Source organism: Thermogemmatispora onikobensis (assembly GCF_001748285.1).
Classification (GTDB): domain Bacteria; phylum Chloroflexota; class Ktedonobacteria; order Ktedonobacterales; family Ktedonobacteraceae; genus Thermogemmatispora; species Thermogemmatispora onikobensis.
Genome location: NZ_BDGT01000013.1, coordinates 57,672 through 107,637, shown reverse-complemented (window position 1 = coordinate 107,637; position 49,966 = coordinate 57,672). Strand labels below are relative to the sequence as shown.

General features: G+C 61.1%; 37 protein-coding genes, 1 tRNA gene and 1 pseudogene (1 of these 39 running past the window's edge). 17 read left to right on the top strand and 22 right to left on the bottom strand.

Features of this window, described 5'->3' with window-relative positions; translation table 11 throughout:
* The first annotated feature begins 142 nt into the window (after window positions 1-142).
* Window positions 143-2,158, top strand: a complete 2,016-nt coding sequence (gene gyrB, locus BGC09_RS08175) for a DNA topoisomerase (ATP-hydrolyzing) subunit B (RefSeq protein ID WP_084658151.1) — start codon at window positions 143-145, stop codon at window positions 2,156-2,158.
* A 132-nt stretch (window positions 2,159-2,290) separates the two neighbouring features.
* Window positions 2,291-2,587 (top strand): hypothetical protein, encoded by a 297-nt coding sequence (locus BGC09_RS08170; RefSeq protein WP_141727692.1) that lies wholly within the window; start codon window positions 2,291-2,293, stop codon window positions 2,585-2,587.
* Here the strand turns inward: BGC09_RS08170 and BGC09_RS08165 are convergent.
* Window positions 2,584-5,784 carry an efflux RND transporter permease subunit gene (locus tag BGC09_RS08165; RefSeq protein ID WP_218103994.1) on the bottom strand — a complete coding sequence of 1,067 codons (3,201 nt, stop codon included), beginning with the start codon at window positions 5,782-5,784 and terminating at the stop codon, window positions 2,584-2,586. The genes BGC09_RS08170 and BGC09_RS08165 overlap by 4 nt on opposite strands.
* An 830-nt stretch (window positions 5,785-6,614) precedes the next feature.
* Between BGC09_RS08165 and BGC09_RS08160 the strand changes: the two genes are divergently transcribed.
* The 3 genes and pseudogenes from BGC09_RS08160 to BGC09_RS22820 all read left to right on the top strand — a co-directional run bounded on the left by BGC09_RS08160 (window position 6,615) and on the right by BGC09_RS22820 (window position 9,278).
* A complete protein-coding gene (locus tag BGC09_RS08160; RefSeq protein ID WP_069803392.1) occupies window positions 6,615-7,502 on the top strand; it encodes a WD40 repeat domain-containing protein in 888 nt (295 codons plus the stop codon).
* Between the two features lie 369 nt (window positions 7,503-7,871).
* Window positions 7,872-7,934, top strand: a pseudogene (locus tag BGC09_RS23495) (zinc-ribbon domain-containing protein); the annotation flags it as partial.
* Window positions 7,935-8,393: 459 nt separating this feature from the next.
* Window positions 8,394-9,278 (top strand): WD40 repeat domain-containing protein, encoded by an 885-nt coding sequence (locus tag BGC09_RS22820; protein ID WP_069803391.1) that lies wholly within the window; start codon window positions 8,394-8,396, stop codon window positions 9,276-9,278.
* Between the two features lie 131 nt (window positions 9,279-9,409).
* Here BGC09_RS22820 and BGC09_RS08150 read toward each other — a convergent pair whose 3' ends face one another.
* The 4 genes from BGC09_RS08150 to dnaB form a co-directional block, all read right to left on the bottom strand.
* Window positions 9,410-10,675: an FIST signal transduction protein gene (locus BGC09_RS08150; protein ID WP_069803390.1), complete on the bottom strand. Its 1,266-nt coding sequence runs from the start codon at window positions 10,673-10,675 to the stop codon at window positions 9,410-9,412.
* Window positions 10,676-11,056: 381 nt separating this feature from the next.
* Window positions 11,057-12,610 (bottom strand): ATP-binding protein, encoded by a 1,554-nt coding sequence (locus BGC09_RS22140; RefSeq protein ID WP_141727691.1) that lies wholly within the window; start codon window positions 12,608-12,610, stop codon window positions 11,057-11,059.
* A gap of 3 nt (window positions 12,611-12,613) precedes the next feature.
* Window positions 12,614-13,393, bottom strand: coding sequence for a DnaD domain-containing protein (locus tag BGC09_RS08140; RefSeq protein WP_069803389.1), 780 nt, complete (start codon window positions 13,391-13,393; stop codon window positions 12,614-12,616).
* 17 nt (window positions 13,394-13,410) lie between these two features.
* Window positions 13,411-15,243, bottom strand: coding sequence for a replicative DNA helicase (gene dnaB, locus BGC09_RS08135; RefSeq protein WP_218103993.1), 1,833 nt, complete (start codon window positions 15,241-15,243; stop codon window positions 13,411-13,413).
* Window positions 15,244-16,026: 783 nt separating this feature from the next.
* Here dnaB and BGC09_RS23115 point away from each other — a divergent pair.
* From BGC09_RS23115 to BGC09_RS08100, 6 genes are all read left to right on the top strand, one after another.
* Window positions 16,027-16,887, top strand: coding sequence for a peptidylprolyl isomerase (locus BGC09_RS23115; RefSeq protein ID WP_218103992.1), 861 nt, complete (start codon window positions 16,027-16,029; stop codon window positions 16,885-16,887).
* Window positions 16,888-17,137: 250 nt separating this feature from the next.
* Window positions 17,138-17,623, top strand: coding sequence for a peptidylprolyl isomerase (locus BGC09_RS08120; RefSeq protein ID WP_069803386.1), 486 nt, complete (start codon window positions 17,138-17,140; stop codon window positions 17,621-17,623).
* A 442-nt stretch (window positions 17,624-18,065) separates the two neighbouring features.
* Complete coding sequence (locus BGC09_RS08115; RefSeq protein WP_069803385.1) at window positions 18,066-18,677, top strand: ECF transporter S component; 612 nt, start codon at window positions 18,066-18,068, stop codon at window positions 18,675-18,677.
* 182 nt (window positions 18,678-18,859) lie between these two features.
* Window positions 18,860-20,713: an ABC transporter ATP-binding protein gene (locus tag BGC09_RS08110; protein ID WP_176728876.1), complete on the top strand. Its 1,854-nt coding sequence runs from the start codon at window positions 18,860-18,862 to the stop codon at window positions 20,711-20,713.
* Window positions 20,704-21,522 (top strand): energy-coupling factor transporter transmembrane component T family protein, encoded by an 819-nt coding sequence (locus BGC09_RS08105; protein ID WP_069803383.1) that lies wholly within the window; start codon window positions 20,704-20,706, stop codon window positions 21,520-21,522. Before BGC09_RS08110 ends, BGC09_RS08105 begins: the two co-directional genes overlap by 10 nt.
* 37 nt (window positions 21,523-21,559) lie before the next feature.
* Complete coding sequence (locus tag BGC09_RS08100; RefSeq protein ID WP_069803382.1) at window positions 21,560-22,504, top strand: ferredoxin family protein; 945 nt, start codon at window positions 21,560-21,562, stop codon at window positions 22,502-22,504.
* A 268-nt stretch (window positions 22,505-22,772) separates the two neighbouring features.
* On the opposite strand, the gene BGC09_RS08095 is transcribed toward BGC09_RS08100, so the two are convergent.
* The 5 genes from BGC09_RS08095 to BGC09_RS08075 form a co-directional block, all read right to left on the bottom strand.
* Window positions 22,773-23,462, bottom strand: a complete 690-nt coding sequence (locus tag BGC09_RS08095) for a YrzE family protein (protein WP_069803381.1) — start codon at window positions 23,460-23,462, stop codon at window positions 22,773-22,775.
* 33 nt (window positions 23,463-23,495) lie between these two features.
* The gene (lepB, locus tag BGC09_RS08090; protein WP_069803399.1) at window positions 23,496-24,098 is read right to left on the bottom strand and encodes a signal peptidase I; all 603 of its coding nucleotides are present in this window, start codon (window positions 24,096-24,098) and stop codon (window positions 23,496-23,498) included.
* A 498-nt stretch (window positions 24,099-24,596) separates the two neighbouring features.
* Window positions 24,597-24,980, bottom strand: a complete 384-nt coding sequence (locus BGC09_RS08085) for a CBS domain-containing protein (RefSeq protein WP_069803380.1) — start codon at window positions 24,978-24,980, stop codon at window positions 24,597-24,599.
* A 615-nt stretch (window positions 24,981-25,595) separates the two neighbouring features.
* On the bottom strand, window positions 25,596-27,713 hold the full coding sequence (locus BGC09_RS08080; protein WP_069803379.1) for a glycosyltransferase: 2,118 nt from the start codon (window positions 27,711-27,713) through the stop codon (window positions 25,596-25,598).
* Between the two features lie 163 nt (window positions 27,714-27,876).
* Window positions 27,877-28,182, bottom strand: coding sequence for a hypothetical protein (locus BGC09_RS08075; protein WP_069803378.1), 306 nt, complete (start codon window positions 28,180-28,182; stop codon window positions 27,877-27,879).
* 474 nt (window positions 28,183-28,656) lie between these two features.
* Here BGC09_RS08075 and BGC09_RS08070 point away from each other — a divergent pair, with 474 nt between their 5' ends.
* Both BGC09_RS08070 and BGC09_RS08065 read left to right on the top strand, forming a co-directional pair.
* Window positions 28,657-29,487 (top strand): GspE/PulE/PilB domain-containing protein, encoded by an 831-nt coding sequence (locus tag BGC09_RS08070; protein ID WP_069803377.1) that lies wholly within the window; start codon window positions 28,657-28,659, stop codon window positions 29,485-29,487.
* A gap of 6 nt (window positions 29,488-29,493) precedes the next feature.
* Complete coding sequence (locus BGC09_RS08065) at window positions 29,494-30,984, top strand: alkaline phosphatase family protein (RefSeq protein WP_069803376.1); 1,491 nt, start codon at window positions 29,494-29,496, stop codon at window positions 30,982-30,984.
* Here the strand turns inward: BGC09_RS08065 and BGC09_RS08060 are convergent.
* From BGC09_RS08060 to pdxR, 7 genes are all read right to left on the bottom strand, one after another.
* Entirely contained in the window at window positions 30,959-31,714 is a 756-nt protein-coding gene (locus BGC09_RS08060) for an RNA polymerase sigma factor (RefSeq protein ID WP_069803375.1), read from the bottom strand. The two genes, BGC09_RS08065 and BGC09_RS08060, sit on opposite strands and share 26 nt — an antisense overlap.
* A gap of 454 nt (window positions 31,715-32,168) precedes the next feature.
* Entirely contained in the window at window positions 32,169-33,098 is a 930-nt protein-coding gene (locus tag BGC09_RS08055) for a hypothetical protein (RefSeq protein ID WP_069803374.1), read from the bottom strand.
* Window positions 33,099-33,131: 33 nt separating this feature from the next.
* A complete protein-coding gene (locus BGC09_RS08050) occupies window positions 33,132-34,394 on the bottom strand; it encodes an AI-2E family transporter (protein WP_069803373.1) in 1,263 nt (420 codons plus the stop codon).
* Between the two features lie 534 nt (window positions 34,395-34,928).
* Window positions 34,929-35,002: transfer RNA gene (locus BGC09_RS08045), tRNA-Gln, on the bottom strand.
* Between the two features lie 83 nt (window positions 35,003-35,085).
* A complete protein-coding gene (locus BGC09_RS08040) occupies window positions 35,086-35,754 on the bottom strand; it encodes a 2-oxoacid:acceptor oxidoreductase family protein (protein WP_069803372.1) in 669 nt (222 codons plus the stop codon).
* Between the two features lie 7 nt (window positions 35,755-35,761).
* Window positions 35,762-37,825, bottom strand: coding sequence for a thiamine pyrophosphate-dependent enzyme (locus BGC09_RS08035; protein WP_069803371.1), 2,064 nt, complete (start codon window positions 37,823-37,825; stop codon window positions 35,762-35,764).
* A 420-nt stretch (window positions 37,826-38,245) separates the two neighbouring features.
* Window positions 38,246-39,835, bottom strand: a complete 1,590-nt coding sequence (gene pdxR / locus BGC09_RS08030) for a MocR-like pyridoxine biosynthesis transcription factor PdxR (RefSeq protein WP_176728875.1) — start codon at window positions 39,833-39,835, stop codon at window positions 38,246-38,248.
* Between the two features lie 258 nt (window positions 39,836-40,093).
* On the opposite strand from pdxR, the gene BGC09_RS08025 reads away from it, so the two are divergent.
* From BGC09_RS08025 to BGC09_RS08015, 3 genes are all read left to right on the top strand, one after another.
* Complete coding sequence (locus BGC09_RS08025) at window positions 40,094-40,942, top strand: eIF2B alpha/beta/delta subunit family protein (RefSeq protein ID WP_069803370.1); 849 nt, start codon at window positions 40,094-40,096, stop codon at window positions 40,940-40,942.
* A gap of 425 nt (window positions 40,943-41,367) precedes the next feature.
* A complete protein-coding gene (locus BGC09_RS08020) occupies window positions 41,368-42,984 on the top strand; it encodes a gamma-glutamylcyclotransferase family protein (protein ID WP_069803369.1) in 1,617 nt (538 codons plus the stop codon).
* A 158-nt stretch (window positions 42,985-43,142) separates the two neighbouring features.
* Complete coding sequence (locus BGC09_RS08015) at window positions 43,143-43,436, top strand: GYD domain-containing protein (RefSeq protein WP_069803368.1); 294 nt, start codon at window positions 43,143-43,145, stop codon at window positions 43,434-43,436.
* A 334-nt stretch (window positions 43,437-43,770) separates the two neighbouring features.
* Here BGC09_RS08015 and BGC09_RS08010 read toward each other — a convergent pair whose 3' ends face one another.
* Entirely contained in the window at window positions 43,771-44,799 is a 1,029-nt protein-coding gene (locus tag BGC09_RS08010) for a gluconeogenesis factor YvcK family protein (RefSeq protein WP_069803367.1), read from the bottom strand.
* Window positions 44,800-45,202: 403 nt separating this feature from the next.
* Here BGC09_RS08010 and BGC09_RS08005 point away from each other — a divergent pair, with 403 nt between their 5' ends.
* Window positions 45,203-45,976, top strand: a complete 774-nt coding sequence (locus BGC09_RS08005) for a PadR family transcriptional regulator (RefSeq protein ID WP_069803366.1) — start codon at window positions 45,203-45,205, stop codon at window positions 45,974-45,976.
* A gap of 518 nt (window positions 45,977-46,494) precedes the next feature.
* Here BGC09_RS08005 and BGC09_RS08000 read toward each other — a convergent pair.
* The 4 genes from BGC09_RS08000 to BGC09_RS07985 form a co-directional block, all read right to left on the bottom strand.
* Window positions 46,495-47,388, bottom strand: coding sequence for a hypothetical protein (locus BGC09_RS08000; RefSeq protein ID WP_069803365.1), 894 nt, complete (start codon window positions 47,386-47,388; stop codon window positions 46,495-46,497).
* Window positions 47,389-47,540: 152 nt separating this feature from the next.
* The gene (locus tag BGC09_RS07995; protein WP_069803364.1) at window positions 47,541-48,452 is read right to left on the bottom strand and encodes an energy-coupling factor transporter transmembrane component T family protein; all 912 of its coding nucleotides are present in this window, start codon (window positions 48,450-48,452) and stop codon (window positions 47,541-47,543) included.
* A 270-nt stretch (window positions 48,453-48,722) separates the two neighbouring features.
* Complete coding sequence (locus tag BGC09_RS07990; RefSeq protein ID WP_084658142.1) at window positions 48,723-49,310, bottom strand: ECF transporter S component; 588 nt, start codon at window positions 49,308-49,310, stop codon at window positions 48,723-48,725.
* 134 nt (window positions 49,311-49,444) lie between these two features.
* Window positions 49,445-49,966 carry the final stretch of an ABC transporter ATP-binding protein gene (locus BGC09_RS07985; RefSeq protein ID WP_084658140.1) on the bottom strand. Its footprint extends 1,197 nt past the window's final position, so the window shows 522 of its 1,719 coding nt (coding positions 1,198-1,719); its start codon lies off the right edge, out of view; the stop codon is at window positions 49,445-49,447.

Below are 49,966 nucleotides of genomic sequence, written 5' to 3'. Positions count from 1 at the left end.
GCATAGCAGTACTCGTCGCCAGTCAGATAGACGCTGGCCCGCGCGAGTCTACAGGCTGCGATAGCTACGAGGGCGAGAGCGGCTTCTGCGCTCTTTTTCTATAAATAGAAGGCTGTTAGCGCTAAAGGAACGTGCAGACCCTATGGCAAAAGCAAGAGAATCTCTGGCAGCAACGGCTGAGCAGGTAGCTGGCGACGGCGCTCTCCCGAAGGAGAAACTCAATGGCTCCCAGGCGGCGCCGCGTGACAGCGTGAGCAATGGGGACTACAGCGAGCAACATATCCAGATTCTAGAGGGCCTGGAGGCGGTGCGCGTCCGACCTGGCATGTATATCGGGTCGACAGATCAGCGCGGCCTTCACCACCTGATCTATGAGGTGGTCGACAACAGCGTCGATGAGGCAATGGCAGGCTTCGCCGACACGGTGGCGGTCACGATCCACGCCGATGAGTCGGTGACGATCGAAGACAATGGGCGCGGTATCCCTGTGGAAAAACATCACCAGCGCCCGGAGATGTCGACGCTGGAGGTGGTGATGACGATCCTGCACGCCGGGGGCAAGTTCGGCAGCGGGGTCTATCAGTTCAGCAGCGGCCTGCACGGCGTGGGTGTCTCGGTGGTCAATGCTCTCTCGGAATGGTGCGAGGTGGAGGTGAAGCGCGATGGACGCCGCTATCGCCAGCGCTACGAGCGCGGGGTGGCCGTCACTCCCGTCGAGGATTTGGGGACGGCTGAGGGCCACGGCACTAAAACCACTTTCCTCCCCGACCTCCAGGTAATGGAGACCCGCGACTATAACTTCGATATCCTGGCCCAGCGCTTCCGCGAGATCGCTTATCTCAACCGCGGCTTAACGATCTCCCTCCGCGATGAGCGCACCGATCGCGAGGTCACTTTCTACTTTGAAGGCGGCCTCGTCTCGTTTGTTCGCTACCTCAATAAGAACCGCAACTGCCTGCAAAGCCGCCCCGTCAGTATCGTGCGCGAGGTCGACCAGGTGAAGGTCGAGATCGCTCTCCAGTATAACGATAGCTGGAATACCACGGAGTTCTCTTTCGCTAACGGCATCAACACCGTGGACGGGGGCATGCACATCACTGGCTTCCGCAGCGCCCTGACGCGCACACTCAACGACTACGCGCGTAAGATGGGCTTCCTGAAGGAGAAGGAGAGCAACTTGACTGGCGAGGATGTGCGCCAGGGCCTGACAGCCGTGGTCAGTGTGAAGCTGCCGAACCCGCAATTCGAGGCCCAGACGAAGGCCAAGCTGAATAACGCCGAGGTGCGTCCGATCGTCGAGGCGGTGACGGCGGAAATGCTCTCGGTCTACCTGGAGGAGACTCCTTCGGAGGCGCGCGCCATTATCGAAAAGTGCCTGACTTCGGCTCGTGCCCGCGAGGCGGCTCGCGCGGCTCGCGAGCTGGTTCAGCGGAAGAATGCTCTCGATACGACCCTCCCCGGTAAGCTGGCCGACTGTACTGAGCGCCACCCCGATCGTTGTGAGCTCTACCTCGTTGAGGGCGATTCCGCCGGCGGCTCCGCTAAGCAGGGCCGCGATCGCCACTTCCAGGCGATCCTCCCTCTGCGCGGCAAAATCCTCAATGTCGAGCGCGCCCGCCTGCAGAAGATGCTCGAAAACGAGGAGGTGAAGAATATTATTACGGCCATCGGTGTGGGCATCGGTGAATCTTTCGATAAGTCAAAGCTGCGCTACGGGCGCATCGTGATTATGTGCGATGCCGATGTCGATGGGGCCCATATCCGCACTCTGCTCCTGACCTTCTTCTTCCGCTATATGGAGCCGCTGATTACAGACGGCCACCTCTATATTGCTCAGCCACCTCTCTACCATGTGAAGATGGGCAAGGAGGTGCGCTACGCCTACTCGGATGAGGAGCGCGACGCCCTGATCGCTGAATACAAGGCAAAGCATAATGGGAAGGAGCCAGAGGTGGGACGCTACAAAGGCCTGGGTGAGATGAACCCCGAAACGCTCTGGGAGACGACGATGGACCCGGCTCGCCGCACAATTCTGAAGGTGACGATCGAGGAGGCGGTAGAGGCCGATCGCGTCTTCAATATGCTGATGGGCGACGAGGTGGCCCCTCGTAAGCGTTTTATCGAAAGCCACGCCAAGAACGCGGAACTGGATATCTAGCCAGCAGCGCCACGCCTGGGTGCCCGCCCGGCGAACAAAGAGAAGAGCTTCGACTTGCCCACTCCGTTGGTCGGGCTGCACGCTCCCTCGCTGACCAACCTCTCTATCTCCAGGTTGGCGAGGGAGCGAGGGATGATGTCAGTTCTTCCTCCCCGCTCGCATCAGCATTTCCTCTGTGGTCCGCAGCATAACAAGCAAGCGCTTTCCCAACAGGCTATTTGCCGGCTCGCCGCGAGCCTGAGTCGCTTTTCTTTCGCTTCCCTGGAGGGCGGCCAGGTCAACAAAAAGAACGAGGAGACCAGTCTGCCAAAGAAGCAGACTGGTCTCCTCGTTTTGATGTCTTTCTTCCTAGCCCAGGCACAGCAGGAGGAGGAAGCAACCGGGCAGGTAGGGCTGTCTGCTTTGTTGCAGACAGCCCATAGCAATTAGTGGGCGACTACGGCCTCGGTCCGCTCGCCTCCAGTGGTGGGCGGAGTTGGTCGCCGGGTGAAGCGCTCCTTGATATCCTCAACCAGCACATAGAGGGTGGGCACCAGGAGCAGGGTTAGCACCGTTGAGGAGGTCAGCCCCCCAATGACAACGATGGCAAGGTCGCCCGAGATGAGCAGGCTGTCGCCGCCTCCAATGCCGAGGGCCATCGGGATCAAGGCCATTACGGTGGCAAGCGCTGTCATCAAGATGGGGCGCAGGCGGCGGCGTCCGCCTTCGACGACTGCCGCGCGCGCATCCAGGCCCCGTGCTCGATATTGGTTCACCAGGTCGATGAGCACGATGGCGTTGGTGACGACAATGCCGATCAACATCAGGAAGCCGAAGAGGGAGGAGACGCCAATCGGCGTGTGCGTAATGGCCGCCAGGATGAGCGAGCCAACGCCGGCAAAGGGAATGGAGATGAGCAAGATCAGTGGCTGCACCAGGCTGCGGAAGGTGGCCACCATCACAATGTAGACCAGAGGAATGGCCACCAGCAGGATAAAGTAGAACTGCTGCAGGGCCTGGTTCTGCAGGGAGGTGTTGGTGCCCAGGCTGGCGCTGGCCCCATCCGGCAGATGCAGGCCGTTGATGCGCTTCTCGACATCGCGCGTCACCGCCCCCACGTTATCGATGGTGGCGGTCAGGGTAATGGTAGCCGTGCGTGTGCCGTTGAGGTGTGAGATCTGGGTTGGCCCATTGACCTGGCTGACCGTGGCAATGTCGCCGAGACGAACGCTACCAGAACCGGTCGGCAGCCGGAGATCTCGCAGCTGCTGCAGGCTGGTCGGGGCCGTTCCCAGCTTGAGGTCGACATCCTGTTGCACTCCGTTGAGGGTGACGTGGGTCACGGTGGTGCCATTGTAAACGGTCTGCAACAGCTGCCCTACCTGGACCGCCGTCAGACCGTGGGCCAGGGCCTTGGTAGGATCGACATGGACATCAATCAGGGGAACCGCCGAGGAGAGGTCGCTGCTGACGTCGGCGGTGTTGGGTGTGTTGGCGACCGCAGCGTAGACCTGCTGAGCCGCCTGGCGCAGTGTGGTCTCGTCAGGCGCCTGCACGGTGATATCGACGATGTTGCTGTTGCTGGTCTGCAGGAAGGTAAAGGTGCCAACTCCCTGCAGCCCTTTGAGACGGTCGCGAACGGTCTGCTGTACCTGATTGAGATCAGCGCCCGATTTGACGGTGACGATATAGGTGGCGCTACTGCCATTGGAGGCCCCAGGGCCGAGGTTGAGCAGGGAGTTGCCACCCCCGCCGATGGTCACCTGATAGGCCTGGATGTCAGGAATGGTGCTGAGCATGTTTTCAACAGGTCGCGCCGCCGCATCGAGACGGGCCAGGCTGGCCGTCGGTTCCAGCTTCTGGCTAAAGCGGAAGGAGGTCGCCCCCTGGTTGCCGAAGACGTTGACCGGTAGGAGCGGGAAGAGCGCACAGCTGCCAAGGAAGAGCAGCAGGGCCACGACCAGGGTAATGGCACGGTGGCGCGTGACCCAACGCACCAGGGGCACATAGCCCCGCTCCAGGAAGCTGGGCTTTTCCTGGGGAAGTGCACGCTCACTCTTGGCCTTCTCCGCCGGTCCCTTAAGGAACCAGTAGGCCAATACGGGGATAATGGTCAGGGCCACCAGTAGCGAGGCCAGCAGGGCCACCGTGACCGAGAAGGCCAGCGGGTGGGCATACTCGCCAACAATGTCGCCAATAAAGGCCAGCGGTAGAAAGACACAAACAGTGGTCAGAGTCGAGGCCGTGACGGCAGTCGCTACCTCTTTGACCCCTGCGAGAACCGCCGTGCGTTTGTCTTCTCCTCCTCGCAAATGGCGATAGATATTTTCAAGAACAACGATGGAGTCGTCAACGACACGCCCGACAGCAATGGTCAGGCCCGAGAGGGTCAGAAGGTTGAGCGAGTAGTTCCCCACCCAGAGACAGATCAGGGCGATCACGATCGAGAGTGGAATGGAGATCGCCGTGACCAGGGTGGAGCGCACGGAGAGCAGGAAGATCAGAATGACGACGACCGCAAAGAGTGCGCCGAGCAGCCCTTCGCGAGCCAGGTCGCGGACCGACTCCTGAATGTAGGGGGCCTGGTCGCTTACGATGGTGATCCGGGCATGATAGCCTAATTTGCGCTCCAGGTCAGGAAGCTGGTTGTTGACGTCCTGCGAGATCGAGACGGCATTGCCGTCGTTGGTCTTGGTGATCGAGATGCCCAGGCTAGGTTTGCCATTGGTACGTGTCAGGGTCGTGGAGGGCGCGAGATCTTCCTTGATAGTGGCAACATCGCCAAGCTTGATCGGCTTCAGGGTAACGCCCGCCGCGGCGGCAGCGCTGGCACTGGTGCTGGCATTGCTCTGCTGTTGCTGCAGCGCGGCGGCAGCGCTGGCACTGGCTGCCGTGGAGCTGCTCGGAAACTGGCCCTGTGGTAGGACCGCCTGCTCGCCAACAACCAGGTTCTTGAGGTCGTCTAGCGAGCCAAGGGTGTTCCCCACACGTACCGCCAGCGTCTGATCGTTGGTGGTCTGCTGGCCCGCCGGCAGCGTGATGTTGTTGGCCTGCAGCACTTGCTCAACCTGGCTGACGGTCAGATTGTACTGCTGCAGCTTCTTGGGGTCGAGAGTGATGCTGACAATCTGCTGTCGCACACCAGTGACGCTGACAGTCGCTACTCCATTGATCCCTTGAAGAGCCGGCACCACAATCTGTTTGAGGCGCACAGCAAGGTCTTGCTGGTTCTGGTCCGAGCTGACGGCCAGGGTGATAATGGGCACGTCGGCAAAGTCATATTGCTGGACCTGCGGGGTGACGTTGGAGGGTAGACTGGCCTGGGCCTTGTTAATCTCTTCGCTGATGGTCTGCTGGGCCCGGTCCAGGTCGGTTCCAAAGTTATAGTAGATCGTGATGACCGATAGCCCCTGGCTGGACTGTGAGGTGATCCGCTGCACTCCAGCGTTGCCCTGGAAGTCGCTTTCTAGCGGATCGGTGATGTCTTGCTCCACCTGCGCCGGGGCAGCCCCCGGATAGGCTGTGATAACCGAAATAGCTGGATAAACAAGCGGTGGAAGCAGCTCTTGCTTTAACAACGGGATGATATATCCTCCTAACAGGAGCACAGCAATGGTGGCTAAGGCCACGATACTCCTGTTAGCCATGCTTAGCTTCGCCAGGCGATGCATACTGTTCTCTCGTACCCTTTCTGGTCTGGTTCTAGAAAGATCTAGAACGGTGCAGTTTCGAAATGTTTTTACGAATGGCCCCGGCTATTGGTTACAGCCAGCGCTGAAAAACCATCCGCGAGTGGGACCAGAAAGGGCCTGCCCAGGACTTCCTTCTTTCCTTTTTCTCTCCTACAATGAAGGGAGCAAAGGGCGTTTAGTGGAGATGCGAAGGGTATGATGGCCGGCAGAAAGATGGGGCAGGTCAATGGAGACGGGGGATAGCTGTAGGCTGCCGCCGACAATGATGGCCAGGCCGTAACCGTACAGTATACGCTAGAGAGGCAGGAGTCAGCTTTATGCTTTGTACTTTCTGTGGTGCAACTTTGTCATCGAAGGCGCCTTTCTGTTCCCGTTGCGGTCAGAAGGTAGTCCTGGGGGCCGAGGACGAGCAGTCTCGCGAGCGGGATGGCGCGCTAGCTGCCAGCAGGCAGAGGCAGCCCAGCATGCCCCTTGCTCCTTCGTCGCCTCTTCTTGATGAATCACGAGCTTCTGCTCCTTCGACCCTGCCTCCTCCGGGCTTTATTATTTCGCTGCGGCCTGCAACAAAGGCCAACATCCGAGGAGGAGGGCGGCTAGTGGGGAGACGCCGTCTTCTTGCTGGCCTGGGGACAACAGGCGTTGCACTGCTTGGGGGTGGTCTGGTCTGGGCCACACTGAACCTCTCCGGCGAAGAGGACAGGCGATCCGCTTCTCCTCCCGCAGCCAGAAGGTTCGCGACTGCCACTAGCGAGTCGTCTTCTCAAGCGCCGACAGAGGGAAGTTTGTTGATCTGCTACTATACCGGGCACCGTGGCTATGTCTACTGCGCCGCCTGGTCGCCCGATAGCCTGCTGGCAGCCACCGGAGGACAAGATGGCACTGTCCAATTGTGGGAGCCGATGGCGGGCCTACCTGTACAAAGCTGGAGGAGTGTCTGGCCCGGGCAGGAGATCTACGTCCTGGCCTGGTCTCCGAATGGGAAGTACCTGGCCTTCGGTGGCCAGGACCACCAGGTTTACGTTGCCGACGTGCACAGCGGCTCCATCCTCCTCAGCTACAGCGGTCATAGCCAGCCGATCTATGCCCTGGCCTGGTCCCCCGACAGCCAGCTCCTCGCCTCGGGCGGCGAAGACGCCAGCGTCCAGATTTGGAGAGCCCTCGACGGCAGCCTTCTCCTCACCTACACCGCGCATCAGGAGGTCATCCGCGGTCTCTCCTGGTCTCCCGTGACTCGCCTGCTGGCCTCCTGTGCTGAGGATGGTACCATACAGATCTGGCAACCCGCCGACGGGACCACACTGATCAGCTGCCGCGGCCACCAAGGGGGAGTCTTAAACGTGGATTGGTCGCCGGATGGTCAGCAACTGGTCTCGGGCGGTCGCGATGCCACGGCGCGAATCTGGCGCGCTTCCACTGGCACCCAGGAGCTGATCTATCGCGGTCATCAGAGCCGCGTCTGGAGTGTGGCCTGGTCTCCCGATGGCCACCGTCTGGCTTCGGCTGGCAAAGATGGCACGGTGCAGATCTGGGAGGCAGTCAGTGGGCAACTACGCTTCACTTATCGCGGGCACAGCGACACTGTCTGGTCCGCACGCTGGTCAGGCGATGGTCAGCAGCTTCTCCTGTGCGGCAACGACGGCACAGCCCAGGTCTGGACAGCTCCCTCTGTTTAAGCAGATCTTTACCCTGAACACACTCACGAGAACATGCTTCTGCCGTGACCGCCAGGCTACGATCTCAGCTGATGAGAACCTTATCGAGATGGATGCGCCCTTGCTCCGCCAGGCTCCTGGCAAGCAGGAGCCTGAGCAGGCAAGCAGCATCCTGAGACCTTGCTGTTGAGAACGGCCCTGGCCCCGGGTTGGCTGTTACCAGTCGGAGTGAACAATCGACTGGACCCCTGCTTCTCGCCTGCAAACACAACAGTCAAGGAGCGTTTACCTGGAAGGGGACACCCATTACAGTGGAAGAGCGACGTCATCTGTTCTCTTAACCCTTTTCACTGAGGATAGCCTCTAGCTAATACAAAGGAGACAGAAGTGATGTTCTGCCCCTTTTGTGGAACCCCTCTGCCATCAGAGGCACGTTTCTGCCCTCTTTGTGGTCACCTGGTCATCTTGCCAGAGGACGAGTGGACACAAAGGCAGAGAGACGACAGCGGGACGGTAGTCCTGGCGACCCCCACTGAGCACGCTGGTTCTGCCACAACAGGGACCGAGCCGATCACTCCGCCACCTCCCGGCTTTAGTGCTCCGGCCCAGGCCCAACCAGCCCCCGAGACGAGAAGCAAGCAGGCTCTATCGCGGCGCGCACTCCTTATGGGAGCAGGCGGGCTGGTCCTGCTCGGCGGAGGTTTGACGTTGGCTCTGCTGCACACCTTCTCAAGGGTTTCTCCTTCTCAAGGAGCTTTTCCCGGAAGCACCGTCGGAGCGCGCATGGCTGGCAATTCGGCCTCTGCCCCCTCTTCCATACCCTCAGCTCGCCCTTCATCAACACCAACCCAAACGTCTGCCAGCTCTACAAGTACCAGCCCCCAAGCTGAGGCCAGCGCGGCAGGGAGCCTTGTGACGCGCTACACGGGGCATCACGGCTATGTCTACTGCGCCGCCTGGTCGCCCGACAACCAGCTCGCCGCTACCGGTGGGCAGGACGGGACGGTCCAGATTTGGGAGCCGCTCACGGGGCGACCTGTGCTGATCTGGAATAGTGGGAACCTGAAGCAGGAGATCTATGCGCTGGCCTGGTCTCCCGATGGAAACTATCTGGCCTTCGGCGGCCAGGACCATCAGGTCTATATCGGCGAGGTCAGAAGCGGTAGCATTCTCCTCAGCTACAGCGGTCACAGCCAGCCGATCTATGCCCTGGCTTGGTCTCCCGGTAGCCAGCAGGTGGCCTCTGGGAGCGGCGACCGCACCGTCCAGGTCTGGAACGCTCGTGATGGGAATACCGTCTTCACTTATACCGCTCATCAAGATACGATCCGTGGCCTTTCCTGGTCCCGTGTTGCTCAGCTGCTCGCCTCCTGCTCGGAGGATAGTACCGTGCGCATCTGGCAACCTTCCGATGGAACGACGCTAGCTATCTGCCTGGGTCACCAGGGGGGAGTTTTAAACCTGGATTGGGCCCCCGATGGCCAGCACCTCGCTTCCGGAGGACGCGACGCCACCGTCCGCATCTGGCAAGCCGCCACAGGCAATCAGGAGCTGATCTATCGCGGACATCAGAATCGTGTGTGGAGCGTGGCCTGGTCTCCCAATGGCCGCTTTTTGGCCTCGGCTGGCAAAGATGGCACGGTTCAAATCTGGGAGGCGAGCAGCGGGCGACCGTCGTTGATTTATCACGGGCATAGCGACACCGTCTGGTCGGCCTGGTGGTCACGCGATGGCCGGTTGATACTCTCCTGCAGCAACGACGGCACGGCCCAGGTCTGGACTGCACCGTCCACTTGAGGTGAGAGCGGAGCAGAGCAGGAGAAAGGAGCCACTTCGAATGTTTCGACCAGCAGATAGTGACGCTCCTGGCGAGCGAGCATCATATTCCCGCGCTGGGCCCCGCCTCTGCAGGCCCGGGCCCGGCGGCTTTATTCCCTGCGCACGAGCAAGGCCATGCAGGCGGTAAAGCCGTGAAGGAAGGGACGGCCATCAACAGGCCCAATTTCGCCGCTGCAGAAGAGACCGATGAGCGGCAGGGGACCAAGATAGTGCTCGACCGCCTCGGCATCATGATTAGGGGTATCGAAGAGATTCATGCCACGTCCGTTGCAGGTGCAGAGGATCGCCGCCACCGGCTCGCGGTCACGTAGCTCCTCGCGCGCCCGCTCCAGCGCATCGCGCAGATCCATGTCAGCGGTGCTGGCATCGCGCATCTGGAATTGAATTGTCTGGCCCACGCGCGGCATCGCTCCAATGGCCAACCCTCCGCTGAGCCGGTCAACCCCAATCAGGGGCCGCACCAGAAAGCTACCGCGTCCAAAGCTCTCGCGGTATTCGTTGGCAGCCAGGCCCACCAGCAGGTTATGGCGGGCGCGACGCTGCAGGAAAGGTGGTAGCTCCTGTAAGGTCTCTAAAAGAAGTTCATAGGCTGGACGATTAGAAATCGTCTCGACGAGATTGCCGCGGACACTGGTAATCGTCCAGGGTTCGCCGATGGGTTCACACCCCTGAGAGACGAGTGGCAAGATCGTGTAGGGGCCGCCGAGGGCCAGCCCGACGCCTCCTTCGCCAAAGACCTGGCCGTTGCGAAAGACAAAGGTTCGCTGCAGCAAGGGGTGAGCCGAGGCCAGGCCACCCACTATCGGGCAATGGGGATAGGCCCGAGCCAGCCCTTCCAGGAGAGCCTCACTATCCAGACGGAAAGGGTCAGCCAGAATCAGCCAGGCATTGACCTCTTCAGGAGGCAGCCCCAGGCGCGTATGCCACTCCTCGGCGCGTTCGCACTCCTCGACCAGGGCCTGGGTAAAGCGCACCACGCGCAGTCGTGCGCCCGGCAACTGCAGCGTCATCAGGGCCAGGGCCGCCGTCTCCTCCAGCTCCTCGCCCTGGCCGATCACCCCCTGGCCAGAGCAACCAATCAACAGGCGTACCTCGCTTTCCTCGTAGGCACGACGCACGAGTTCAGGCAGCGATTCCGCATAGAGGCCACTGGCGAAGAGAATGGCCAGATCGGTGGGGCCTTTGACGCGGGCCAGAGCGCGGGCCAAAGCCCGCTCCCAGCGAGCATCTTCGACCAGGGCCTCCCGTACCAGGGGCTTCTCCTCAGCCGCATTCATACTGATGTCCCCACGCTCCGTCTCGTCTGTGCTTGCCCGCTCGTTCTCCATGACCCGACGATATGTTTCATCTGGCACACCCGTGCATGGACTCCCCCCCCACCCTCCTTGTTTCTCCCCGAAGCGCGTGGAGGTGGAGGGCTAGAGAAGGGATAGCGTTCTGCGTTCTACTCCTCATTATGATAGTATCGCACACGCAAGAAGGTTCCGGCAACAGCAAGAGAGGCAGAGAAGAGCTGAGAGGCAAGCCCTCAAAGGGCGGGATTAGCCCCACGAGCACCGCCTGCCAGTCTGGTGAAACCCCTGACGACGAGGGCAGTCAGACGCAGAGAAGAGGGGGAAGAGCTGGGCAGGAGTTGCGAGCGGCGGGGAGCGCACCACAGCCATGCCCTTCTTCTCTGCCAGTCTGGAAAGGAGGGGCAGGCTGCAGCACGCTCGGGCGATCAGGCCAGCGTCGGCTCAATTCCGACGAGGATTGCGCGGACGATAATCCAGCGCCCCCTCAAAGGTCACCATAGTCACGAGAGAGGCATCGGAGAGGCGCGAGCGAATACGCTCATCGATGGCCTGTAAGCCGCGGGGATTAGCCGTGATCACCGTTGGATAGCGCAAATTATAACGATAGTTCAGCAACTGGAAGAGCTTCTCATTGGCCCAGGGCGAGCTTTGCTGCGCTCCCAGATCGTCGAGCACGAGCAGCTCCGCCTCGCGCATGCGCGCAAAGAGCTGATCGTAGACCTCGGGAGCCTCGGGAGCGAAGGCAGCCCGCAGATGGTCGAGCAGGTCGGGCACTGTTGCGAAGAGTACCAGCGAGCCATTTTCCAGGGAGAGGTTGGCAATAGCCGCCGCCAGGTGGGTCTTGCCGCAGCCGTTAGGTCCCACCAGCAGCAACCAGCCATCAGGCTCGCGCGCATACCCCAGGGCAGCCTGGTAGGCCTGCCGCACCCCAGGCACCGTATAGTTAAAGCTCTTGAAGCTTTTATCGCGGAAGGCTTCGAGATTAGACATGCTGCGGAGCTGTTGGCGCCGGCGCTCCTTGAGATCGGCCTCCTTGCACTCGCAGGGAATAGGCTTACCGAAGTGCGGATGGCCAAAGGGCACATCGAGACGCAGGTAGCCCGCCCCCTTGCATTTTGGGCAAACAGGACGCTGGGAGCCAAAGGGAGCCGGCAACGCCGAGCCACCAGCGTTGGAGCTGAACGCCCCCAGCGATCTCCCTGCTGGCCGCTCGTGGCCTGGCGTCTGGCGAGCTGGGCGCTGCCGCAGCGTCTCCTGCTGCTGTGCAAAGGCAGGGGAGGCCAGCGCATTGGGGCGCAGGGGCTGAGTCACCCGTTGCTGACGAGCTGGGGAAGGCGCACCAGAGGAAGGGAGGGCCAGCCGACCACCTGGCAGACTGGGGGGCGGGACCGAGGCCGGCCCCTCCGTCCGACGATGCAGCGCAGCGCCCTCGCCGGGCGCGAACGCACGCTTTGGCGAGGGTAGCCTGCTGGCCACAGTCGAGCGGGAGAGAGCCGGGCGGGAAGGGGCTTCCAGCAACTCCTGGTCATCCTCCCAATCGCCGTAGCGCATCCCGCCCTCATCGTCGTCATCCTCGTCCTCCTCCCATACCTCTTCGGAGAGGGCATCTCCACGCAAGGATGGGAGGTAATCGTCAGCCCGATAGTAGTAGTCGCGCGCACGCCGTGGAAGCGATGGCGCCGGGACCTCTCGACGCGCGCCATAGAGGCGATCGGTCTGACGACCAGGCCGCCGGCTTGGACGCGAGAGCGGTGAGCCGCCCTCGAGCGCGAGAGTATCGGTCAGGACATCAGCCCCAGGCACTTCCGTCACCTCAACCCGTCCACGAGGCGAGCGCCCGGGGTGCGAGAGGGGCTGATTCAGGCGAGCTGTCTGCTCAGGCAGGCGCATCGTCTGCTCCCCACGCTCTCGCGGCAGCGTTCCAGCCTGGCGAGCGCGCTGCTGAAGCAATTGCTGCCGTCGCTGTTTGAGCATAATCTCATTCAAGCGTTCCATAGGTTATCTGCCTTCCGTTTCCCAGCGCCTCAAGATTGCGCGAATATAACGCCAGTTACGCTTATTATGTTCTACTGCCTCGCGAAAAGCTGCCTCGACCCACTCTGGGGGATAGCGCTCAGCGGCATCGCGCAGCTCATCAGCGATCAGTGGAGAAAGAAGCCCTATATTCTGTTCGTACAAGACAAATATATTCGGACGTTCAATCTCAATGTGTAAATGCTGAGTCTGGTTGTGGCCAACGCGCGCCAGCGCCGTAGCAGCCGGGGAGGGCGAAGGGTCGCCTCCCTGGCCCTGGCCCTGACTCTGGCTCTGGCGCTGTCCGTGCTCTGGCGCGAAGCGATGCTGTCCCACGTCGAGCAGGCGGACCGGGATCAACTCACTGCCCTGCAGCTCAGCCACGACGCGCCGGCTGCGGGCCGTATTAAAGAAATACCAGCCAACGACCTCATCCTCAGAGCCATCATCACCGAGCACCTTGAGGTAGACGCGGAGAACCGTGCCGCGCGCTACCGCTTTTTCCAGGCCCTGGCGTACTCGTTCTTCAGGAGGGCGCGGATCACCGCGCCGCTTCAGGCTTTTCAACAGCACACGATCGCCCAACAGCTCCGGCTCGCTCACACAGCGTGGCTCACCGCGCTTCTGGGCCAACAGCCAGAAGAGGTGCAGCGTCACTTTCAATTCCGCCACATCCTCGATCTCTGGCAGGAGCGACCTGAAGAAGACCTCCGGCACAGGGACATAGGGATTTTTGCCCGAAGGGAAGCCAGCAAAGGACGTCATAGCCATCCATCCAGAGATTACTCAGGGGGCGGAGAAAGCTCTAGATCACAGAAGCGGGTATGACTCGCCTGGAAGTAGAGGCTTACCTCGCCGACAGGACCATTGCGATGCTTGGCGACGATAATATCCGCGATATTTTTGCGCTCCGAGTCCGGGTTATAGACATCATCCCGATAAATAAACATCACCACGTCGGCATCTTGCTCAATGCTATTGTGGACAACCAGGTCAGCGGCCACAAAATTGTGCAGGCCGGCCACCGTCAGATCATAGACCTCAGCCTCACCGGCGGGCGCAATCGCCTCCACACGATCCCAGATGATATCACCCTCAGCGGCCTCCGCCGTCTGCAGAGCGCGACCAGGGCCGGACCAGGCCGCCGACGGCAGGGCTCGCGGGAGAGCCACCGCCCGCCCTACGCTCAGCTCATCCAGGCGCTGCCACCCTGCGCGAGTCAGAAAGCGATGATTGGCCGTGGCCCGCACCTGCTGGCCCCCCGCAGTCACCAGGCGAAAGATAGGCCGGCGCCCCGTCGCAAAAGCGCGCGTCACTGGCGCCACCTCCAGACGCTGCGTCAGCGGATTCAGCGCCAGCACGCGGAAGCCTTGCCGCCCCACCAGCCGCTCGATTGGACAGCATACCCCCTCGTCGGCCAGATAGACCAAGGTCTCCCCCGCCAGACAACCACTCTCGCGCAGATCCGAGAGCTGAGGCACCTTCGACTGGCGCGTTTCTACAGCTCGCGAGAGCTGGGCCAGCGCCAGTACCGGTACATTCAGCTCGCGAGCCAGCGCCTTCAGCGTTCGGCTGATCTCTGAAATCTCCTGGACACGGTTCTCGTTGCGTCGGGCGCTGCCGCTGGTCGTCTGCATCAACTGCAGATAGTCGACAATAATCAGATCGACCCCTTGCTCTGCCTGGAGGCGCCGCGCCTTACTGCGCATCTCCGCCGTGGAGATGCTGGCCGTATCATCGATCCAGATGGGCGCCTCAGCCAGGCGCTGCGTCGCCAGCATAATGCGCTCCCACTCCTCATCATCGATCCAACCGGTGCGCAGTCGCTGCTGATCAACCCCGGCCTCCATCGAGAGCAGACGCTGTACGAGCTGCTCTTTACTCATCTCCAGACTAAAGATCGCGACCGTCTGCTTGAAGCGCACAGCGGCGTTATGAGCCATGCTCAGGGCCAGCGAGGTCTTGCCCAGCGAAGGACGAGCCGCCAGAATGATCAGGTCCGAGCGCTGTAGCCCGCCGGTGAGACGGTCGAGGTCGGAGAAGCCAGTGGGGACGCCAACGATAGCCCCGCGCCGCTCATGGAGCTGATCCAGCTTGTTCAAATACTCGGAAAGGATCTCGCTCAGGAGCGAGAAGTCCGAACGCAGGCGCCGTCGCCCGATTTCAAAGATCAGGCGTTCGGCCTTATCGAGCGCCACATCGGCATCCCCCTCCTCGTAGGCAATGGCCGCGATCTGCCCGGCGGCATGGATCAGACGGCGCAAAACCGCCGTGCGCTCCACAATGCGCCCATAGTACTCGATATTGCCACTGGTGGGCACCTGGTTGACCAGGGACGTGATGTAACTGGCGCCGCCAACCTCCTCCAGCTTCCCCTGACGCTCCAGCTCATCGCAGAGCGTAATAAAGTCCGCCGGCTCATGCCGCTCATAGAGCTGGAGTATCACCTCATAAATGGCACGATGGGCGTCGCGATAAAAGTCCTCCGGGCGCAAGAAGTCAGCGACCTGGATGATCGCCTCGGGATCAATCAGGATGCTGCCCAGGACGCCACACTCGGCCTCGATGTTCTGCGGTAACAGCTTCTCCACGTCCGTCTCCAGCGTTCTCGCCAATTTCAGCAGCTTCTCGCTATGCGCCAATAACCAACAAGAAGATCAAGAATGGGTCTGAAACATTATATTATATAATTCTGACTTATTGAGCAAGAGACCGATTACGCGCACATGCAGCAAAGCTGCTTACTGGGGCACAGCCCGCCCAGGCCCCGGGTCGAGGATGAGCGGGAAGGGAATCCCGTGTGTCTAAACAGTGTAGCGAATCTTGTGCCCGAAAGCAAACAGCAGGCTGGCAGTGGCCCTGTGGATATGTGGATATCTTCAGGGATAGCTCACGCTTGCGCCTCCAAATATAGCTGAGTTAATAAGCAGTTATCCCCCAGTTATCCACCGTCCACGGGGAGTTATCCACAGTTATCCACCGCTATCCACAAAGTTATCCACAAAGTTATCCACAGGGCCAGGTGGGCGAATCTTCCTATTCCCTGGAAGAAAGTTCACCGCGACGCTGCCCGTAGGGGAGGCGGGAAAGGGCTTGACCCGCACGGGTCTGCAAGGGTATCATAGCACCCAGAAATCAGCGCTCTTTATCCCGGCTGGCGGCCTGGCCATCAGACAGCCCTACCTGCTCCTACCTGCTCCTACCTGCTCCCAGACCAGTACCAGTACAGGGCTGGTGGAGAGCCTACCGAGCCAGGCAGACAGGCAGGCAGCCAGCCACGTTCAGCGCTGCCGCCGTCAACAGAACAGCCCCAGAGCAAGGAAGCAGCTGCGCTGTTGACCTGGGCCTCAGAGATTCTCTGCAAGCAAGATCTGAAAAAGGAGCAGTATTCAGACCCCATGCCAAAGACGAGCAAGCGCGCAGCCACGAGAAGAGCGGAAAAGATCGCCCGCGCGCACGCGACCAGGCTGCCAGAAGCGCCTGCCCCCAAGAAGAAGGAGAAGCGCGGCCCTGGCTACACGCCTCCCAAACGGGGCCTGGCTCGCTACCCCTGGGCTATCACCCTGACGATCCTGGTCATCGCTGCCGCGATCGGCGCCATGTACTATTACAAGATCGGCCCCTTCGCTCCGCCAAAACCCCAGCCGAAGAGCGCCGCCGTCTCGCCCTGCCTGAAGGTGGTCAAGCAGCTGACCAATAGCTCGCCGGCTCCGACCGGGGAGGCCTTCAACAAGATCCAGCATACGTATAAAGCTCTGCCCGCGATGTCGATCAATACCAACAAGATTTATTGCGCCGGTATCAATACCAATCGCGGCCTGATCGTGGTGGAGCTTGACCCGAAGCTGGCACCCAAGACGGTCAATAATTTCGTCTTTTTGGCCCAGCACCATTTCTATGATGGGCTGAAGTTCCATCGCGTGGTGCCGAATTACATTATTCAGACCGGTGATCCGAAGGGTGATGGCAGCGGCGGACCCGGCTATACGCTGCCCGCCGAGCCGGTGAAGGGTAACTATACCGCCGGGATGGTGGCTATGGCCAAACCTGCCAGCGGCACCGCTAATAGTGGCAGCCAGTTCTTTATCTGCGTCTCCGACCAACCGGCGAAGCAACTGACGAAATCGTATAATCTCTTTGGCCATGTGGTCCAGGGCATGGATGTCGTGAAGAAGATCCAGGGTCCAGGCGATCAACCTTCTCAGAAGAAGATCACGCCTGATGTCATTACCCATCTGGTGGTGGTGACCGCTCCCTGACGCAGGCTCTCTCAAGGCAGGCGGGCTGAAACGAGGAGAGGGCTGGCCGCGCGTGATCGGCTCTGCCAGCCCCTGACCCAGCCCGCCTCGCCCCGCTTGCACCACTCGTCTGGCGCTTCCTTCGCCCTGCATGGGCCAGGACTGCTTTGGCCGAGAGAGCGAGCTGGGAGCCTGGTGGAATGGCTACGAGCACGCTTCCTGCTAGCCGGTAGCGGCTCCCTGAGCAAGTGAAAGTGAGGATCTGCAAACAATGCCCGCTAATAAACGACACTATAGTGCCCCGCCCGCTATGCAGATCGATCCGCGTAAGACCTATTATGCGACGATCAGCACAACGAAGGGCGATATCCGCCTCCAGCTCTTTGCTTCCGAGGCCCCTCTGACCGTGAATAACTTCGTGGCCCTGGCCCGCGATGGCTTCTACGATGGGCTGACCTTCCATCGTGTCGTGCCCGGCTTTGTGATTCAGGGAGGCGACCCCCTGGGCAATGGCCGCGGCGGCCCAGGCTACATGTTCCCTGACGAGCCGGTGCGCCGCCCCTATAAGGCCGGCACCCTGGCTATGGCAAACGCTGGCCCTAATACGAACGGAAGCCAGTTCTTCATCTGCCTGGAGGATCAGCCACGCCTCCCACCGAATTACACGATCTTCGGGGAGACAGTCGCCGGCCTCGATGTGGTTCGCCGTATCCAGGTGGGCGACGTCATGCATAGCGTGACCATTGAAGAAGCTTAGTCTCTCTCGCTCGCTTCCGTTTCGCAATTCGTCCCGTCTTCCCTGACAAGCCAGGCTGGCCGGCTCCCAACCTGCCCTTGCCTTCGCAGCCTGCTTCCCTCCTTCTTCTTGCCTCGGGCTGCGTGGACGGCCAGGCCGGGCAGATACGCCAGCCCTGGCTATCTCCGTCTGTAGCCACACGGCGCCCCTCCTTCCTCTCTTGCTACTGCTCCTTGACCGCTCTCTCCCTGGTTCACCCGCTTATGCCCTCCCTTTGATCAGTAGTTTTACTGATCTCGGCCACCACCTGGCCTTTTGCCTCTTGACAGTTGACATTAGTATGCCCTAATATCTTAGCAACGCAGTCGGATATTAGGCAAACCTAATACCGATACCGATATTGAAGGAATGCAAGGTCAGGCGGGCGCTTTCCCCGCTTTCGCTGTTGGAGGAGTATGACCGGATGAGCAGACAGACTGACGTGAGGCAACCAGTGCGGAGTTGGCTGTCGCTGCTGGCCTGGAACACACGCGACATTTTGATTTTGGCGGCTATCAGTGTGGTCTTTGGCATCCTGCTGGGCGCCTTGCTGTATCCATACATGCTATCGGTGGTACTTGGCCCGATTGTGGCCTGGGCCTGGATTGGACTCTATATTCTGCCGGGCTTCTTCATCGCTTATGCTCTACGCAGGCCGGGGGCAGCCTTTTTGATCGCTCTGCTCTACTGCTTCGTGACGTTGCCTATCTCCCCCTACGGGCCGTCGATCATGATCACCGGCATTCTCTACGCCTGCTCAGGAGAGATCAGCGTGGCCCTTGGAACACGCTATCGTCACTTCGACCTGCCCTGGATGGCCCTGACGGGTTTTCTCGGCGGCATTGTGATGCTGATCATCTACGCTATTTTCTATCCTTCGTCTTTCCAGCTGGCGCTTCCTGTGCTGATTGGAGTGATTGCGATTACGCTCGTGAGCAGCACGCTGAGCGGCATTCTGGCCAGGTACCTGGGAGACGCCGCGGCCCGCACCGGTGTGCTGGCTGGTACGATTCGCCGGGAGCAAGATGAAATCTGATGTCCTGGGCCGGCCTGGGGAACAAGATTGTAGCCTATGGCTCTCCCTGTCGCGCCAATCAGCGCTACCTCAGCCTCTCGCAGGGGTTGGTCAACGTCGACCAGCCCCCTCTCTCCACTCCGGTTGCAGTAGTGGCTGGCCAAGGAAGCAGACAGGTAGGACGCCAGGTGAGGAGAAAGGTGATGAGTGAGACAAGGACGGCGCTCATTGAGATCGAAGATCTGACGGTCAAGTATCCTGGGCGACGGGCACCAGCGCTAGAGGGGCTTCAGCTCCAGCTACGAGCTGGTGAGACGGTGCTGCTCTTGGGTCCCTCGGGTAGCGGCAAGAGCACGCTGGCGCTCACACTCAACGGCCTGATTCCCCACAGCATCGGCAAGCTGCAGAGCGGTTGCGTACGTGTCGCTGGCCTCGATACACGGCAGACGACGGTTGCTACTCTGGCGCAGCGGGTGGGCATTCTTTTTCAGGACCCGGAGGCCCAGTTTGTGATGTTTACCGTGGAGGATGAGATCGCTTTCGGACTGGAAAATCTCCGCTTCTCGCCCGAGGAGATGGAGCGGCGTATCAGCGACAGTCTGCGCCTGGTGGGGCTGACAGATCTGCGCTACCGCCGTGTGGAGCAGCTTTCAGGGGGGGAGAAGCAGCGTGTGGCGCTGGCGGCTCTGCTGGCGCTCGAGCCGGAGATCCTGGTTTTCGATGAGCCGACGGCGAATCTCGACCCCCAGGGGACGCGCGAGGTCTTTGATCTGCTGCGCCGCTGTAAGGAGACGGGCCGCTATACGATCGTGCTGATCGAGCATCGCCTGGATGAGCTGATGGACCTGGTGGAGCGTATGGTCGTTCTGGGCAAACGGGGCGAGGTGATCATAGATGGGGCGCCGCGCGAGGTCTTGCGCGCCCACCTGTCAACGCTTCAGGAGCTGGGGGTCTGGGTCCCCCAGGTAGCCAGGCTGGCCCAGGCTCTCCAGCAATATGGCTGGTCGCTTGAGCCGTTCCCTCTCACTCTGAGCGAGGCCGTGGAGGCATTGACGAGGAGGCCAGCGCCCGGCCTTGCTCGCCAGGCTGCGCTGGCTTGTCCAACAACCAGCGCTACCGTTCACCAGAACAGTCATCAGCAACCAGTAGGCTTGCCTCCAACCAACCTCAAACCCGCCCAGGAGGAGGCAGCAATTGAGGTCTGCTCGCTTTCCTATCGCGCCGCCGGGCGTGAGGTGCTGCAGGATATTTCGCTGGCGATTCCACGTGGGGCCTTGCTGGCTCTGGTTGGAGCTAATGGCGCCGGGAAGACCACGCTGGCTCAGCACCTGGTCGGCATTCTGCAGCCGCCCCGGGGCTGCATTCGCTTGCTGGGTCGCGACCTCACAACAATTCCAGCCCGCGAGCTGACACGCCACGTCGGTTATGTCTTCCAGAATCCTGAACACCAGTTTATCACCGAGGCGGTCGAGGACGAGGTGGCCTATGGACTGCGTGTCATGGATTTGCCAGCGACCGAGGTTCAGGAGCGGACGCGCACGCTGCTGGAGCGCTTCAACCTGCTCTCCCTGGCCCGGGCCAATCCTTTTACGCTGAGCCACGGCGAGAAGCGGCGCCTGAGTGTGGCCACCATGCTGGCAATGGGACAGGAAATTCTGATCCTCGATGAGCCAACCTTTGGCCAGGACGAGTACAACGCAACTGCCTTGCTGGAGTTGCTCTGGCAGCTCCATAGCGAGGGACGCACGGTCATCATCATTACGCACGATATGTCTCTGGTAGCGACTTATGCCCAGTATGTGGCAGTCATGAACCATGGCAGGTTGCTCTTTTATGGGACGCCAGCGGCCCTCTTTGCGCGCGAGGAGCTGCTGGCCGAGGCACGTCTGATGCTGCCTCCACTGGCCCAGCTGGCGCGTCGGCTCGGCTGGCGGGACCTGCTGACCCTGGAGGAGCTGTGCGAGCGCTGTCTCCAGGCAAGCTCTCTGAGGCCGCAAGAATCGCCAGGTCAGGCCGAGGAAGCAGTTTCCCTGAAGGAGGGCAGGCCATGCAAGTGATTTATCAAGAAGGGGAGTCGCTGCTGCACCGCCTGAACCCGCTCAGCAAGGTTGTGGCCCTGGTGCCCGTGGTGCTGTTTGTGGCTCTCACCACCGATCCCTGGCTGCCGCTGGCCTTCATGATCCTGGCAAGCGCGATGATTGTCGGTCCGGCGCGCATCGCCCCAGGAACCTTTTGGCGCCTGCAGGCCCCTCTCACCATCAGTTTGCTGGTCTTTATGATCCTGTATCCCTTTATGGTGCGCGCTGAGCTTTTCGATCACACGCCTGTCGTACTGCGGCTGGGCCCGCTGGTGCTCTATCAGGGCGCCTTGCTGGCCGGGACGGCAGCGGTCCTGCGCGTCTATGCCATGTTCCTGCTGTCGCTGATCTTCATGTTCACCACCGATATCAGTGACTTTATCCGCGCGATGGTCCAGCAGTGGCACTTTCCCTATCGGCTGGGCTATGGGGTGCTGGCCGCCTTTCACTTCGTTCCCCTGCTGCAAGAAGAATTTCGCCTGATTCAGGCAGCCCATCGTATCCGCGGGATCGAGACACAGGGGGGAGTGCACACTCAGGTCGAGCGCTTGCGCCGCTCCTTGATTCCGCTGCTGACCAGCGCTATCCGCCGGGCAGAGCGGACCGCTCTGGCGATGGAGAGCCGGGCCTTTGGCGCTCTCAAACAGCGCTCCTATTTCCGGCGTTTCCGCTTCAGTCGCACCGATTATCTCTTTATTCTCTGCTTCTGGTTGCTCTGTCTGCTGGTCATTGCTCTGTTCTGGCTGGCTGGCTGGATGGGGCCACTCTCCTTCACGAAGGAGCTGTAAACCATGAGCCATATCTCGACAGTGAGGAGTATCAGGTGTGGTAGAAGGCATCTTCTGCGCCCAGCTCTCTGAGGAGCGCCAGGTACCCATCTACGGGCTGGCGCCGCTGGCAAGAATCTGGGTGCTAGTGGAATATACAGGAGCCTGGGAACGATCAGCGGTGCTCTACAACGATCTGCCAGAGCCGGCCCGGCGCTGGCTGGCAGAGGTTGCTCTGAGCTATGAAACCAGGCAGAGCATGGCGGTCTTTATCAGACGGGGACCACGCAGCAGCGGGCCGCTGCGCTGCTTTGTGGCGATTACGCTGCCCGAACGTCAGGCGCTCTACGCCTTCCAGCTCGCCAGCTACGAGGAGTTGCCGCTGCTCCCGCTTGACCAGCTAGAGCAGGGAGCGCCCGACTACGACTGTTACCTGAGCGCAGAGCCGCTTTATATTGTCTGCACTCATGGCAAACACGATCAGTGCTGCGCCAAATTCGGCATGCCTATCTATCGGGAAGCGGCTCGCCTGGCCGGTGAGCAGGTCTGGCAATGCAGCCACATCGGCGGCGACCAGTTCGCCGCCAACCTGGTTTGTCTGCCGCATGGCATCTACTATAGCCGCGTCAAGGTGCCCGAGGTGGCAGCTATTCTGGAGGCTGATCGCCAGGGGAAGCTCTATCTGGAGAAATGCCGTGGGCGAGCCATCTATCCCCAGCCTGTCCAGGCTGCAGAGCATTACCTGCGACAGCGCACGGGTCAGCATGAACTGACAGCCTTCATCTTTCTCAAAGCACGGCAGGATGGAGCCTATCATCGGGTGCTCTTCCGCTCGCGCCTGGACGGCTCCCTGCACAGTCTACGCCTGGTGGAGCAGAACCAGGCGCTGGCCACGGTCGAGGGCTGCCGCTGCAACCTGAGCGGCAAATTGCAGCGGCAAGAGTATTGCCTGCTCGAGCACCGCATCTATATCCCACAGGTGCAGCAGGCAGCCGTCAGCTAATTCGCCAGACAACTGCCCTCCCTCTCTCACTCAGCTCTCTCGGAACTCCTTCCTCTCTTCCCTCGCCACCAGCCTGGGGCAGGCCCGGGGGCCGAGGGGAGAGAGGAAGCGAGAGCGCGCTCGCCCGGTTGCATGCGTGAGCGCACGCCCTTGCTCCCGTACCCACAGTAGAAGTCACAAAGAAGGCTGGCCTGCCTGACGAGACCAGCCTCTGTTTGCCTCTTCTCTTGTCTTGCAAACCGCTCGTCCTGGGCATCAGCGCATCTTATTAGCTGTAGCCCACGTAGTAAGGGTGGCGGCGCGTTGCCAGCCAGGCCCCAAAGAGAGCGGCCAGCCCTTCCAGCAGGCCGAGCAAGAGCATAAAGATGACGGTGACCACAATTCCCCCGATGACGCCACCGAACGTGACATTGCCACTGGCAGGAGCATTGCTGGGGAAGCCAGGGATATAGCGCGGCAAGAAGATCGCTCCCAGATAGTAGAGCACGCCGGCCACCAGGCCCGCCAGAAAGCCCAGGCTCCGCTGGACCACCAGCTTGCCAACGATAAACCCCGCTACGGCGCAGATCACCAGGCTGATAAAGATCACCAGCCCACAAAGGGTCGTGATCGAGACCGCCAGCTGATAGGCATTCCGGCTGGCGAGCTGCTCCGCATTGGTGAAGAGCGAGGCGTTCAGGAGCACAAAGGCGATATTCTCGGCGGCACAGAGGAGTCCGGCCACCACCCCCACGATCAGCGTGGGCCACAGACGGCCCCGGGGCAGCTCCGGCTCGCTTGGCTCTTCACGCTGGTGCATGCGACGACGCCGCTCGCGCTCCTCCTCGTCTTCCTCGCTCTGATCTGGCAACGGCGCAATATGATGGCGATGCCGACCGTGACGCTCCCCCTCTTCATCCTGGTCCCACTCCTCATTTTCGTGCTGGTGCAAAGGATAGCGCTGCTCCGACTCATTCATCGACGGCCTACTCCCTTTTTGACTGATTGATCCTCATTTACTGGTTGTTTGAGGGTTGGCATCAGGAATATGAGCAAAGACCGCCGGGTAGGTATTGATCACCTGCCACTTATTGATAGGCCAGTAGACCGCAATGGCCTTGCCGACAATATAATTGCGTGGGACCACGCCCCAGTTACGCGAATCGTCGCTATCGGGACGGTTATCGCCCATCACAAAGTACTGATCTTTGCCCAACTTCCAGACATTGGCGATGGCATTGTAGGGGGCCTTGATATACGGTTCATTGAGCAGGACGCCATTGACCCAGACATGGGTACTATCCGTCCGTATGACATCTCCGGGAATGCCTATAACGCGCTTGATAAAGTCCTGGCGCGTATCCAGTGGCCAATGAAAGACAATCACATCCCCACGCTCGGGTGGGTGAAACAGATAGGCCAGCTTGTTGACAATGACATTTTCTCCGTCGACCAGCGTAGGCTGCATGCTCACATTTTCGACGTGGTAGTTCTGGATGGCCAGGCGCGTTGCCAGGAAGAGAATCAGCGCCAGGGCAATGACCTCTAGAATATCTCGGGCAAGATGTGCTCGTTTCAAGACCGTTACCTCGCTCGCCTGTTCCGATCGCTGCATGCGGGAGAACCAGCGCCGGCTCGTTTGCTCGCTCGCTCGCTCGCTACACGCTTGCCTGACCAGACGCCCGGCCAGCTGGCCACCAGGCCGGTTTGGTCCCCCAGCAAAAGCTGGCTCCTGTACTCTATAACTCTGTCTGGGCACATTATAGCGAAAGATCAAGGGCAGCTTTCACTTTCTCCCTCGTGCAGAGGAGAAAGCAGCCCAATGGTACCAGCCTGCTTGCCTGTCTTGTCAGCAACCCAGCAGGCACCACCGCGCAGGGAAAGGAGCCTGGCCTCCCACCGCTTTCCTCCTGCCTTGACATGGCAACTGTGCCGCTGCCAACGGAAGAGAGCCTTTCGACAAGACAGGCTCCTCCCCTGCTCTCGCTGAGAGACGGGCTGATCTTGGGATCAGCAAGGCGCCGCACGGGATCGATGATTCTCCTGCCCGCCCGACCTGATGGGCCTACGCTCTTCCTTCGGCCTTCCTATGATAGCACGGGTTGTCAGTCTCTTACCAGCTGCGCACAATGAGGTGCCCGGCGGCTACGGCATGGACAATATCGGCGCGGCTCACAATACCAACCAGACGGCCATTTTCGACGACGGGGACACGCTTGATCTTGCGTTCGGAGAGCAAAGCGGCAATCTCTTCCAGGGGAGTTTCTGCGGAGACAACGATCAGCTCATGGCTCATGATGTCGGAGACGCGCAAGCCTTCACGATTGACCTTGCTGATGATGTCGGCCTCGGTGACCATGCCGATCAGCCTGCCGTCTCCATCGACAACCGGTGCGCCACTGATGCGCTTTTGATCCAGCAGCTGGGCTGCTTCCTGAGCACTCGCCTCGGGGCGAATGGTGTAGACCGTGCGAGTCATAATGTCTCTGGCGATCATAGAGCACTCTCCTCTGCTGCTCTGCTGACAAAACGATGCCTACGAACGGGCAGACGCTCCCATCTCCAACGCAGAAGGATTGGTCTGGGCCGTGATACAACAGCGATACAACAGCGTATCAGCGTCTCCCGTCACTGCTCTGTGATGACAAGCCAAATGCTGAGACGATGCCCACGAAAGGCCGAGGAGTAGCAAGGCTCTCCTGTTCGCCACACTACACTGGCGACAAGGCAAGACAGACAAGACGAGCAGAGAACAAGGGCACCTGGCAGGTAGTACAGGTAGTAGGAGGCAGAGCTGAGACGACCTGGCCAGACCTTCTTCTACGGCGAGCGCAGGCCAGCCTGGAACAGACAGCACCCTGACTGAACCAGGCGATCGCCAGTGGAGAGGCGGTCACCCTGCTGTCCCATCCAGACAGGCGGACGGACAAACAGATTGTGAGGGTGAGGAGGCCCTGGCCGGCTGCTTCCATCGTCGTCTGTGCTCCACCTGCTACCTGATTCCTCTGGCTGATCCCCCGCTGATACATTACCATACCGGATGGCAGGGAGGCGAGGGTCTCTCTTGCCAGCTCAGCTTGATTGAGCGGAGCAGGTGCCACCAGCCGTCAGGCTACCAGCGAAAGCTCTCATAGAGCTTGACGAGGTGCCTGGCATAGTCTCGCCAGCCAGTAACCGCCTCTAACCGCGGCTCAGCACAGGCGGCACGTAGCAGCTCCTGAACCACGCTCGAACGTACCTCACCCAGGGCTCGCTCTAGATCAGCTTCATCGGCGGCATGGTAGAAGACGACGGCCTGTGAGGCGGGGAGATCAGCAAACGAGGGGAGCGCCGGAGCCACGACGGCCCGTCCATAGGAGAGGGCCAGCAGCGCCAGCTCCACATTGCCCGCCCGCAGGTGGGAGCGCTGTGGCAGGACCACAGCATCGGCAGCTCCCAGATAGAGCGGGATGTCTTCATCAAGAGGAGATCGAAGAAAGAGATGCAACATGGGCATACGCGCCGCCAACCGTAGAAGGCGCGTGGCCCGAGGACGGTCGGCAGGCGCTCCGACCAGTAGCAGATGCGGCCCCTGCGAGACATCCCCCGGCACAGGCATGAGCTTTTCCCAGAGGCGGCGAAAGCTCTCGCAGAGGTTGAGCAGCTCATCCTCACTGTGCCAGGCAGCAAAGCAGAGATAGACGTAGGGAACGGAAGCCGGAATCCCCAGACGACGATAGGCTTCGACTCGCGGCAGGGGCGCCGCATAGTAGCCGCGAAAACCTGCCGGTGGCAGTCCCAGGGTCCGCTCCTGGAGAGGGCGCTCAGGATAGAAATCTTCGATGCGCTGTGTAGGGACCAGCATCGCATTGGCCTGGCGCAACAGGTAGCGTTCCAGCCAGCGGCGGAGCAGTGGACGGAAGCCACGCGCGCTATGCCACCAGCCCCCGCTGTCGGCCACAACCAGCGGTAACCCCAGACGACGTGCAAGCCAGAGACGCAGCAGCAGATTGAGACCCCGCCGCAGGGGCAAACACCAGGCTCCTGGACGCTGCAGCTGGACGATTCCACAAGCCTGGCCATCCAGACCGCGGTGACGCCAGAGCCAGGTCAGGGAAAGATTGGCACGCTCCACCTGACAGGCTAACCCTTCGCGCCGCAGAGCCTGCGCTAACAAGAGGGTGGCCGCTTCGCACTGCGGCGCCATCACCAGCAATACAGCCAGACTGCCTTCCTGGGGCAGCGGACGCCAGAGTAAGCTCAGGCGTTGCTGGAAGCGCCCCCAAGAGCGCACGCTCTCCATGCTCAGGTACAGGTGCTGCGCCGAGGTACCACGCGCGATGAGCAGGTGAGGTTGCTCCCAAAGGCAGAGACGCGCGAGCTGCCTGAGATCAGCGAGTAAGGTCCTCCAGGAGAGGCAGGGATTGCGCTCCTCGGCACCCTGCGCGAGAGCGGCGCTTAGCTCCATGAGCACCTCAGAACGCCCTTGCCAGTAGGCATGGCCGATAAAAAAGGTGCGGCAGAGGCGCGCGGCATGAGCCCGATGGGCCACCAGGGCCCGCGGCTCATACCAGAGCGCATAGCCAGCCGCGTGGAGCCTCCGGCAAAGATCTTCTACCCCCAGCCGCGTCGGCACCGCCAGGCGCTTGTCGAGCAGCGGCGAGAAGCCGCCGACGGCCCGCAGGACGGCAACCTTCACAGAAAAGCTGCAACTGCTCAAACTCTGGGGAGCCTTCAGCCGCTGGCGCTCGCTCGCAGGAGCAAAATAGCCGAGGACAGGCAGCAGCTCATCGGTCAGCCAGTAGGGACGAGGCGCTTCCCAATAGAGTTCCACCCGCCCGCCCACGGCGTCGGCGCCGGTCTCAGCGTAGGTCTGCAGCAGATACTCCAGGAAGCGCGGCGAAGCGAGAGCATCGTCGTCGAGAAAAACAGCAATCTCTCCTCGCGCCACCTGCAGTGCCGCATTGCGCGCATAGGCCAGGCCATTGCGCTGCTCGATCAGACAGCGCACCTGCCAGTCGCGCTCATCCGGCGCCCGGGCCTGCAGATAGCGCTGCAGCACCGCGGGCGTGCCATCCTGTGAGCCATTGTCGACCACGATCACCTCGTAGAGATGGCGCGCCAGCGTCTGACGCCGCAGGCTGGCCAGCGCCGAGAGCACGAGGTTGCAACGGTTATAGGTACAGAGAATGACGCTCAGCTGAGGGGAGCGACCCTTGCCACGTTCGTTCCCTCCCACCTGCTTATGCATAGCCCCTTCCCTCCTGCCTGCCTGGTCCTGGAGGCAAAGCCCATGCGCTTGCCTTGCCCTCTGCTCATTTCAAGCTTAAGGAGAAGAATGGAGAAGAAGAGACAGCGATATCCTCAAGACCTGCCCGGCCTGGACGACGCGCCTCCCACCCAGCCCGGCACAGTCAGGCCCGCTCTCCCGCTCCGGCAACGATTGCCTCAATATGGCAACAGACCTGCTCTATCCACTCCGGCTCCAGGGAGGTCTCCCCTTCATCCACCTCACCCCTTTCCCAGAGGTCACCGGCAAAGAGAGGCTCAGTCTTCTTCTCTTTGTCAGACACAAGGCCCTCGCCAACCTCTTCGCCGACCACAGGAGCCAGCTCGCTTTGCTCGATCCACGCAAAGACGCTGGCGTCGGGAACCATGCCCTGGTCCGGGGCCAGCATCGGACTCCAGCGAATTTTCCACCCAACAAGATAATCATTCATACTCCCGCTACCTACCTCCCAGCAGTTCCTTCTCACCTGCTGCTTCCTTAGCTTTGTTGCCCCATGCTCTGGCAGCGCACCGCCTCAGCACGGGCCTGGCCGATGAGAAGGGGCGGCCACGATCAGCTCAGCCTGTGAGCGTTCGTTCGCACGCAAGGGGAGAAAGGGAAGCTCTGATCTGGCCGCCTTGTACCTGCCACAGTATGGCACGCCCTTTCCGGCCTTGCAAAGAGAAGTTTAGTTGTGATCAGGTAATATCTTGTTTTTTCAGGTTAACAATAGAAAACAAGGAATACATATTCTTCTTTACTTTTATAAAGTTATTTTAACTTCTCCTCTACCAGAATAGATAAGCCATATCTTCATAAGAATAGTATACTAAATACGCGGCATGTATCGCATGCTTTACCCCGTCATAGGCGGGAGGGCGGTCGCGCGCGCGGCAGGAAGCTGGCGCCTGTAGAGGAGGATAGCGTGAAGGACGAGGAGCGCACAGGATCGCGAGATCGAGAGGTAGCCTTAACGCCGCGAGCAATCAACGCAGGCGAGGTAACAGAGGAAGAGCCATTTGCACTCATTCATCTTCAAGCAAGCGAGCAATCAGTGGTGGCGCTTGAGCGAGCCGTGCGTCGTATTCGGCAGCAGATTCGCGCCAGTGACCTCATCTTCTCTCTAGAGGGCGAGTGCGCCCTGCTGCTGCGCTCAGCCACGCTGGCGGGGGCGGAGGCTGTGATGCAGCGCCTTCGCCCACTGCTGGCTGACGTCGAGCACAGCGCACGCTGTCTCGCAGGGGAGGCGGCGCGCCAGTTCTTAAGCGAGCTACAGCGGCGACGGCCCCGCCTGATCGAAGCGGAACAACGAGACCGAGACCAGCAGGGTAGCGGTCAGGCCAGGGAGAGCGAGGAAGCGGCGGTATCCGAGGAAGGCGGGGGCCAGGCTGGAAGTCAGCTGCCCTACCTCGCCTTCCTCTCCAGCTATCCCTCGCCGCGCCTTCTCCATCTACTGCCCTATGAGTTGGCCCGGCGTTATCGTTGTGTCCCCATTGGGGCCGAGCGAGGGACCCTGACCCTGGCCACGGCGCGTCGGCTTGATCGCGCCATTCTGGACCAGCTGCAGACGGTAACGCAGCGAGCCATCTTTCAGGTGCGCTGCGAGCCGGAGATGATCAGCGAGATTCTCCACTACTGGGAGCAACAGCAGCGGCGGCTCTTAGCCGATCAGTCACCAGAGTCCCCCCGGCCTGACCAAGGCCGGGACCTGCCACACATCACTTTAGCGAGCGAGCACGAGAGTGAGAGAAGGTGAAAAGCTATGACACAAGTGGTCATTCTGGGATTCGATGGTCTGGACGCAGACCTGCTACGAGTCTATGGCCCGGCCCTGCCTCATCTACGGCGCCTCATGCTGGAGTCGCCTTTCCTCGAACTCACCTCCAGCATCCCGCCGGACACTTTTCCGGCCTGGGGCAGTCTCTACACTGGCCTGAACCCCGCCAACCACGGCCTGCTGTCTCTGCCTATCAGCGACCTGGCAGCCCTGGAGGCTGAAGAGCCACCTGCCCTCACCTGCGGCACTACCTTCTGGGACCTGGCCAGCGCCAGCGGCAAGCGGATCTGCGTACTCAACCCTTATCTGGCGTATCCCGCCTGGCCTGTCAACGGCATCATGTTGGCGCTCTCGCCGCGCGATGGCAGCATGAGTATTGCTCCCGAAGAGCACGAGCTCAGCCTGGCATTCCCCGCCCTGCCGCGCCTGACCGAGCAGGCGACGCGGCGCGAGCAGCTGCGGACCTTTTACCACGAACTGGTGAGCTGCACCCTCCAACAGGCTGCCCTCGGCCTGGAACTGCTGCAACAAGAGAGCTGGGACCTCTTCTTTCTGCAGCTCAACGCACTGGATGTGGTCCAGCACCTTTTCTGGCACTACAGCGATCTCAGTGATCCGGCCTATCCAGGGCAGAGTGAGCACCTGACACGCATTCAAAGCTTCTATCGTCTCTGTGATCAGATCGTCGGCGAAGTACGGGCAGCGCTGCCAGCCGAGAGCATCCTGATGGTCGTCAGCGCCTACGGCCACGGGCGGCGCAGCCACCAACGAGTCAATCTCAACGAGTGGCTACGTAGACAGGGCCTGCTCGTGGTGCAGTCCCCCACCCCCGGCCAACGACTGCTAGAGCGCCCTTTTCCGGTGCGCGCACGGAGATACGCGGCCCTCGACGAGTTGCTGGCCCACGCCGGCCTTCTCGCACGCGAACGTCAGCCATCGGCTCGCTCGCAGTCTCGCCTCATCGACGAAGAGCGCACGCTGGCGCGCGCCCTCAGCCTGGGGGGCGATGGACCATTCGGCGGCGTGGCCCTCAATCGTCAGGGCATCGAGGAACAGGGTCGCGACTACGAGGAAATGCGCGCGCGTTTGCAAGAAGAGATCCAGCGCCTCCGCTCGCGCGGTCGCCCCTTACTCCGCTGGGTGCGCAAACGCGAGGAAGTCTATCAGGGCAGATATTTGGAGCGGCTGCCGGATCTCGTGTTCGAGCTCCAGGGCGATTTTGCAATCGGCGACGACTTATATGTGCCGCTGCTGACAGCGCCAGCGGTGAGGCGCACTGTTTCGGGGACCCATCGTAAGGATGGCGTTCTACTCATCGGTAACCTCCTCCACCATGAGCCAGGAGTGAACGATCTGCACGAGATTACGGTGATGGATGTCGCTCCTACGGTCCTCAGTTTGCTCGGGATCAATAACGTGGTACGCTTCGATGGTCAGCCGCTCCTCGCGCTCAGGACCGCCGAGTCGCTGTCGTGAAATAGCGCTCCGAGAGCGGACGAGAAGCCACTACGTGGTCACCCGCTTCGCTCATGAGGGCCTGACGCAGATTGGAGAGGGCACTCTGAATGCGCTTCTTCAGCGTATTCTCGGAGATGTGCAAGGCCCGGGCCATCTCTGGCAAGGTCATCCCGCTGTAGTAGTGCAAAACAATGGCAATACGTTGCTTGGTGGGCAGCTCTTCGACAGCCCGCGCCAGATCCCAACTGCGTTCAATCGAGCCTTTGTGTAGCTCAGCAGTGCGGGCAAGCAGGTCCGTCTCTAGATCACAGAGCGCCTGACGCAGGAAGGCACTGGAGCGCGCCAGACGCCGCTTGAAGCTGATACACTGATTGACTACGATGCGTACCAGCCAGGGGCGCAACGCTCCGGCTTCACGCAGATCAGCGAGGTGATGCCATGCTTGAATGAGCGCGTCCTGTACGATGTCTTCAGCAGCGTCTCGATCACCCACGATCATGAAGGCCGTTCGCAACATCAGCGAGCTGTACTGCAAGGCAATGTCGCTAAAGGCGTCTCCGTCACCACGCAGAACCCGTGTAATGAGTAGCTGCTGCTGGTCAGCCTGCTCCTCTCGCTCACCGCTCGCTGGCTCCTCTCCAGGAAAACCTGGCGTGGGCGCAGCTAACAGCGGCCCAACGGCGGGCGTCATGGCTGCAGGTCCCGCCGCGGCAAGCTGGCATTCTTGATACACCGTGAGTGAGAGCATGGTCTATTTAACCTCCTGCGTATGCAAACCACATACAGATATATAACATAGTATATACAATAAAGCAAGGGATGCATACCTATAATTGTCTGTATAGAAAACCTTTGTATAAAGTTGAGCATACTTTTTGTGTGCATCGTGTAGACAATCACCCGCCGGCCCGCTCGATAGCCTACCGGCATGCTGGCAACATCAGGAAAAGAAGAAGCCCCATCAGACGTCATTCCCCGTTACGCGCCACTCCCTTCTCTCCCTGGTGAGCGCCAGAACTACCTCACGCGACGGCTGGCCATTTTGCCTTGCCCTGGACCGCTTTTACCACAGACAGAGAGGAATGTTGCTGATTACCAGCCAGAGCAGCCGAGAGGGCAAGAGCGATGCGCAACTCTTAAAGCGCTAAAAAGGCAGTAGGTGAGTATATCGGAGAATGTCGCAGTTGAGTGGGGAGATCGTTCTACAATAGGAGAGACCCGCGGGCCGCGGCCAGCACTGCTGTGCGGCCCTGGTGCTGCTCCAGGGTTAAAAAGCGCTGGAGTCCCTGGCCATAGAGATCGCGGCGATGCAGCAAGCGCTGGGCCATGCGCTCCTCGCCCAGAGCGAGCAAGACATGGTAGGCCGTCCACTCAGCAAAGCCTTCTCCGACCAAGAGCGGTAGCCCATCCAGACCCTGCCAGGCCTGCCAGGCGTGAGCCAGCTCATGGGCCGCCACCGCTTGGAAGAGATCGCGTGGTAAATAGTGCTCGATGTAGATATCCTGTTCCCGGCCCTGCTGCACAAAAATGCCGAGCAAGTGGGGATCGCTCTCCGCCCCTTCCTTCTCGCCGGGCTGTAAGCTCTCTCGACGCTGCTGATGCAGCTCCTGCAACAAGGCGCGCTCGCACAGGTGGAGACGGGGCAGCAGGGGCAGGGTCAGCCCCGGTTCTTGCGGCAGCAGGAGAAAGATACGCTGGTAGAGTGGCGCCGCCTCATTCGGGCTATGGACTGCTTCGGCCCAGCAGGCGCCACAGCGGCGTGACTCACCATGTCGTCCAGGCAGCAAGCGCCCTCGCTCATTTAAAGGTGCCTGGCAGATATCGCAGCGGGGACGCTCCTCCAGGCAGCGCTGGCAGTACTTGAGCGGCGAGTCCCCTATCATGTAGGCGGTTTCCAGCAAGGCCCGCCCACAGCAAGCACAGAAGGCCACCTGAGCACGACAGGTGGGGCAGAGCAGCGCCCCACCCACTCGCTCCAGATGCCGCCCTGGCAGAGCACAGCGCTGACAGCGTGGCGCTGTGCTCTCACAGGTTGGACAGATGACCAGCCCATTGGAATACATCAGGTAGCGCTCTACCAGCGCCAGCGGGGTTCCACAGAGGTGGCAGAAGCGAGGGTACCTGCGACTCATGGCATTGCGTTTTCACTGGATAGAGCTTCAGCGTTAGAGCAAGTGGTGATCCGAGGCCGAGGGAGCCGGCGGCACCTCGACCGGGCCACCTTGCGCACTGCTGGCCCCGGCACCGCTCGCAGCGCTCGCCGCCCCAGACACCCCCTGCCCCCCCATTGACACCGTCGATACGCCCGGCCCGCTCACTTCTGCCTTCACGGGGAAGGAGGTTAGCGCTGGCAATGGCACTGGTGGCTCCTCAAATTGCTCTGGATTCAGGCTCCGCCACTCCTGCCAGATGGCCACCAGTAGCGCCTGCAGCATACCCGCCAGGGGGGCGGCAAAGATGGCCCCGATCACCCCGAATAGTTCAGCCCCGGCCAGCAGCGCAAAGAGGGAAACGACCGGGTGCAGACCAACGGCCCGCCCGACGATGCGTGGCCCAATGACATCACCTTCGACGATATGCACTCCGATGAAGTAGGCCAGCACCAGCACCGCCGTTAGCCAGCCCTGGCTGAGCGCGATGAGCACACAGACCGCCCCCGAGGTGAGCGTCCCCAAGACCGGGATAAACTCTAGCAGGAAGGCCAGCACTCCTAGCAGGACCGCATAGGGAACCTGTAGGATGAACATTCCCAGGCCAACCAGCACCCCTACCAGGGCCGAGAGCAGGAGCTGACCACGGATATACCCCCCAACCACTCGCTCGACTGTATCCAGAAAGAAACGGGTTCGCGCTCGCTGCCGCGTCGGCACACCACGCCTTAACCAGCGCACAGCATGCTCACCGTCGATGAGCAGGTAAATGCTCAGCACCATCACAATGACGATGTCGAGGATACCCTCGAAGACACCGGTGACAATCGGTAAGGCGCTGGTGGCTACGTTCTCCAACTGGTTAAAGAGCTGCTGGCGCAGATCGCTTAATTGGCTTGCGCTGATGCCAAAGCGGTCCAGAATCTCTTCCAGGGGGGTCACCGAGCCACCCGGCCTCGGGGTCAGCATCTGCTGTACATAATGCGCCAGAGAGAGGATCTGCGCAATCGTGGTTGTGATCACAAAGTAGAGAAGAACACTTAGCCCGCCAAGCACTACAAGATAAACCAGCAGAATAGCGACGAGCCGGGGCATAAAGCGCTCCAATAAGCGCACCGCAGGGGCAATCGCATAGGCCAGTAAGGCAGCGATTACCAGCATCAGCAGCGAGTGCGCAATATGGCTGATGCCCCATAAGGCCAAAACGCCGAGAGCCATCCAGGCCAGAATGGCCAGCGGGATATCACGCCGGCGCGTCCAGCGAGCCGCGGAACGCATTTCCTCTTCGAATGACGTTTTGCCGGCTGGTTCGAACGATGCTCTCTGAGTGGGACCTGTGCCCGGGCTAGTACCTGTGCCTGTGCCTGTGCCTGTGCCAGTCGACATCGATGATGAAGCCCCTTTCTTGACATTCTTGCCTGCTTGACAGGATCAACTCACTCCTTCTCCATTTACCTGAAGGCAGGAGCTTCTCGGAGCCGATCCCCGCTCCGGTCTGGCCTCCTGGCCCTGAAGTTACTTTAGCAGCACTATATTCTCTTGAAGCTTGAGACTCAACACGGGCCGCAAGGTAGACGCACATCAAATAGAAAACGTACCTACTTGTTATACGACAGAGCCAGCCAATCGTTTCGGATCTTTTTCCTGCTGTCACTTCCACCGGCGGGCCGCGCGTTCCGCCTGCCTGTAGCTCTCGTCTTCTGAGCCAGGTTGCGCCGCATGGTGTTTTTTTTCTAGTGTCAGCCAGTGGGTGGGGTGCAATTGCCAGTCAGAAGGCAAACAAAAAAGGAGAGGCGTTCTTGCCTCTCCGACTGGCTGGGGTGCAGGGATTCGAACCCCGATTGGCCGATCCAGAGTCGGCAGTCCTACCGTTGAACGACACCCCAACAGACCGGTTTGTCAGACAGCATTGGTCTATCTGGCCTTGACCGTGCTCGCGTATGCATATTACCGCAGCCACAGGAATTTGTCAAGTCCCTGCTGGCGGCCTGAGCAGGGTTCCGCGCTGCCAGGCGCAAGCGAGGAGGCCTCCAGCGACAGCAGCGACCGCCGGCTCTTCCTCCAGGCGTCGGGCCAGAGCGTGCTCCAGGGCGGCGCGGGGGAGCAGATCAGTGGCGCTGCAGCAGACAGCCAGCATGAAGAGGGAGAGCAATCCGGCAGGCACCTCCCTCTCTTCCGCTGCCCGCTCTCCGGCTGGCGACCAGCCAGGGCAGCGCGGTTCCACAAAGATGCCCTTCACCCCCCGTTGCCGTAAAGCGGCGGCGAGGGTTTGCTGGTCAGGATAGGGCTGGCCGTGCAGGCCCGCCGCCAGGGGAGGTCGGCGCCAGGTAGAGATGAAAGCCACGGCTCCGACCCGCGCCAGGGGAAGTATGCGCAGCGTCTCGCTCATCTCCAAAGCGATGAGCAAGTCGGCCTGCCCGGGGGCGATGCGCGGCGTAGAGGCAGGGCCGAAGCGCAGATGGCAGCACGCGCTTCCTCCCAGACGGGCCAGACTCAGAGGGGCGAAGGTCTGCACTGTCAAGCCAATTTCGTCGGCGGCCAGCGCCAGGATCTCCAGGGCAGTCTGCAGCCCCTGACCGCCGACACCGGCCAGCACCAGGGCCTGCCAGGGTAGCTCAAGCTCTGTGGACTCAGGCATAGGCATGTTACTCCCGCACGAGAAGGGATGGCCACACTGAGGCCAGCGCTTTCTCCTCGTTGTGATCGCTGGCTACGCTTGACAGCGGACTGATGGCCTCGAATGGGCAGGCAGCAGCACATAGCCCACAGGCCACGCAGCTCAGAGGATCAATGCGCACCCGCAGCTCTCCCTTGCCTCCCGGCCCCTCTCCTTCGTCGGGGCTGCCCCCTGCTGGCACGAGCGCTACTGATGGACACCCGACCTCATAATAACAAGGCAGATTGTCACAGCCCCGTCCAGCGCAACAGCGGCTTTCATCGACCTGGAACGGGGCCGTCTGGCCGGGCAACAAGCGACCTGGGACCGTACACGGAGCGCGGGCAATGACGACCGCCACACCCTGAGAGGCCAGAGCTTCTCGCAGCGCTGCCACTGTGGTCTCCAGCTCATAAGGATTGACCTCGCGTACAAAGGTCACGCCACAGCCGCGTACAATAGTCTCAATGTCAGCCCGCGGCCTGGCCGTTGGTCCGGCGCTGTCCCGCCACGATCCTGGATTTGGCTGCTGCCCCGTCATCGCCGTCAGACCATTATCGAGCAAGAGCAAGGTCAGGCGTACTCCTGCTTGCACAGCGTTGAGTAGGCCCGCAATGCCGCCATGAAAGAAAGTGCTATCGCCCATCGCCGCCAGCACCGGGCGCTCAATGCCAGCGTACTTCAGTCCCTGAGCAATGCCCAGGCTGGCCCCCATCGAGACCTCGGTCCAGCAGACCGAGAGAGGGGCATGCATACCGAGGATTGTACAGCCGATGTCTCCCGTCGTGATGACCTCATCGGGCTGATAACCAGCGGCCTGCAGGGCGCGCCTGAGCGCGTAGTAGGTCATACGGTGCGGGCAGCCGGGACAGAACTCGAGGGTGCGCGGCAAGGGTGCCACCGGGCCGCCAGGCTCGGGGGGAAGAGACAACTGTTGCGCCAGGGTCTGGGCTTCAGCGGCGGCTTCCTGATAGCCCGCTGTCTCCAACAGGGCAGCCAGCGCCTGCGCCACCTGGGCCTGATTGTACTCGCCCACACGCGGCAGCAGGCCAGTGCGCTTGCCCAGCAAGCGAGCCTGCAGATTATGCTCCCCTATCAGGGCCGCCACCTGCGTTTCGATCAGTGGCTCCAGCTCCTCCAGGACCAGCACCGCCTCCAGCGGAGTCAGGAAGGCTCGTAGTTCTTCGCCGGGCAGGGGATGTATCAGGCCCAGCTTGAAGACTGCCAGAGGTGGCGCCGTGCGCAGGCGGGCCCGCACCTCGTCCAGATAGGCCGCGCTCACTCCGGCCACCACCACCCCGATGCGCCCCTCCCGAGGAGCAGCCGCCGCCGAACCGGTCGGCTCCTCCCGCACATTGGCCACACCCAGCAGTGTCCCAGCCTGCTCCAGGCGGGCCAGGGCAGCAGCATGCTGCTCGCGACACCACTGAGGCACAGCCTTGGTAAAGCGTGCCACATCGCGCTGGAAGCTAGCTGGCTGCTCAATGGCAGGACGCTCCAGCGGCGCCACGCTGATCCAGGCTTGAGAGGCCGCCACCGCCGTTGTTCCCAGCAGCAGGACCGGCGCCCCTGTCTGTGCCGAAGCCTGGAAAGCCAGCCGGGTCAGTGCATAGGCCTCCTCGGGACCGGCTGGCATCAATAGCGGCAGGCTCGCCAGGAGCGCGTAGTAGCGCGAATCCTGCTCAACCATTCCATAGAAGACTCCGACATCATCCACAGCATAGATCACCAGGGACCCGTTGACGCCGCTGTGAGCGATCGAGAGCAGCGAATCTGCCAGAACATTGAGGCCCGACATCTTCATCGTCACCAGGCTCTTTCTGCCGGCCCAGGCAGCTCCCGCGGCTACTTCCAGTGCCACCTTCTCATTGACGCTCCACTCAGCGGCCAGGCCATAACGCGCCGCCAGCGGCAAGAGTGCCGCCAGCGCCCCGCCGCCAGGATTGCCCGGATAGCCGGTCGCCACTTGAACGCCAGCCTCCAGCGCAGCTCGCGCCACTGCCTCATCGCCGCTCAAAAACAGCCGCTTGCCCGGAGCGGTCAGACGATTCAACTCCAGACACACTCCTCTCGTTCTTGGCTTTTGTATCGTCGGCCTGCCTCATTCAGTCAGTCAGCCGGCCAGGAATCAGACCGGGTGGGTATCCCGCGCTGGCTCGCCGGGTTTGCAAGAGGGACCAGGAAGAACCAAAGGCCAGCGAGCAGCACGCCAGCAGGAGCACACGATCGATCAGGTAGTACTTAGTCGGCAATGCACAGCCGCTAGCCAACATCAGCGAGCGTCAAGGGAAGGAAATACGATCGCGGTCCAGCCACATCAGGCCGGCCTCCCATCTAAACAACAGCGCCGGCCAGGCCGGTCACCATTTTCCGATACCGGGCGAAGGCTGTCAACAAACGCCTGTTAGAGCAAGAACGTCAGCCGGGGCTGCGGCGCCCCCAAGGACCCGTACGGAGGCGACAAGGCACATTCTTAGACCATTGGGATATGCTCAGGAGGAGAGGAACGAGCCTGTTCTTGGCCACGTTGCAACAACAGACGCTTCAACACCATGCCAATGCGGCGAATCCCTTCCTCGATCTGCGCTTCCTGGGGATAGGCATAGCTCAGGCGGATATACTGCTGGCCGCCACCATCGACGTGAAATGGCTCACCGTTGAGAAGGGCCACCCCTTCAGCCGCTGCCTCACGCAGCAGCGTGCGTGCCCGCAGGCCAGCCGGGAGGCGACACCAGAGATGGAAGCCTCCCCCTGGCGGGGTCACCCGTATCTCGCGGGGCCAGTAGCGCTCAATGGCCTGGAGCATGAGATCACGCTTGCGCCGATAGGCGGCACTGAGGCGCCGCAGATGCTCGTCCAACCAACCACGCCGCAAGACCTCAGCCACCAGCCACTGACCAAAGGCATTGGTGTTCAAATCAAAGATCTGCTTGTGCAACGAGAGGCGCTCAATCATCGGCACCGGTCCAGCCAGCCAGGCCACCCGCAGGCCCGGCGCCAGCATTTTGGAGAACGTGCTCAGGTAGATCACCTGCTCGCTGCTATCGAGGGCCTTCAGCGGCGGAGGTGGCGGCGTATCGAAATACAGCTCACCGTAGGTATCATCCTCCAACACTGGCACCTGATAGCGCCGACAGAGCTGCAGCAAGCGCCGACGGCGCTCAGGCGACATCACCACGCCCGTCGGATTCTGAAAGGTCGGCAGAGTATAGATCAGCCGCGGACGATGGCGCGTCAGCACGCTCTCCAAGAGATCCAGCCGCAGACCTTCAGCATCCAGCGGGATACCAATGACCCGCGCCCCCAAGGCCCGAAAGGCCTGAATGGCCCCGATGTAGGTGGGAACCTCGACCACCACCTCATCGCCGGGACGCAGCAGAAAACGCCCAACGAGACCAATGCCCTGCGTCGAGCCGGACAAGATCAAAATATGCCCGGCATCTACAGGTACTCCCCGCCGACGCATGCGCAGGGCCACCTGCTGACGCAGGCTCTGCAGGCCCTCTACCGGGCAGTAGCCGAGTGCCTCCTGACGAGCAGACAGGAGCGCCTCCTGACAGATTGCTCGGAACAGCTCCGCTGGCAGCAAAGCAGGCTCCGGCATGGCGCTGGCAAAAGAGATCAGCCCGCCGTACTCAGCCAGCGCCATCAGCTCGCTGAGTAAGCGCGCATCAGGCCCAAGCATCTCGCTCTCTCCAGCGGAGAGCCCCAGCAGCCAGGAAGGCATTTCTGGCTCGCATTCCTCATCCTCCAGAGCGAGCAAGCTGCGACGGACCAATGTCCCACGCCCGACATGTCCCTCGATGAGGCCCTCGCTCGCCAACTCGTTGTAAGCATTCATGACCGTTGTACGATTGACTCCCAGCTCGCGCGCTAAGGCTCGCTCCGTGGGCAGACGGGCCCCTTCGGGCAAGGCCCCAGAGAGAATCGCCTCACGCAACTGGTGATAGATCTGCCGATAGAGTGGCACACTGCTGCTGCGATCAAGCCGAACAAAGACGGAGGCGGCAGGAGCAGCGGACCACGAGTGTGAGCGGTGTTCAAATGGGCGTGACTGTGGCATGGTTTCCCTCCCCTCCTGCATTGGCTCATACCAATAGCAGTGTAGTGCGCCAGACAGCGAATCACAAGAGCCAATGCCGGCGGTCAAAAGTGAACCAATCGGACCAGATCAGACCAGGGAAGAAGGCTCTCAGAGGGGCCTCGCCGGGCAACGTCAACCTTTTTGGCTCTTTGCATGTCCTACGAGAGGGCGCGATAATAACTAGTAATGGCAGCGACCAGGCCCAAAGCCAAGATCCAACCATGAAGGGAGAGAAGCATGAAGAATCTCCAGGAGCGCATTGAGACTGTGCGCAACGACCGTGAACATGGCTCACGTTGGCTGGTGGGCGAGACCATTGCCATCCTGGAAGAGCTGGCCAGCGCCCCGGACGGCTCGCCGGAAGAGAGGTTGGCCCAGGTACGCGCTGCTGGCGAGCAACTGATGCAGGCCCGTCCAGCGATGGCGGCCATCGCCGGCGCGGTCCGGCGTATCTTGCAAGCACCAGGAGGACTGGCAGGCATGGCACAGGAGGCGGCGCGTTTGCGCGAAGAATATGAGCAGGCACCGCAGGCAATCATCGCTCATGCCCGCCCGCTGCTGGCCGGTACCCTGATGACACATAGTCTCTCGGGAACCGTCCTGGAGGCCCTGCACGTCTGCGCCTCCCAGATCAAACGGGTCATCGTCCTGGAGGGGCGCCCCCGCTATGAAGGCCGCGAGATGGCCCGCCGCCTGCAAGCCCTGAACCTTGCCGTCACCCTCATCACCGACGCCGAGGCTGCCATCTTTCTTCCAGGATGCACAGCGGTGGTGGTCGGCGCCGACAGCGTCCTCGCCAACGGCGATGTCATCAACAAAGCCGGTACCGCCCTCCTGGCCTGGGCTTGCCGCGGCTATGGCATCCCTTTCTACGTCTTGTGCGAATCGCTGAAAATCTCCTCCCAGCCCTGGACCGGTGACCTCTCCCTCCTGGAGGAGAAAGAGCCAGAGGAGGTGCTGGAGGAGCCCATCTCCGGCATCGAGGTGCGCAACTTCTATTTCGATCGCACCCCCGGCGAGCTGGTCACCGCTATTGTGACCGAACGCGGCTTTTTCAATAAGGAGCCGCTCAGTGACTTTCGCTAGCCACAGGTCCTGCAGACTTGGCGAAAGCGACACAAATGTGTATCCTATCAATTGCAGTAGTGGAACATCTCTTACAGCAGCTCCGCATTATGCTTGCTTGTTAAGCAAGGCGAGCAGGATCAGGCAGAGAGGAACCGGGGCAGGAGCGCCAGCGAGTACATCTCTATAGCCGCAGAGCCGGGACGGGACCGCAGACCAGGCAAAGGGCTGGATGCTCGTCCTTCTCTGTCCTGACCCCAGCGCCGCCAGAGCGCGGGGCTTGCAGCCCGGCAGGGTGGAAATGAGGGTCTACGCCAGGCCATGACCAGGTACGATACGGAACGGCGCGGCGCACTGCTGTCGTCAGGGGCGATGATGAGGCATGAGCGGGTGGGACGAGGGCCACGGGTCAGGCACCGCGCCTGGAGTTGGAAGGGGGAAGTGATATGCACGGTGATACTGAGCAGCCGGCTCAGGGAGAGCGGCAGGAGAGTCAGTCAGGCGAGGCACAGGCACAGCCAGGGCGCGAACATGAGCGGGAGCGCGAGGCTCCGATCGAAAGAGAGCGAAGGGAGAGAAGAGAGATGCGTGAGGGACGCGAGGGGCGAGGAGAGAAGCGGCGACGAGGTGACGATTTTGTGGCGCCAGGTGTGCCCATTGTGCGCAGCAGTACGCCACGCCCGCCTTCGCTGGCGCTGGGCGAGACGGGGAGCACCTTCGGCCCCCGTCTGACGGATGGCGGGGCTCCCTTCCCCGAGGAGGCCCCGGCTGCGCCTCCTGTCCCCGAAGAGTACAGCGCGCTGGAAGAGACGCCGCTGCCAATTGCCAGCCAGGCAATGGAGAAGGAGGACGTGGCCGCCTCCACGCAGCCAGGGCCGGAGCGCAACGAGTTTCTCTGGCTATTTGAGTACGGCCCAGAGATGGATACGGTGGTGCTGAACAGCCCCCAATTGCTGGATGGGCTGGCACTGCCGTACGGACCCGGCATGCTCAAAGGCTACGAGCTAGGCTTCGGCGCGGTGCGCACGGCCACGGGCGAGGTTGTGGCCTCGATCCTGCCGAGCAGCGACCCGGCTGCCGCCGTCTGGGGAATGCTCTATCGCGTGCCACGTCGGTTGGCTTTGCCGGCAGAGGACGGCGTGGTCCCCCTGGACAAAGCCCACGACGCCGTTCCTCCAATCGGCCTCTTCGAGCCGCTAACGGTCGTCGTCCACGAGCCTCTACGCCAGCGCGAGATCGCCTGCACAACCTACATCGCTTCGGCAACGGTTCGCAAGTATTTCCAACCACGCCTACCCGAGCGCTACGCAGGTGATCCCTATGTGCGGCACCTGCTGGAGAGCGCCCGCCGCCAGAAGCTGCCAGAGAGCTATCTGCTGGACCTGGAAGGCCGGGCCAGCCCTTCCCCTGAGTCAGCAGGGGGCAGGAGCACACGCGGACCAGCGATCGCACACCCACTAGCGGAGAGCGATGAACTGGATACGGAGCCAATCGTGGCTGTCTCAGGCAAAGATGAACGGGAGCAGCCTGCCCCGGCCTCGCCGAGCCAGGCCCTGATCACAACCTCACCCAAGCCGGTGTTGCCAGCGCCGGCGCCGTCTGCAGGGCCATCTGAGCCACCGCCCGCCACCACTGCCTCTCGCCCAGCTCCGCAGGGCTGGCTACTGGCCCTGTCCGTCTACCACGCCCTCTTACTCCTGGCCGTGCTGGCCCTGGCCATCAGCGAGGGGCTGGGCTTTGGACAGACGGTCTTTACGCCCGATTTCGCCCCCTTCGGCGTGCCCTGGCTGGTCCTGGCTTACGGCCTGCTCGGCGGCTGCGTAAGTTGCCTGGTCTCGCTACGCCAGTCCACCTCACGAGGCCAGCCCCTCTTCTTGCTGATCACCTGGTTCGTGCGCCCCTACCTCGGGATGGTGCTGGCAATGCTGGCTTATCTCTTGCTCGATAGCGGCCTGGTTGTTCTCGGTTCGCTACCTGGACACAGCAATGCGCTCTTCTCTCTGATGGGTATGCTGGCTGGCTACTGCGAACATCGCTTCTTCCTTCAGCGTCCATCGGCCTGAAAGAGGGGCAGTAGAAAAACGATGATTTAAGAAAGGATTGACAGGCTGGCAGTAGAGCTTGTGAAAGTGCAATTGGGAGTGTACAATTGCAACAGAAGGCTGACCCCGTAGCGTTCCATCTTGAGTTGAAGACCTGTCAAGGGCGAGGAGGTCCTTCGATGCCAACCTACATCAGCCTGGTCAATCTGACCGAGCAAGGGATCAGGGAAGCCAAGAATGCCCCCGAACGTCTCCAGATGTTCGAGAAGGCGCTGCAGGAAGCAGGAGGCAAGCTCATCGGCTTCTATCTGGTTATGGGCCAGTACGATTATGTCATCATTACCGAGGCTCCTGACGATCAGACTGCCGCGCGCTTGATTCTTGGCGTCATTGCCCAAGGCAGCCTACGAAGCCAGACCATGCGAGCGTTCCCGCGCGAGGAATTCGAGCAGATCGCCCGCACTTTATCCTAGAGGGGGGCAGCCTCGCGAGCGCTCAGCCGCCTGGAGATGGACAGCGCAAGCGAGCAGGGTCCCAGGCCGCCAGCCAGCGGTCCGGCTCTCTCGTTTCCTTCCTTCCCTGGCTGAGCGCTCAGGCATAGAGGAGGGTCCTGGCCGTTCGATGACAGACGGCCTCGCCACACGCCGCCTCGCGATCGGCTGACGTCTGACCTGGCCACGGTCCCAAACAAAGCGCGGCGCCTGTCCCAGCCGTGGCTGGCAGCCGGTCCTCTATCTGGAAAAGGGAAGCAGCCGACTGCAAGCAGAGGTGGTCAGATCGGATGGGAGAGGTCCAGGCTGGCTGGAACTAGAAAGGATCGGAAGAGAAGATCGCCTTGACCAGACGCTCGGGATCATGGCGAGCCAACATGTCATCTTCGAGATTGAAATGGCCGATGACGACATTTGGCACCAGCCTGGCTAAACGAGCGCGATCGACGACCACAGGCTCGCTCTTCTCCTCAGCATAGGTGCGGAGCACTTCGGGAGGGAACGGGCCATCGTTGACAATCACCCGATCGACGCGGCCCCCAAGGTAGCGATGGATTTCGCTGACAAAATCAGAGGCCTTGTAGCCGTCAGTCTCGCCGTGCTTGGTCATGAGGTTGCAGACATAGACTTTCTCGGCTTCGGACTCACGCACGGCGCGCGCGATGTCCTTGACGAGGAAATTAGGGATGAGACTCGTGTAGAGATCACCGGGACCAATGATGATGACATCGGCCCGGCGAATGGCGCGAATGGCCTGGGGACAGGCCGGGGCGTCCTCGGGCACCATGCGCAGGCGGACAATGGGCGAGAGCGGCTCCAGCTTCTTTTTGCCGCGCGTGTCAATGTCGGTCTCGCCACAAATAGTGGTACCATCCTCCAGGTCGGCGCAGATGGTGGTTTGCGCCAGCGTGACAGGCAGCACCCGCCCGGCGGTGTTGAGCAGCTCTTGCGCATCCTCAATAGCCAGCATGAGATCGCCATTGTTGATGTCCTGGAGACCCTTAAGAATGAGATTCCCCAGGCTGTGGCCACCAACTCCTCCTTTCCCCTCTCCCTGCTCATCTGTGCTCTCAAAGCGGTGCATGAAGACCTCACGCCACAGCGCTCCATTGCGCGCCAGAGCAACGAGCGACATGCGCAGGTCCCCCAGCGGCAATTGACGCCGAAACTCATCCATGAGACGACGCGAACTTCCCCCACTGTCCGACATGGTGACAATGGCGCTGATGTTGTACGGGTACTTTTTGAGATGCGAAAGGAGGGCGAAGGTTCCAGAGCCTCCGCCAATGGTGACGACTCGCTTTCCGACGTGCCGCTCTCCTGGGCGATAATACTGTTCTGGCACCTCACATCTCCTGTGGCTGATTCCAGTCTCAACTGACAAACGACGTCTACCTCTCTTGGCGATTTTCCTAACCTAAGAGACACTATACACGGTCGGTGAACGCTGTCGACAAGTCTCTCGGCTCTCTCTTCTGTGCGGGGCCTGATTGGCTGGCTGCTGTCTCGCCTGCACTGCTGGCTGGCTCTTCCACTCCCCCACCCACCCCCTCTTTCCCTCAGTTTATCCTATCACGCCCCCCTCCCTTCTGCAAGCGGACAGCTTTCGAACCCTTGACATGGACACGATATATCGTTATACTAAACACAGTGGTTTGCGATATATCGTTATCCCGTGGCGTCCTGGCGGCCCTCACCAGCGTGGGGACCCGACGCTGGAGATAGAGCAGAGAAAGGAGCACCGTTTCATGTTCGGTCGACGCTTCGTCTGGCAGTCCTACGGTTGGGATGATGGCGGCTCGTTCCCCTGGCAGCGTCCTCCTACCCCAGATGTTCCACACTTCTGGCAGGCACGCCGTGGGCGGCCTCCCTCCGGACCCGGTCCACACGGCCCACATGGTCACGGCCCGCGTGGCCCCGCCGCCTTCTTTGAGCGTCTGCGCTTTTTCGGGCGCGGCGATCTCAAATATGTGTTGTTGGAGCTGCTCCAGGAGCGTCCCATGCACGGCTATGAGATGATGAAGGTGCTGGAAGAACGAGCTGGCGGCTTCTATACCCCTAGCCCGGGTTCGATCTATCCAACGCTGCAAATGCTGGAAGATCGCGGCTTCATCACCTCTAGCGAGGCTGAGGGGCGCAAGGTCTATACGATCACTGAGGCTGGACGCGCTTTTTTGGCCGAGCACCAGCACGAGGCGGAACGCTTCGGCCCAGGCTGGCCACTGCATGCGGCGAAGGCCCGTGGCTGGTCGCCAGAGCTGCAGGCGCTGCGCCAGGAGGCCGGCGAGGTGGCTCGTCTCTTCATGATCGCCGGACGCTCCTCCGTGGGCGATCCTAACCGCCTGTCACGCCTGCGCAGCATCCTCGAGCGCACGCATAAGGATCTGACCGACCTGATCTATGGCTCGCCTTCGTCAGCTGCCAGCAATAGCCCCACCGGCCCCTCCAGCGAGAGCAGCCACGCGGAAGAAGGTCCCTCCTCTTCGTCAGCTACCAGCGATGAGCCTCCCGCTCAGTCTTAGAGGAACGGATCTGAGGCCGGCCCGCTAGAAGGAAGAAGACGGGCAAGAGCAGGCGGACTGACGAGCGGGGTCGGCCAGCCAAACCCTGGCCAGGCCCAACCCCGCTTTGTCCCCCCTCGCAAAAACGCGAGACGAGAATGGGCGACAATTGCTCCTCAGCGGACTGGGACAGATCTCTGAGACGGGTGAGCACTTTTGTGCAGTTACGCTCAAAAGCTCTGCCTTATTCACACAGATTCCCCAGGTTCCCGTGCCGAGCATCGTGAGTGCAGCTCTTCCTTGCAACACGAGGGGCAGAGAACCAGGGGTACCTTATATCCAATCTCTCCTATATATCTTGTGTTACAAGAGGCATTTAGGTTATACTGTAGGGGACGGGAGTCGCTCTACCACTCTGTGGGCGCGGTGGTGGGGATTCAGATATCCCGTTTCTTTCTTTTTTGGGAGGAAAGGGGGGAAGAGAGGGGCTGCGGCCCAGGCTCGCGCGGCGCAGCCCGACCCGGCCCGGACCACCCGCGCTAGGAGGCAGGCGAGGGTCGCAGTCGTACCAGGATGAGGCCCAGCCAGAGGGTCCAGCAGGCGAAGAGCAGGAAAGCCGGCGTCGTCAAGAATGCCTGGCCACTGGCCGGCGACAGAGCCACCTGCACGGCACTACCCGTCAGGAAGAGCGCCAGCAGCATCGCCACATAGCCCAGAGCCACCCAGAGCGGCGGCCAGAGCTGCAGGCCACTACGCACAATAATGAACCCGAACAGCAGCGTTGCCAGCGCCAGCAGCAGCCCGCCAGCCGTAGTGCTCACGAGCGTGCAGATCCCCGCCACCAGCGCAAAACTCGGCGTCAGCACCATCTCAGCCGTGAAAGTGCGCGCCACTCCTACCTGGTAGACCGTACTGGCCAGATTCCCCAAGACCAGCAAGAGGATACCCAGCATGCCAGCCCAGGCTGCAATGACCGCAAAACCCTTCCCGCGCCAGGGCACGGCCAGCAGCTCCTCCGCTGTCTGCGGCAACGGCTTGTCGCTGGCAGCCACAGCAGCCCCTGGACCATCGGCGGCCCCCTCCTCTGCCGCAGGGGAGGCTTCCTCGCCTGTTGTCGCACCGGCCTCCTCCTCGTCGCGTCCCAGTACCTCCTGGGCGACAATAATGCGAAAGAGCGTGAAAGGCAAGCTAAGCGTGAGAGCGAAGGCCACCATCTGAAGCAGGCGGTAGAGAGCGAAAGACCAGACATGCAGATGAAGCCAGAGAACATAGTCAGCAAACTGGCCGCGGCTGGCTGCGGTCAGGGCCTCGCCGTAGCCCTGCGGCAGCAACCAGAGCCACTGGTAGAGCGGCGCGCCAAGCAGCAACAGCAGCCCCCCAAGCACATAATAGGAACCATTGATCCGCAGGCGTGTCAGAAACGTACGTCTCATCCGGGACCTCATTCGCCTAAAAACAAGCTGTCGTCTATATCATAGCAAGAGAAGCCGAGTCCCGGCACGGCCTGGGCCATTCGGTCTGCAGTGCAGTGCAGGTCGGCGGCCTCAGCAAATTCCAGCGACCGCCGACCTCGCTCATCGTTAACTCAGCGCAGGAGAAAAGCCGGCAAGCCCTGCTCATGGAGGATATGCAGCGGACCACTGGCATAGAAGTTGCCAAGAATGTTGAGGGCCGTCACCAGCACAAAGAGCGCAACGATTAGAGCCATCAACAGGCGATCGAGCGGACGAGTCTGCAGCTCCGTCAGCCAGGTGCGTCGTCCCACGCCAAAGCAACGCAGCTCCATTGCATTGACAATATCTTCCGCCCCCACCACCGAGCCGATCACAATGGGCACTACCAGCGGCGCCAGGCGGGCGATCCTGCCGAAGATACCGCCGCGCAGCTTATCCAGCTCGAAGCCCCGCGCGCGCTGCGCATCCAGCGTCACACTGAAATCGCGGGCCAGCGTTGGCAGGAAGCGGAACGAGAGATCGATGGCATAAGCGAACTGGTCCGGCAGACCCAGCTGCCTGAAAGCCACGCCAATCTGGCCGGGATTGGTCGTATAGGGGATCGCCACCGCCAGGAAGGCAATGCTGAAGTTGCGCAGGCCCATCGTCAGCATGTACGTTATGCTCTCTACACTGAAGACCAGCGGCTTCGGACCAACATAGGGAGGATGATTCAGAAAGCCGAGGAACGGCAGCGAGAACAATTGATGCTGGTGGCTCAGATCGATTCCCTGGACAATGGCGCCGCCGGAGAGAAAATAGTTGCCAAAGACCAGGACCACATTGAGAAAGATAATGAAGAGCCAGGCCCGCCTCGTCTCCGACCACTTGAGGCGTGCCAGCGCATAGTAGCAAGCTGATCCCACAAAGCCGACCAGAATCAGCCAGACATTTGAGGTCTGAGCCGCGGCCAGGCCATAGGCCAGCAGCAAGAGCAGCTTGACCCGAGGATCAAGACGATGAATAGGCGTATCGCGCTTGATATAAGGGAGCGTTATAAGCATGGCACATGCTTCCTTCTGCCAACACCACAGAGCAAGAGAGAGAAGGGAGAGCGGCAACAGGAAGCCGAGAGCGAGACCAGCGACAGCCTCTATCGTCGGCCCTCCCACCGCTCTCCCCCTTCTCCTCGGTTGCTCATCTTCGCGAGAACAGAGCCGATTCTCCGATCAGACCAGAGCGGAAAGCGCAGACCCTCAGCCTCCGCTGCGCCAGCCAGGTGACGGCACAGGAGTCCGAGGCTACCCTATGGACTGGGCGAGCGGAGCGACCAGTCAGCGCCCGAAGCGCGCCATCGCAGCCCGATAAGCCAGCAGCAGAATGGGCAAGAGGATCAGGCCGTTGATCAGATCAGAGAGAGCCGCTGGCAGCCAGTAGCCGACAACAGCAGTCGCGAAGCTGAGCTTCGAGAGCCAGATCTCCATAATGGAGGCGAAACCGATGCCGATGATGATTCCCAGCGCGGCAAAGACCTCTGCCAGCACGATGGAGCGCGAATTGCGATAGACGCCCCAAGTAAAGTAGACCACCAGGCCGGCGATAAAGCCGATCAGGGCATTACCTACATCCCAGTTCCAGAAGACTCCATAGCCCGAGATATAGTCGCCCAGGAGGTTGCCCACACCGCCGGAGAAGAGGCCCACCCAGGGACCAAAGACGGCCCCAAAAAAGAGAGGGATGACGATGGCCGGGCGGAACGAGACATTGCCAGCACTGGGGAGTTGGATGAGATTTGTAGCGTAACTGAAAATGCCATAGAGCGCCGCGCCGAGGGCCATATAGACAATGTGCCGGACCCCAATACCCCACACCCGGCTTGTGGCCTCGCGCTCACGCAGGTTCTCTCTCTCGGTCGTAGCCATAAAGCAATGAACTCCTTTCTGGATGATCGCAATGATCGCAGATCCTTGGGATAAATAACACAGACCAGGGACGACAGTCACAGGAAGAAGCAAACCAGCGGAGAAGAGCAGATAGCTCTACTCACCTTCGCCCGTCACGCCAGGCTGCGACTACATTCCGTCAGCAGATAGCGCAAGAGCGAAGTCGGGCGCAAGTTACAGCTTTCCAGCAAGGTCTGATCGGCCAGCACCTCTAGCGGTGCTCCATCGGCCACCAGGTGGCCATCCTTGAGGAGAAGAACGCGCTGGGTATACCGCAGCGCGAGATCGAGATCATGCGTAATGAAGAGGAGGGCATCCAGTTCAGGAAGCTCTCGCAGATGCTCCATAAAGGAGATATAGGAGCGATAATCTTGACCCGCCGTCGGCTCATCCAGCAGCAGAATACGGCTCTCCATCGCCAGGACCGAGGCGATGCTTACCCGCTTCTGCTGCCCGAAACTCAGAGAAAGAGGCGGGCGCTCGGCAAAACGAGCTACATCCAGGGCCTCGGCAGCCCGCTGAACAGCGCGCTGGAGCCGCTCGGGCGGGAAGCGCAGATTCTCGGGGCCAAAGCTCAGTTCCTTCTGAACCGTAGGAGCGAAGAGCATGGCGCTTGGGCTTTGGAAGACGTAGCC

Bases quoted from the DNA above. Each gene is read 5' to 3' on its own strand.
- gyrB (WP_084658151.1), top strand. From the start codon at position 143: ATGGCAAAAGCAAGAGAATCTCTGGCAGCAACGGCTGAGCAGGTAGCT.
- BGC09_RS08170 (WP_141727692.1), top strand. From the start codon at position 2,291: ATGATGTCAGTTCTTCCTCCCCGCTCGCATCAGCATTTCCTCTGTGGT.
- BGC09_RS08165 (WP_218103994.1), bottom strand. From the start codon at position 5,784: ATGGCTAACAGGAGTATCGTGGCCTTAGCCACCATTGCTGTGCTCCTG.
- BGC09_RS22140 (WP_141727691.1), bottom strand. From the start codon at position 12,610: ATGGAACGCTTGAATGAGATTATGCTCAAACAGCGACGGCAGCAATTG.
- BGC09_RS08140 (WP_069803389.1), bottom strand. From the start codon at position 13,393: ATGACGTCCTTTGCTGGCTTCCCTTCGGGCAAAAATCCCTATGTCCCT.
- BGC09_RS23115 (WP_218103992.1), top strand. From the start codon at position 16,027: ATGCCAAAGACGAGCAAGCGCGCAGCCACGAGAAGAGCGGAAAAGATC.
- BGC09_RS08120 (WP_069803386.1), top strand. From the start codon at position 17,138: ATGCCCGCTAATAAACGACACTATAGTGCCCCGCCCGCTATGCAGATC.
- BGC09_RS08115 (WP_069803385.1), top strand. From the start codon at position 18,066: ATGAGCAGACAGACTGACGTGAGGCAACCAGTGCGGAGTTGGCTGTCG.
- BGC09_RS08110 (WP_176728876.1), top strand. From the start codon at position 18,860: ATGAGTGAGACAAGGACGGCGCTCATTGAGATCGAAGATCTGACGGTC.
- BGC09_RS08105 (WP_069803383.1), top strand. From the start codon at position 20,704: ATGCAAGTGATTTATCAAGAAGGGGAGTCGCTGCTGCACCGCCTGAAC.
- BGC09_RS08095 (WP_069803381.1), bottom strand. From the start codon at position 23,462: ATGAATGAGTCGGAGCAGCGCTATCCTTTGCACCAGCACGAAAATGAG.
- lepB (WP_069803399.1), bottom strand. From the start codon at position 24,098: ATGCAGCGATCGGAACAGGCGAGCGAGGTAACGGTCTTGAAACGAGCA.
- BGC09_RS08085 (WP_069803380.1), bottom strand. From the start codon at position 24,980: ATGATCGCCAGAGACATTATGACTCGCACGGTCTACACCATTCGCCCC.
- BGC09_RS08080 (WP_069803379.1), bottom strand. From the start codon at position 27,713: ATGCATAAGCAGGTGGGAGGGAACGAACGTGGCAAGGGTCGCTCCCCT.
- BGC09_RS08075 (WP_069803378.1), bottom strand. From the start codon at position 28,182: ATGAATGATTATCTTGTTGGGTGGAAAATTCGCTGGAGTCCGATGCTG.
- BGC09_RS08065 (WP_069803376.1), top strand. From the start codon at position 29,494: ATGACACAAGTGGTCATTCTGGGATTCGATGGTCTGGACGCAGACCTG.
- BGC09_RS08060 (WP_069803375.1), bottom strand. From the start codon at position 31,714: ATGCTCTCACTCACGGTGTATCAAGAATGCCAGCTTGCCGCGGCGGGA.
- BGC09_RS08055 (WP_069803374.1), bottom strand. From the start codon at position 33,098: ATGAGTCGCAGGTACCCTCGCTTCTGCCACCTCTGTGGAACCCCGCTG.
- BGC09_RS08050 (WP_069803373.1), bottom strand. From the start codon at position 34,394: ATGCGTTCCGCGGCTCGCTGGACGCGCCGGCGTGATATCCCGCTGGCC.
- BGC09_RS08040 (WP_069803372.1), bottom strand. From the start codon at position 35,754: ATGCCTGAGTCCACAGAGCTTGAGCTACCCTGGCAGGCCCTGGTGCTG.
- pdxR (WP_176728875.1), bottom strand. From the start codon at position 39,835: ATGCCACAGTCACGCCCATTTGAACACCGCTCACACTCGTGGTCCGCT.
- BGC09_RS08025 (WP_069803370.1), top strand. From the start codon at position 40,094: ATGAAGAATCTCCAGGAGCGCATTGAGACTGTGCGCAACGACCGTGAA.
- BGC09_RS08020 (WP_069803369.1), top strand. From the start codon at position 41,368: ATGCACGGTGATACTGAGCAGCCGGCTCAGGGAGAGCGGCAGGAGAGT.
- BGC09_RS08015 (WP_069803368.1), top strand. From the start codon at position 43,143: ATGCCAACCTACATCAGCCTGGTCAATCTGACCGAGCAAGGGATCAGG.
- BGC09_RS08005 (WP_069803366.1), top strand. From the start codon at position 45,203: ATGTTCGGTCGACGCTTCGTCTGGCAGTCCTACGGTTGGGATGATGGC.
- BGC09_RS08000 (WP_069803365.1), bottom strand. From the start codon at position 47,388: ATGAGACGTACGTTTCTGACACGCCTGCGGATCAATGGTTCCTATTAT.
- BGC09_RS07995 (WP_069803364.1), bottom strand. From the start codon at position 48,452: ATGCTTATAACGCTCCCTTATATCAAGCGCGATACGCCTATTCATCGT.
- BGC09_RS07990 (WP_084658142.1), bottom strand. From the start codon at position 49,310: ATGGCTACGACCGAGAGAGAGAACCTGCGTGAGCGCGAGGCCACAAGC.